We start from the raw sequence: 57,671 nt of genomic DNA, 5'->3' as shown, positions 1-57,671 counted from the left end.
GCAAACTGCCCTGAAGGCGGCGCGAGGCAACCGCAAAGAGCTGGTGGAAAAAATCCAGAGCGCCATTGAGCTGCGTCTGGAGCAGGAAAACATCAACGCTCTGGTGATCGGACGGGAAAAGCACCTCTACAGCATTTACAAAAAAATGCGTAATAAGAAGAAGTCCTTTAAAGAAATCATGGACGTCTATGCGTTTCGCATTATTGTCGACAATGTGGACAGCTGTTATCGGGTACTGGGTGCCGTGCACAACCTCTACAAGCCGGTGATTGGCGAATTCAAAGACTACATTGCCATCCCCAAAACCAATGGCTACCAATCCCTGCACACGGTGCTGGTCGGTATGCACGGCGTACCCATCGAAGTGCAAATCCGCACCAAGGATATGGACGAGATGGCCAACTCCGGGATTGCCGCCCACTGGCTCTACAAAAGCGAAACTCCGGACGACACCCCAACCGGCAGTCACGCCCGCGCCCGTCAGTGGATTCAAGGGTTGCTGGAAATGCAGCAGCGCGCCGGTGATTCGCTGGAATTTATCGAGAACGTCAAGATCGATCTGTTCCCGGATGAAATTTACGTCTTTACCCCCAAAGGCAAGATCATTGAGCTGCCCGCCGGCGCCACCGCGGTAGACTTTGCCTATACGGTGCACACCGATGTCGGTAACCGCTGTGTTGCCTGTAAGATCAATGATCGTCTGGCCCCCTTATCGCAGCCACTGCAGAGCGGCCAGAAAGTCAAAGTGATTACCACGCCGGGAGCCCAGCCCAATCCCAACTGGCTCAATTTTGTCACCACCGCCAAGGCGCGCAGCAGTATCCGCCACTTCCTCAAAAACCAGCGTCACCAGCACTCGGTTGAGCTGGGCCAGCGCATGCTGGAGCGGGCACTGCAAGAGCGCAAAATCGATTTTGACAAACTCAGTGAAGACGAGATTCAGCACCTGATCGACACCGCTAACGCACCGTCACTGGAGGCGCTGCTGGAAGACATTGGTCTGGGCAATCGGATTGCTCATGCGGTGGCGAAAATTCTGGGTGAGGACTCTGGAGAAGAAACCAACCAGAGCATCTATTCGCCCGTGATGATCGACTCTTCCGATGGCGTGATGGTGAGCTTTGCCCGCTGCTGCCGTCCCATCCCCGGCGACCCGATTATTGGCCATATCAGCCCGGGTAAAGGTCTGGTTATCCATCGCGATGGCTGTCGTAATGTCACCGAAATTCGCAATAATCCCGAGAAGGTCAGCCTGGTCAACTGGGCACCCACGGTAACCGGCGAGTTTCTGGTGGACATTCGTGCCGAAGTGGCCTCCGAACGGGGCATCATTGCCACCTTGGCAACCCGGATTGCCAGTCAGGGGGCCAGTATCGATAACATTCGCGTCGACGAACGGGATGCATACAACAGTGTGATTCAGTTGACCATTGGCGTGCACAACCGCGTTCATCTGGCCAATATCTTCCGCAGCGTGCGCTCCATGCGCAACGTCATCAGCGTGACCCGCAACAAAAATTAATTCAGCAATCCGATAACGGAGGCACCGTGACCAATAAAGCCATCATTCAAACCAACGGCGCCCCGGAAGCCATTGGGACCTACTCTCAAGCCGTCAAAGTCAATAATACCGTCTACCTGTCAGGCCAGATTCCTCTGGACCCGGCATCCATGACGCTGGTGCAAGGGGATTTTGCCGATCAGGCTCACCAGGTGTTTAAAAACCTGCAAGCCGTTTGTGAGGCAGCGGGCGGCAGTCTGGCCGACATCGTCAAACTTAATATTTTTATGACCGATCTGGGTAACTTTCCCGTGATCAACGATGTCATGGCGCAGTATTTTGAACAACCCTATCCCGCCCGGGCTGCAGTCGGGGTCAAACAATTGCCCAAAGACGCTCAGGTTGAAGCTGACGGAATCATGGTAATTTAGAAGGGTTCAACCGACGCAAAAATACAGGTAAAGGTACTGCCCCTGCCGACTTTACTATCAATTTCCAGCTCGGCATTGTGGCGGGTGAGAATGTGTTTGACGATGGCCAGACCCAAGCCAGTACCCCCAGTTTGGGAATTGTGGCTGTCATCGGCGCGATAAAAGCGCTCGGTAAGACGTGGCAGGTGCACCGGATCAATGCCCTCACCCCGGTCGATAAAGCTGACATGCACCTTGTTGTTTTTAATTCTGGCTGACACTTTGATTTCGGTACCCGGTTCGGAGTACTTGACCGCATTGGTGATCAGATTGGTGAACGCGCTGCGCAGCTCTTTTTTATAACCATCAATTTGCAGCGCCGGATCACACTCCAGTTTGAAGCTGTGGTTTTTGTCACCGCTGACGAGTTCACCTTCCTCGACCACTTTTTCCAGCATGCGTTGTAGCCTGATGCTGGTCTTGGGCTCCTGATTGTCTTTCGATTCCAGTTTGGAAAGGGACAGCAGATCGACGATCAGATCGGACATGCGATTGGCTTGCTGCTCCATCTGTGCAAGTGGCTTCTCCCAGGGTTTGGGACAGGCATCTGAGTATTTAAGGGTTTCGATATAGCCTTTGAGCACCGTCAGCGGGGTACGCAATTCATGGGACGCGTTGGCCACGAAGTCTTTTCGCACCTGTTGTAGCTTCTGTAACCGGGTAATATCGCGAATCACAATGGCCGCCTCACCCTGACCAAAGCGGTTGACCTGCAGTTGCAAAAATGTGGATTCCGAGCGCGGCGCCGGAAGCTCCAGCGGCTCGTCGTAGTCGCCAGATTCAAAGTATTCGATAAAACTGGGGTGCCGCAAAAAATTAACCAGTGGACTGCCGTATTCCCGAGCCCTGAGCCCCAGCATGCGGCGGGCAGCGGGGTTGAACATATCAATATTGCCGTTTGCATCGAGCAGGACAATGCCATTGTGAAGTGAATCGGTGACTTCCCGGGTGCGACTGATCACGGCCTGCAGACGATTGCGCTCGCGCTTTTGATGATTTTGCAGGCGCACGATGCTGTCGACGATTTCGCCCCAGATACCCTCGAAATCGGGTGGCGGATTCTGACTGTGCTTAAGCCACAAATCCAGTTGGCGGATCCTCCACAGGGTCCAGGCCATGTAGATACCACCGCAGAGAATCAAGGTCCATTCCAGCTGCCCATTGATCAGTCCAAAGGCAATACTGAGCAGAGTTAATAATATGACCCGCCGAAATTCAGCGGGAAAGCCTCTGTTTAATTCCATTCTCTGCTGTGTTCCTGATATCAGACTGGCAGTTATTTTAGTCCGCTATGGCCTGTTATCGCTAATTAGATTTTGGTGGAACATGATTTGCGTCAATCGACCAGAAATCAGAGTGATCAATCAAACTACGGGGGCCGCCGCCGGCTGAGTCGAAAAGCGGTAACCCGCTCCCCTTACCGTTTGCACATACTGATCACAACCTTCAGGCTGCAGGGCTTTGCGCAAGCGGCGGATGTGCACATCCACGGTGCGCTCTTCCACGTAGACATTGCCACCCCAGACGTGATCGAGCAGCTGACCCCGGCTGTAGACCCGCTCCTGATGGGCCATAAAGAACTCCAGCAGGCGATACTCCGTGGGCCCCATGGCTATGGATGTTCCGGCAATACTGACCCGGTGACTGACCGGGTCAAGCAGCAGATTGCCCACCTGGCAGGGCTCACCCTGAGACGAGCTGCCAGCACGGCGCAAAACCGCCTTGAGTCGTGCGGTTAATTCCCGTGGGGAAAAAGGTTTGGTGATGTAATCATCCGCGCCCACTTCCAGACCCTGAACCTTGTTGTCCTCTTCACCCTTGGCCGTCAGCATGATGATGGGGATGTCGGCGGTCAGGTCGTCCTTTTTGAGCCTGCGAGCCAATTCGATGCCATTGGTACCGGGCATCATCCAATCCAGCAGAATCAAATCCGGCTTGTGATCCACAATCAGACTGTGCGCATCCTGAGCGTTGTCGGCTTCCAGACATTGGTAATCGGCCATTTCCAAGGCCAGACGCAACATATCGCGAATAGGGGCCTCGTCGTCCACGATTAAAATGGTCTTGTCAGACATAAACCTCACCCTGTATCCATTCTCAACTAAAACTAGCTTCGCATTAGATAACAGTTTTATGAACCATTTATGACATTAAAGCAAAATCCCCGGCAATCCATTCTCAGTGGTTATGAGGACGGTCTCAGTGCACAGCACGATCGATGGCAATACCGGCAAAGATCACCATGCCCACCCAGTTATTATTAAGAAAGGCCTTAAAGCACTCCTCGCGATGACGATAGCGGATCAGGAATTGCTGATAGGCAAACAGGGCGGCCGCCAGCAGCAGGCCAAGATAGTAAAAGGTGCCCAGCTCAAATCGCTGTCCCACCATCAACAGGGATACCAGTGTCATCAGCTGCAAGCCAGCGGTAATGACCCGATCCTGATCGCCGAACAATACCGCGGTAGATTTCACGCCGATTTTGATGTCGTCATCGCGATCCACCATGGCATAAAAGGTGTCGTAAACCACCGTCCATAACACCACCGCCACATACAACAACCAGCTGTGGGGCGGCACCTCATTGATCTGCGCAGCAAACGCCATGGGCACACTCCATGAAAACGCCGCACCGAGAACCACCTGAGGCAAGTGGGTATAGCGTTTCATAAAAGGATAACAGGCCGCCAGTGCGACACCGCCGAGCGACAACAAAATAGTCAGCCGATTGGTAAACAGCACCAACACAAAAGCCAGTGTAACCAATACGGCAAACAGCAACAGCGCTTCACGAGGAGCCACCTGGCCACTGGCAATGGGGCGATCTTTGGTACGCTTGACGTGACCATCAATATCGCGATCAGCGTAGTCATTGATGACACAGCCGGCGGCTCGCATCAGTACCACGCCCGACACAAAAATAATAAAAACATCCAGTCGCGGAACCCCATCGGCAGCCAGCCACAGGCCCCACAAGGTTGGCCACAGCAACAGCAAAATACCAATGGGGCGATCAAACCGCATCAGCTTCCAGTAGAGGGGCCAGCGTTGGGCAACATTCTTTGTCATAAAGGTCTCGTTGTTGGGCGAGAAAATTGAAAGAGGGTGAACCTTAACCGAGAGCAACCAGCAAAAGCCAGATCAGTTTTCGATGGCCTTTTGCAGCGGAGCCAGAAAGATCTCCGCCACCAGGATCGGGCGGTTATCCACATAAAATACCGAGCGGCGACCCCAGCCAGGGCTATGGGATTTGATGATCGGCGGCAACGGCGACTGGGGCAAACTGAAATCGGCCACCTCGATCGGATCGCGATGCAAATCCGGTTGCTTAAACAGCCACGCCCCCAGCGGCTTATTGGCCAGCTGAGTCAGGACTCTTAAGCGACCGGTTAGGGAACTGGAGGGCAATATACTGCGGGCATAGACACAGGGCTGTCCTCCGCCATACAGCAACACTTCACGAATCAACACCCGATCGCGTAACCCCAGTCCCAGTACCCGGGCCTCATCGGCACTGGCCGTGCCCCAGCGCTCAGACAGTACCTCGACAGAGAACTCACCGGTGAACCGGTGCAACAGACGCTCGGTCAATGAGCCCTTGTCCAGCAACCAGCGTTTCAGTGGTGCAGACACATGGCCCATCAGCGCGGCCGCCGGGCGCCATGAAGAGCTGTACGCAGAGGGGATATAGTGAGACAAAATGACTTTCTCTAAGGTCGACTGCCTGATGTTTTACTTGGTTTGCAGGCGTTTCGTACCCTTCGTCAGCAAAACGATCGATCTGGCTGTTAATAGGCCTGTTTGCACCGTTTGCCACCAACAAATTACTTTACCGGCTTCGGTGCTCTTGGTTTAATGTCAGCGATAATAACAAAAACCCATCTGGCAAATCACTTGCCGGCCACGCATAGAGAAGGATTTTCCCATGCATAAAACCGAACTGGCTGACTTTGTCGCAGAAAAAACCGATCTGCCCAAGGCCAAAGCCAACGATATCGTTTCCGTCATTTTCGAAGAAATCACCAATACCCTGAGCCGCGACGAAGCCGTCAATCTGGTGGGCTTTGGCTCATTTAGCCAGCGACATCGCAGCGCCCGCACCGGCCGCAGCCCCAAAACCGGTGAAAGCATTCAGATACCCGCCAGCAACTCAGTAGGCTTCAAACCAGGCAAAGCCCTGAAGGATGCCGTCAACAACTGAACAAACAACAAACAAAGCGGCTACACAAAAACCAAAAAGGCCGCTTTTAACCTGTGTTTTAAGGCAGGCAGATCAAATTTCTGCTATTTCTATTCTGTGACCTCACGTCCGTGGGGCAATTAATTCGAACTTCCCGGCGGCAGAACCCTCAAACCCTTCCGTCGCTTTAAATCATTAAGAAAACAATATGAGTCTGACAAAACGTATCTTGCTGGCCATGGTTCTTGGCCTTGCTGTTGGTATCCTGCTGAATATCAGCCGTGATCTGCTGGCCCAAACCGTCAATTCCTGGATCGATGAATTCGTAATTCACGGCCTGTTCGATACCATCGGCCGCATTTTTGTCGCCTCACTGAAGTTACTGGTTGTCCCTCTGGTGTTTATCTCTCTGGTGTGCGGCGCAAGCCAGCTGGGGGGCAATGCCCGGATGGGCGCCATGGCCGCCAAGACCCTGACCCTCTACATGGCGACAACCGCATTGGCGATTGGCCTGGCTCTGACCGTTGGTCATCTGATCCAACCCGGTCAGGATATCGGCCTTGGTGAGGCCGTAAACTTCACTCCTCAAGAAGCCCCGCCGCTGAAAGAGGTGGTCGTCGATATTTTCCCAAGCAATCCCTTCAAGGCCATGGCCGATGGCAATATGCTGCAAGTCATCGTTTTTTCCTTGTTGATGGGTATTGCCGTCGCTAACTGTGGTGAGACCGGCAAGCGGGTCAGCGCCATCTTTCACGACATGAATACCGTGACCATGAAGATGGTCAGCATTCTGATGGATCTGGCCCCTTACGGTATCTTTTGCCTGTTGGCCAAGCTGTTTTCGGAATTGGGCGCCGACGCCATACTTGAGCTGAGTAAATACTTCTTCACCGTTGTCTTGGTGTTGTTGATGCACGGCTTACTGATTTACGGTTTGCTGTTAAAACTGCTGGCCGGGATCAATCCCATCGACTTTTTCAGACACCTGAAAGAACTGGTCATCTTTGCTTTCTCCACCGCATCCAGTAACGCTACCTTGCCCATCACTTTGCGCACAGCCGAAGAGAAGTTGGGCGTCGACAATCGCATTGCTTCATTTACCGTGCCATTGGGGGCCACCATCAATATGGACGGCACCGCCATTATGCAGGGCGTTGCTACTGCTTTTATTGCCCAGGCGTACCAGGTGGACATTGGCTTGAGCGGTTACCTCACTGTGATACTGACCGCCACCCTGGCTTCCGTGGGTACCGCTGGCGTCCCGGGTGTTGGCCTGATTACCTTGGCCATGGTGCTGCAACAGGTGGGGCTGCCGGTTGAGGGCATTGCCATGATCATTGGCGTGGATCGCCTGCTCGACATGCTGCGTACTGCGGTTAACGTTACCGGCGATTCCATGGTGAGTCTGGTGGTTGCCAAAAGTGAAGACAGCTGGGACGAGGCCGTGTTTAATCAGAGAGACTGATTTCAAATCGGATCAAAAAAGCCGGGGCATCTGCTCCGGCTTTTTTGTGTGAGGTGGAATACAACGCTTCCTTAGCTGTTCAACTGATTGGCAATTTCACCCAGGTCATCGGAAGAGGCGAGAATGTTCTCAACTGTCGCCAGTGCTTTTTCGCGATTCAGGTGCAGTTCGCGGTAGATAAAATTGGGAATTTCCAGGTGGGAACCCTGACCGATGTCGTGTTCCTGCAGCAACCGCTGAGCCACAAACAGCATCTTGGCATAGCCGCTGTTTTCACCTTCGTATTCGGGATGATGCTGGTGACGCAGAGCGGTGACCACCTCATCGGGCATATTCCACAGTTTCATCAACCAACCGGCAATCTGCTCACGGGACACACCCAGAATGTGCTGTTCAATCATATAGCTGGGCACGTGCGGATTGGCTTCAATGTGACGACAAATCGAACTGTAATAGGGTGGAAATACCTCAGCCAGAATCAGGGTGCCAAAGTTGTGCAGCAGTCCGGCCAGATAGGCCATACCAAACCCCAATCGATCTTCGCGGGGTTGTGCAGTAACCAACCCTTCCAACAGTGCGGCAGTGTAAACCGCCTGCTCCCAGTAAGGAGTTGAATTGCGAGGGCTGTCGTTCGGCATATTCAGGGTTTTGCCCAGAGCCAGACCCAGAGACAGGTTCATCACCATATCAAAGCCCAGTACCCTGACAATGGCGTCGTGGATCGACTTGATTTCACCCTGGGCAGAGTAATAGGGCGACGACGCCCAACTCACCACCTGAGCCGCCAGACTCGGGTCCATTTCAACGATATTCGCCAGATCGCTGATATCCGCCTCCGGGTCGACTCGCAACTTGATAATTTTCTGTGCCGTATCCGGCAGGGGCGGCAGCTCCAACGTTTCTTCCAGGCGCTGCTTGATTCGCAACGTGGTAAATTTTTCCACCGCCGAAGTGAGCTTTGCTTCGGTGCAACCATCGTGATGGGCCTGATGCAAAGGCCCCAGAGGTATGGCAATTTCACAGACCTTGGCTTTTTCCGCCATACGTTTGAATTGGTCCTGAGGGATTTCCAATACGCCGTCACTGACACCGGAATCGAGAAACACCTGAGGCTGATTCATCAGACTTTCATCGATAAGTGTTTCCATCCCCGCCAGATTCGGCAACGCCGGGATGGCTTGCAGATTGTGTTTGCGACAGAAACTCTCTATTTCTTCCGGCCGGGCAGCACTCATATCTCGACCGGTCTGCTATTTGACCAGGTCCAGATCGAGCAATGAATCGGCGGACAGTATCAACATCATGCGGCCGGCTTCGTCCTGCAAAATGGTCGATTTCGCAGCGCCTTTGCGACGCAGATTGTGGGCATGCAGGGGTTGATCGTAATCCTCTGACGCAACGTAATTCACCATCCGGTAATTGATACCTTGAGACTCAAGTAGCTGCTTGACGCTGACAGGTGGTGACACAGGGATCTCCTAACTGATTCTTTTTATACAACGATCAATACATACTAATGCACCGGATTCACCCACCGCAAATGCAAAAGTCTCAATTTCTAGACGCTGGCGTAATTTTCCGCCTGTCCCAACCAGCGCTGGATCAGCGGGTCGATGCGCTCAGGCAGTTCCTGCTGCAGCTTCTGAGCCAGTGGTTTTACCAGTTCCAGCAATTGTTGATCGCGCTGCAGGTCCGCCATGCGAAAACGCATTTCACCGGTTTGGCGGGTTCCCAGCATTTCACCCGGGCCACGCAACTGCAGATCAATCTCGGCAATGGCAAAGCCGTCGCTGGTTTCGCGCATGGCCTTAAGCCTTTCGCGGCTGTGCTGGGATAACTGCTCACCGTAAAGCAACACACAGTGGCTTTCCTGACTGCCCCGACCGACACGGCCGCGCAACTGGTGCAATTGCGCCAATCCAAGCCGCTCGGGATTTTCAATGATCATCAGACTGGCGTTGGGGACATCCACCCCCACCTCGATGACGGTGGTGGCCACCAGTAAATGTAAATCCCCCTGTTTGAACGCCGTCATGCAGGCCTCTTTCTCAGCCGGCTTCAGGCGACCATGAACCAGACCCACCTGTAACTCCGGCAAAGCCAGCTGCAGGGTTTCGGCCATATCTTCGGCAGCGGCCGCCTGCAAGGCTTCGGAATCCTCGATCAGGGTGCACACCCAATAGGCTTGGCGCCCTTCGAGGCAGGCGTGACGGACCCGCTCCACCACCTGATCCCGTCGCGATTGACTGATGGCCACGGTGGTCACCGGTGTTCTTCCGGGAGGCAATTCATCGATCACCGAACAATCCAGATCGGCGTAGGCGCTCATGGCCAGAGTACGGGGAATCGGAGTGGCGGTCATAATCAACTGATGGGCCTGATGCCCGGAGGATTTTTCCCGCAGCGCCAGACGTTGATGCACCCCAAAGCGATGCTGTTCGTCGATAATCGCCAGCCCCAGATCGGCAAACACCACCTCATCCTGAAACAGGGCGTGGGTGCCTACCACCACCTGAGCCTCGCCCGAGGCGACCAGCGCCAGTTGCTCGCGCCGCTGGGCTACTTTTTGCTTACCACTGAGCCAGCCCACCTGAATCCCCAGTGGCTCCAGCCAGGCACTGAAATTGATGCGATGCTGCTCGGCGAGAATTTCTGTCGGTGCCATCACCGCCACCTGACGACCGCTGCCCACCGCCTGTAATGCGGCCAGCGCCGCCACTACGGTTTTGCCGGAGCCAACATCACCCTGTACCAGACGCAGCATCGGGTAGGGCTTGGCCAGATCGGTGGCAATTTCCCGGGCTACCCGCTGTTGCGCGCCCGTGAGTTCAAAAGCCAGCTGGGTTTTAAAACGCTGTATCAGCTCATCAGGGCTGGCCAGCACAGGGGCCTGCTGCGCCTGCATTTTTTGCCGCAGTCTCTGCATGCTGAGGTGATGGGCCAGCAATTCCTCCTGGGCCAAGCGCTGCTGATAGGGGTGGGTACCGTCGGCCAGTTGCTGCAGCGGTGCATCCGCCGGCGGGTGGTGCAAATAATTGAGCATGTCGGTCAGACTGGCAGCCCCGGCAATGGTGCACCATGCGGGGGGCAGTAAATCTTCCATGCGGTAATCGTTGATCAGCCCCAGTGCCTGCAAGGCCAACCCACGCAGGCGCTGCTGGGTCAAACCCTCGGCAGCCGGGTACACCGGGGTCAGGGTCGACTCCAACGCCGTTGCATCGGATCCATCGATAAACTCGTACTCGGGGTGATATAACTCCAGACCCGAAGCCCCGCGTCGGGCTTCACCAAAACAGCGCAGCCGGGTTCCGGGCTGAAGCTTTTGCTTCTGCGCCCCGGAAAAGTGAAAGAAGCGCATGGTGATCAAGCCGCTGTTGTCCTGCAGGCGGCACATCAGACTGCGACGGCGACCAAACACCACATCACAGCCGCGCACCTCACCCTCCACCACCACATCCTGATTGGGCTGCAGGGCGCCGATGGGGGTTACCCGGGTGCGATCCATATAGCGCAGCGGCAGGTGGAACAACATATCCTGCAGACTGTGGATATTGATCCGGGACAGCTTTTCCGCCAGCTGTGAACCCACGCCTTTCAATACGGTGATATCAATCTGCGACAGGGCCGGGCTCTGGGGCTTAGCGCTGGGAGCCAAAGCTATACCTCTTCAGCATCGGAAAAGTCACACTGAACAATGGCTTTTTTCAGGGCATCGATGGCTTTGTGACGGGGAAAGCTGGCTCGCCAGGCCAAAGCGACCGTGCGCGTCGGCACCGGGTCCACAAAGGAGCGAGTCACCAGAATATCCGACGCATAGTGGGAAGCCAGCGCCGCTGAATGGGGCAGAATGGTAATGCCCAGCCCCGACGCCACCATATGGCGCAGAGTATCGAGGGAACTGCCCTCGGCTGCCGTGCGGGTGTGGGCGCGATTTTCCAGTCGCGGCTGCAGGTTGGGGCAGGCCTCCAGAATCTGATCGCGGAAACAATGCCCCTCGCCCAGCAGCAACACATCGTGGTCGTTGAGATCTTCCGGGTGAATGCGTTGTTTCTCGGCCAGCGGGTGATTGTGATCCATCAATACCACAAAGGGCTCGTCATACAGATTGAGGGTCACCACATCCGGCTCGGTGAAGGGCAGGGAAATGATGATGGCATCCAGGTCGCCCTTGCGCAGTCGCTGGCGCAGGGTAGCGGTGTAACCCTCTTCGACGTAGAGTGGCATTTCTGGCGCCATGCGCTGTAACTGCGGAATAAAGTGAGGGAACAGATAGGGGCCAATGGTAAAGATGGCGCCCACGTTTAACGGGCTGATCAACTGACCTTTGCCCTCGGAGGCAATCTCTTTGATGCGCGCGGTCTGCTCCAGTACCAGTTGCGCCTGGGCGACGATCTTGTCACCCAGCGGGGTGGTCTGAACCCGGCTCTTGGAACGCTCGAACAGTGGGGTACCGAGCTCCTCTTCCAGCTTTTTGACCGCGATACTGAGTGTCGGCTGCGATACAAAACAGCGCTCCGCGGCGCGGCCAAAGTGCTGCTCTTGTGCCAAGGTAACGATGTAACGCAATTCATTGAGGGTCATGGTCTTGCTTCCTGCCAAAATCAGGCACTATTCTGTCACAGGCAATTATTGTCGAAAACTATTAAATGTACAGCAAAGATAGAATTTATGGGCATCGAATTTAAGCTACTGCACAGCATGGATGACATCAGCGCCGATGCCTGGGATGACCTCTGGCAGACCCGCTACCCGTTTGTGCAGCATCGTTTTCTGGCGGCACTGGAAGCCAGCGCCTGCACCAGTGAAGACAGCGGCTGGCAACCACAGCACTTGATTGGCAGCGTGAATGGCAAACCGGCATTTGCCATGCCCCTGTATCTGAAACAGCACTCCTGGGGTGAGTATGTTTTCGACTGGTCATGGGCCGACGCCTATCGCCGCCATGGGCTGACCTACTACCCGAAGCTGGTCAACGCCATCCCCTTTACCCCAGCCACAGGCCCGAGGCTGGCATACACCCCGGATGCCCCGGCCAACGCGGTGGCACAGGCGATGGCGTTTTTACAGACTCACTGCCAACAGCAGGGCATCAGTGGCTTGCACTGTCTGTTTACCGAGCAGACGCTGAGTGAGCGGCTGACCGAATGCCAGTTGCAGCAGCGTCAGGGCTGTCAGTTTCACTGGTTTAATCGGGAATATTCCAGTTTTGACGACTTTCTGGAAACCTTCAGCTCACGCAAACGCAAGAATCTGCGCAAGGAGCGGCAACAGGTTCAAACCGCTCAGGTGAGTCTGCGCCGCTTGTCCGGCAACGATATTACCGACGCCGACTGGGACGCCTTCTATCAGTTTTACCACACCACTTACCTCAAGCGCAGTGGCGCAACCGGCTATCTCAACCGGGATTTTTTTCAACGCCTGAGTCAGGCCATGGGCGAGCAGTTATTGATGGTGATGGCCTACCAACAGGGGCAGCGAATCGCAGCGGCCCTGTGCTTTTTTGATGACCACTGCCTCTACGGCCGCTACTGGGGCTGCCACCGGGAAGTACCGGGCCTGCATTTTGAAGCCTGCTACTATCAGGGCATAGAGTTTGCGATTGAGCGAGGCTTGCAGCGCTTTGATCCCGGCGCTCAGGGCGAGCACAAGATTCAGCGCGGCTTTGAGCCCATACTGACCTTTTCCAACCATTGGCTCACCGAACCGGCCTTCCAACAGGCAATCGGCCCATTTCTCGCCTCTGAGGCGGATGCCATCCTCGATTACCAACAGCAATGCCGGCAGAGCCTACCGTTTAAACACACATCACAGGGGCCTTAGCACACAGCCAAATTGGCTGACAGACTCGACAATATGCCTTAACACCAGAGCCACCCACAGCAAGCAACGAAAGTGGCCAGAACAGAAACTGGGAAGAGGTATTCATCATGTTGATTCGCACCCTGACATTGATCGCCACGGTTGCCCTGCTGGCAGGCTGCAACACCAAGAGCATCAGCACCACAGCGGAAAATCTGACCGGGCAGGACCTGTTTGAAATGCACTGTGCCCAGTGTCATAAAGCGTCGGGCGCCGGCAATTTTTTAAAGGGTGTGCCCTCCGTGGCCCTGACTGACTTGACCGAGCATGAAATCAGCGAACAGATTCTGAAAGGCAAAAACAGAATGCCTTCCAGCCCGCGACTGAATTACGAACAGCGCATGAAGATTGCCCGCTACATCAAGCACGAACTGCACTGAGACGGGTGCCCATCAAGGTCACCCATGCTGCAGCCGCTTAGCGGCCTTTCCAGTTGGGCTTGCGCTTGGCAGCAAAGGCCGCCGATCCTTCAAAGAAATCCTCACTGTTAAGCAGATTATCAAACACCGTATGGGGCATGGTGACAGCTTCATCGGCACTGGCGAGATGGGCCGTCTTATTATGCAATTCCATGGTGCTGCGTACCGACATGGGCGAGGCCTGACAGATTGCCTGAGCCAATTCCATGGCCTTATCCAGCAACTGCGCTGATGGCACGGCGTAGTTGATCAGCCCCAGAGACAGGGCTTCATCACAGTCAATATCCGCCCCGGTAAGCATCAACTCCATGGCTTTTTTCAGCCCAATCTGACGGGGCAATCGCTGGACGCCTCCAGCACCGGCAAACAATCCCATTTTCACTTCGGGCAAGCCAAAGCGGGCGTGATCTGCGGCAACAATCATGTCGCAGGCCATAGCGATCTCAAGACCACCACCCAGGGCCAGACCATTGACCGCGGCAATCACCGGTTTGCTGCGATTGACGCGATTGGTTAATCCGGCAAAGCCGGTTTTGGGAATCCACATTTCCTGGCCAGAGGCCAGGTACTTCATGTCGTTACCCGCCGAGAAAGAGGCCTCACCGGCGCCGGTAATGATTGCCACCCACAGATCCGGGTCTTTTTCATAGGCGTTGAAAATGCCCTGAAATTCTTCATTGGCCTGAGGGTTCAACGCATTACGCGCCTCGGGTCGATTGATGGTAACGGTGAGAATCGGGCCATCGCGCTCCACCTTGGCGTACTCGTAACTGTCCTGAAAGGTATCGATCTCCGCGGGAGAGAACTTCGACAGCTGATCGCGACTGTAGGCGTAGCGATTGCCCCGGGGATCCGGCTCGACATAGATGGTTTTACCCAGACAGTCACCAGCCAGGGTCTGCTGCAGGGTATCGCTGTCGAGGAAGGGGTTGAGGGCATAGAAGCGCTTGCCACTGCCCACCAGACGGCCAATCACCACACTGTTCAGCGGATTGCCCTTGAAGTAGTTGACGGTATACGCCTCCAGTACCGCCTCACCCTCGGGGGCGTAATCGATCTCCGGCTTGGGATCGGCATCCACCAGCGCCTGATATGGGCGGCTGTCACTGGGCTGCCAGTCGCTGATCGGCGTGGTGGAATAGATGCCGGTGGAGTGTTTGGACATCCAGCCGCCGTTGCCATAGGCCATGCCAAAGCTGCCGGGATCGGCCCGCAGCGTCTCCACCAGCGAGGCAATGCCGTGCATAGTGTAGTTGTTGCCAGGCCCGCCGAAGAACGACAGCCCCCCGGTCTGGGTCAGTGGGCGAAGATCGTCATTGGCGATGCCGAGAATGTCCTTGGCTTCCGACACCACAATGGGGAAACAACTGTAGATATCCAGATGCTTGATCTCAGCGCTGGTTTTGCCCGCCTGTTGCAGCGACCCCAGCAGCGATTGCTCCATGGCCTTGGAATGGCCAATGTGAGCGCGCTCGAGCATGACCCGCTCTTTGGTATCGGTGTAGCCATGCAGGTAGACCCACTTGGATTCAGCAATGCCCAGTTCCCGGGCTTTGCCCACGGTGGTCAGCAACAGGGCTGCGGCCTGATTGACGCCGTCTTTGGCCACCAGATGTTTGGTGTAAGGCGACACCAGCAGCGGGTTGCTGTCGGTCGCGGTAATCAGGGTTTCAGCGTCATAGCCCTTCCGGTACATGGCATAGGGATTGGCGGCGGCTACCTGCGACAGACTGGCAAAACACTCGCCCATATCGCGATTGTAGCTGCCGAGGTCCTGCTGCAGATCACCGCGGCGAGCCTGTTCCATCAAGCCGTAAAACTGCATCGGCTGCATCAGCTTGTGCTCGAACTCCAACCGGGTCAGCAGGTGGTTGCCGTCGCTGACACCACGGTCTTCCAATTGACCTTCGTGGGTTTCGCGCCAGTCCAGTTTTACCTTCTGTTTGCCGGCCACCTTGATATTGGCCATGGCCTCGCCCCCGGCGAGCAATACCAGTTCGCACTGTCCGGCATGGAGCTTGGTAAAGAACTCGCCCACCAGTTTCTGCGGTGACTGGCCACCGACGATTTCATAGATGGCCTGCTTCGGATCCGCGCCAATGCGCTTGCCCACCGCCCGCGGGAAATTATTGGGCATGCCAAACGGGCAGGCCCAGGTCGGGGTGGAATCGGCAAACGTGCGCACGCAGGCGATGGTGTCAATGTGATCGGCTAAGCCTGAATCACCGGCATCCTGCAGCGCCACGCTGGCCGCCTGCCCCGCCAGATCGGCATGGGATGAAGCCTGGGTAATATCTTCCGGCACCTGCTCGGTGACCTGGCCTACGCCCACAATGATCGGGGTATTGTCGTTTACATTGGTCATATTAATTTCTCGTAATTTTGAGAGAGATTCTTCCTCCCTCCGGTCGTCAGAATGACAAGTATCAATAAATGTCATCCTGACCTGAAATTGCTCCTGCATTTCAGGCATACATGCCGTCCATGGCAATAAGCGTCAGCGAAGGATCTCTTTTTAGGCCCGGCTACTTAAAGCCCCAGCTGGCGGCTGGACAGATCGCGCATGATTTCCTCAGAACCACCACCGATGGCCATCACTCGAACCTCGCGATAGAGGCGCTCGGTTTTGCAGTCGCGGATATAGGAAATACCGCCCATGACCTGCATCGCCTCGCGGGCACAGAACTCCATGGTTTCGGTGGCCTGCACCTTGCACATGGAAATGTCTTCGATCTTCAGGCAGTGGTTGTCCATCTGCCAGGCACACAGATCCATGTAGGCCTGGGTGGCGTTGATGCGCTTGAGCATCTCGGCAAACTTGTGACGAATCACCTGATGTTTGGACAGCGGTTTGCCAAAGGTCTTGCGATCCTGAGCCCAACCGGCCGCCTCTTCCATACAGGTCTTGGCTGCCCCCAGCGACAGGGAAATAATCGCTAAACGCTCTTTATTAAAGTTGTGGACAATCGGCAGGAAGCCTTCGTTCTCCTTACCGATGATGTTTTCCACCGGCACCTTGACGTTATCCAGATAGATGGTGGCGGTATCGGAGCACCACCAACCCTGCTTCTTATCCAGCTTGGTGTAGGAAACGCCCTCAGCGTCCATCGGGATCAGCAACAGGGAAATACCGCCCATGCCATCACCGCCGGTGCGCACCGCGGTGGTCAGCCAGTTGGCGCGGGTGCCTCCGGAAATAAAGGTCTTGGAACCATTGACGATGTAGTAGTCGCCCTCGCGTTTGGCTGTGGTGCTGATATTGGCCACATCGGAACCGGCGCCGGGCTCGGTAATCCCCAGAGAAATGCGTTTCTCACCGGCCAGAACGGCGGGTATCACTGCTTCTTTCATGGCGTCACTGCCGTAGTTGACCACCGGCGGCAGGCCAATGCTGTGCACCATCAACGATGACGAGATACCGGTGGCACCACAGCGGGCAATTTCCTCGGAAGCGATGATGCCGTGGAAAGCATCGATGCCCTCGGAGATACCGCCATAGGCTTCGGGGTACCCCATTTGCAGCAAGCCCACTTCGGCCGCCTTGGGCCACAGTTCCAGCGGTACTTCACCTGCTTCTTCCCACTCGTCCACATAAGGGGTGATTTCCTTATCAACGAAGCGACGCAATTGTTCACGCCATTGGTTGTGCTCCTCGGTGTAAAAAGGGCTTTTCATTTGCAGGTCATCAAATTGGGTACTCATAGTCTTTCTCTCTGATCTTGCGGCCACACCGTCAATCTGTGTGCAGCTCTAGGGTTGGGGACGCCGGGCAACGGCAGCCTTGGCCTGATAGCTACAGGCCGTTTCGCCGCGCTGATTGATGACATTGACCTGGGTTGTCACTACCCCCAGGTTGTCGTCTTTGGCGTCCAGTTTGACGATTTCCAATTGGGTATGGAGGGTGTCGCCAATTTTGGTGGGGGCGCTGAAGCGCACCCGGTCAATGCCGTAAGCGGCAATAAAATGTTTGGGCAGGGCGTTGGGAATTTGCACACTCAGGCCAATGCCCAGAGAAAACACCAGTGGACCATGGGCAATGCGTTCACCAAACAGGCCCTGGGCGGCAAACTCGGCGTCGGTGTGCAGTGGATTCCAGTCGCCCGTCAGTCCGGCAAACTGATGGATATCCGCTTCTGATACAGTGCGGCCCTGAGAGCGCATGGTCTCGCCCAGTTCACAGTCTTCGAAATACTCTTTGGCTTTACCCGGTTGCATAATCGCGACAGTCATGTCTCTTCCTTATTGTTTTCGTTTTGGAGCTATGTCCATCAATTTGCAGATGATGCCCAGCATGACTTCGTCGGCGCCGCCGCCGATGGAGATCAGGCGGGTGTCGCGGTAGGCGCGCGATACCGGGTTGTCCCACATAAAGCCCATACCGCCCCAGTACTGCAGACAGGTATCGGTCACTTCACGGGACAGGCGACCCGCCTTGAGTTTTGCCATGGAAGCTTTGAGGGAAACGTCCACGCCATTGATGTAACCCTCAACGGCGTCGTAGGTCAGCGCCCGCATTGCTTCGATTTCAGTTTGCAATTCGGCCAGACGGAAGTGCACTACCTGATTGTCGAGAATCGATTGATTAAAGGCCTGACGCTGGCCGGCGTATTCGATGGTGGCATCGACACACAATTCCAGCCCTTTAATGGTACTGGCGGCGCCAAAGATGCGTTCCTCCTGAAACTGGATCATCTGGTACATAAAGCCAGCGCCTTCTTCACCGATCAGGTAGCGCTGGGGTACGCGCACATTATCGAGAAACACCTGGGCGGTATCCGACGAGCGCATGCCCAACTTATTCAGTCGCTCCGAGAAACTGACACCGGGCAGATCGGTGGGCACCACAATCAGGGATTTGTTGGCGTGCTTGTTGCCGTCACTGGTGTTGGCCAGCAGGCACAGATAATCGGCCTGGGTGGAGTTGGTGATCCACATTTTGGTGCCGTTGATGATGTAGTCGTCGCCGTCTTTTTTGGCGGTGGTTTTAATGGCCGCCACATCGGAACCGGCGTGCGGCTCACTCACCGCAATGGACACCACCATATCCCCGGCAATCGCCGGAGCCAGAAAATCACGGCGCAATTCCTCACTGCCAAACTTGGCCAGTGCCGGTGTCGCCATATCCGTCTGCACCCCGATTGCCATCGGCAAGGCTCCACAGTGGATGCCCCCCAATTCCTCGGCAAACACGGTTTCGTAACTGTAATCGAGGCCCATACCACCGTATTCTTCTGGCTTGTGAATCCCCAGCAGCCCCAGATTGCCCATCTTTTTAAACAGTTCTTTTGCGGGAAATATCCCGTCCTTTTCCCACTCATCCACGTGGGGATTGATTTCATTGGCGATAAAGCTTTGTACCGTACGCCGTATTTCTTCGTGTTGTGTGTTGAATAGCATGGTTATGCCTCTGTTGTTTTTGTCACTTGCGAAATAAAGACAGGTTCCCAATAATACGAACCAAGCAAGCGCTTGGTTTTTAGATTAACCAAGCGCTTGCTTGGTCGTCAATGTGCCATAGAATTCAAATCCATTGATTTTATTTACATTACAGGTCATTCACTTTTAGGAGTCCGGCATTGTCTGAAACTGCTACCCCCGAGCGACTGCTGCAGGGCATCACACTCACTGATCCAAATTCCGCCAAAGGAAGACTGCTGCAACAGGCTAGATTGCTGTTTCGCCAGAAGGGCTTTGAGAAAACCACGGTGCGGGATATTGCCGCGGCAACCGGCATTCAGTCGGGCAGTATTTTTCATCACTTTGCCAATAAAGAAGAGATCCTGCGCTGCGTGATGGAGGAAACCATCTGCTTTTCACTGGCGCACCTGCAGGAACAACTGAAACAGGCCAACACCACTGAAGCCGAACTGAGAACCCTGATTGGCTGTGAACTGGATGCCATCCACTCGCGCCATGGCCACGACTTCACGATTCTCGGTTATGAATGGCGCAGCCTGAACCCCGGTAATCAGGCCCGGGTACTCGAATACCGTGGCGTCTATGAAAAACTGTGGTCAAAGTCGCTGCACGATGCCAAGGCCAAAGGCCTCTGCCAGCAGGAGGGTTTTCTGTTGCGCAGTTTTATTCGCGGTGCGCTGATCGACACCATCAACTGGTACAAGGCGGAAGGGGAGTTGAATCTGGAGGCGCTGGCCGATGAAGTCTACCGAGCGTTTTTCCGTTAACCCCTGACAAACACCAGACAGCGATTATTGGCCGGCATAGGATAGTCTTGCAGTAGCCTCAGCCCGGCCTTTGCAGCACAATCACACACCGCTTCAAAATCCCGAATGGCCCGCCAGGGTGCTTGTGCCTTGAGCCACTGATCAAACTGGGCGTTACTGTCACTGGTATAGCGGCCCTCATAGTTGAAAGGGCCATACACAATCAGCACCCCATCTTGCTGCAACACCCGCCCAACACCCTCAAGGCACTGCTGTGGCTGAGGCCACGACATAATGTGCAGGGTATTGGCGGTAAACACAGCATCCACCGCCAGCACCGGCCATTGCGGGCTTGCAACATCCAGCGTTAGCGGGTCGGCCAAATTGGCACTGGGGCAATCGCGCAACCACAGGCGAATCGCGGCATGATTCTCCTCCAGGTCACTGGTTTGCCAGTGTAGCTCGGGAAACTCAGGCGCAAAGTACACCGCGTGCTGGCCCGTACCACTGCCTACTTCCAGCAGCTTGCGTCGACCAGGCAGGTGCCGCTTGAGCACAGCCAGAATCGGCTCGCGATTATTAACACAGGCCTGGGAAAAAGGTCGTTCCATAACCGTCACCCGAAGCCGTTACCGCGTTTTGGCGATGAATTTGGAGAGGAACTCGAACTTCTCCGGGTCGTTATCCACAAACTGGATGGTTACCCGGATGATCTGGGTATCCACCTTGTTTTCTGCCGCCGTCATGCTGCTGAGGTAGCCATTGACACGGGCTACTTCATCACCGGATTCGGTTTCAATATCAACCACGGCCTGATCAAACAGGCTAGGCAAGGGATCGGTGCGCTGCATCAATCCGGACATGGCCTGCAACGACATATCCTTGATCACGCAGGCGCAGGTGGCATTGGAAAAGCGCAGCTGCGCCTTGCCTTGACGTCCTTTTTTGGGTGCCGCTTTGGGTTTTGGCGGTGGCGCGGCACCCGTCAGGGCCGCGGCACTGTCACTGGTCGCAGCGGGCTTTGATTGTGATGCGGCTTGAGGCCTGGATGCACCACCGGTTAGGGCCGAAACGCTGTCGCTTTCCGCAGCGGGCTTCACCTTGGGCGCAGTGGTTATCGAGGGTGCGCCGCCAGTCAGCGCGTCAACCGAGGCCATGGCCACACCCTGGGTTTGCCCGGCCTGTTTCTGACTGCCTGGGGCGGGAGGTAACTTATTGATTTTTTTGAGCTGTTTGAGAACCTTCTTGATCAGCTCATCGGACGAAAAGGGCTTGGTAATAAAGTCGGACACCCCGGCCTGAACCGCTTTCATCACATGGTCCCGGTCACCCCGGCTGGTTACCATAATGAACGGCACGGCACTGAAATCTTCATGGCTGCGAATCCACTCCAGAAATTCACCACCACTCATGCCCGGCATCTCCCAGTCACTGAGGATCACATCCACACGTTGTTTCTTTAACTGGGCAATGGCCCGATTGCCATCAGCGGCATCAAACACCTCGGCGCCGGGAACACGGTCACGCAGCTGTTTCTTTACCATGTCCCTGATAAAGGTGGCGTCGTCCACCACTAAAAAGCGAATTGCCATAAAACGGCCCTTGGATTCGTTGTTGTTATTTTAAGACTAGCCCAGATGGCGGCTATTTATTGCTGCTTTATTGCTCGTCGCGGGTAAACACCCACTCTTTATCCGAGGACATGGCCTGATTGTAACCGTAGCCCGCCAGATCAAACTGCTTTAATTGTTCGGCGTCAGTGATCCGGTTTTTGATCGCATAATGACACATCAGGCCGCGGGCCTTTTTGGCGTAGAAGCTGATGACCTTGTACTGGTCGCCTTTCTGGTCTTTGAACACCGGGGTAATGATCTCGGCATTCAATTGCTTGGCTTTCACCGATTTAAAGTATTCGTTGGATGCCAGATTAACCAATACATCAGTATTCAGTGACTGTAACTGGGCGTTAACGGCATCCGTAATAATGTCACCCCAGAAACTGTAGAGATTATTACCCCGGGCATTGGCAAATTTGGTTCCCATCTCCAGACGGTAGGGGGCCATTAAATCCAGAGGGCGGAGTAGCCCGTAGAGCCCTGAAAGAATGCGCAAATGGTCCTGAGCAAACGCCAGTTCCTCTGCGTCAAAGCTGGCCGCATCCAAACCATTGTAGACATCACCATTAAAGGCCAACATGGCCTGTTTGGCCTCGGGCGACTGCATGGGGCGCTGCCACTGCTGGTAGCGGTCGTAATTGAGCACACCCAGTTTATCGCTGATTTTCATCAGCTTGGAAATGTCCTGAGGGGCCAGTTCACGCAGCTCATCAATCAGCGCCTGAGCATCATCAAGAAAATCCGGTTGCGTGGCCACATCGGTGGTTGCCGGGGTTTCGTAGTCCAGATTCTTGGCTGGGGAAATTACCAATAACATCAATTTACTCTCTTATTTTTCGTTGAGAATCTCTTCCCACCAGTTTAATGGGGTTTGGCCATCCTGAGGGTCATAGACGTTGCCATAGAGCCAGATCACACTGTCTGACGCCACGGTGTTAAGCATCTTCTCAATGTCCTGAAAGCCACAACTGACGTGGATGGAGTAGACCAGCATACGCGGGGTTTCAGTATCCAGCTCACCGCCAAGTTTTTCCAGCTGTGGCGTCAGTTGTTCGGCGATGGGGCCAATGTCGTCACGGGAAATCACCCGGATGGCCAGGTTGCCACTGCGCTTGATCAGATTGAACTCCTGACTGTTGGGGACCAGTTTGATGGTGTCACCACTGGCAATGCCCTTGATAAAAGCCGGCGATTTAACCAGCTGACAACTGTCGTCTTCATTGACCCGCACCGGTAATCGTTCAACCACCGGTTTGCCATCCGGGCCAATGCCGGCAAACAATTCAATAACCTGTAATGCGTTCATCCGTTACTATCTCTAAATCCACAGTCTGTGGCAGAATTTCTGTCACAAAAGCCGTTCATTATAGGTGAAATCGAAAAGGGAAGTGACCATGACTCTCAGATTAACTGCAATTATCCTGTCGCTGACATTGTGGCTCAGCGGCTGCAGTGTCAATCCAGTAACAGGCGAGCAGCAGTTGAGCATTATCTCGCCCGCTCAGGAAGTCAGTATGGGTACCAAGCAGTACGCCCCTTCCCAACAAACCCAGGGCGGTCGCTATACCGTCGACCCGGATTTGACCGTCTACGTCAATCGCATCGGCCAACAGCTGGCAGAGGTCAGTCATCGCCCGGGGCTGCCCTATGAATTTGTGGTACTCAATAACGACGTCCCCAACGCCTGGGCATTGCCCGGGGGCAAAATTGCCATCAACCGTGGCCTGTTGACCGAACTCGAAGACGAGGCCCAGCTGGCCGCCGTACTGGCCCATGAAATTGTTCACGCTGCAGCGCGCCACAGTGCCACCCAGATGACCCAGTCCATGCTGTTAGGGGTTGGCACCCAGCTGGTTCAGATCGCCACTCAATCTAATGAATACGGTCAGCTGGCCGGCCTCGGCGCCCAATTGGGCGCCGGTCTCTATCAGGCTCATTATGGCCGTGATCAGGAACTGGAGGCCGATGCCTACGGTATTGAGTATATGATTCTGGCGGGCTACGACCCCGCCGCCGCGGTTGAATTACAGCAAACCTTTGTGCGCCTGTCTGAGAGCCGCCAAAGCAACTGGCTCGAAGGTCTGTTTGCCAGTCACCCACCGTCACAACAACGGGTGGACGCCAATCGCCAGCACGCGGCAGCCGTCCGCGGTGGCATCCGCAACAAAGCTGCCTTCCAGCGCGCCATGGCACAGGTCAATCGCGATCAGGCCGCCTATGAACTGCACCAGCAGGCGGTAGCCGCAGCGGCTCAGGAAGACTTCTCCAAAGCCCGCAGCCTGACCCAGCAAGCCATCGATAAGCAGCCCAAAGAACCCCTGTTCTGGATCACCAAGGGGCGATTGGCACTGCAAAACCAGACGTTTAAAACCGCCAATACCGCCTTTACCCGGGCCCATCAGCTGCACCCGGAGTACTTTATGCCACTGCTGGGTAAAGGCATTGCAGGCAAACACCTGAAGCGCTACCAACAGGCCGATCAGGATCTGATGGCCAGCCTCCAAATCCTGCCCACCCAATCGGCGGTGTATTATCTCGGCGAGACCAAGCTGGCGCTGGGGCAAAAGCAGGAGGCCATCAAATACTTTCAGGAAGCCGCCAAGGGCGGTGGCAACCTTGGCAAGAACGCCAATGCCCAATTGGAAAAGCTATTGCCCAAGCCAACCGCCCCCCAAAACCAATAGCCGCTGAAAAATTACCGGGCACAAAAAAGCCAGCTTAGCGCTGGCTTTTTAATTGGTTCTGAAGCAACGACGTTAACGGTGGCGACACACATAACTGCCGAGCTCTTCTTTGCGTCGCTCGCATTCACGACGAATGTTTTCACAGGCCTGAGCTTTTCCCGGCGCTGTGGGCTCATGATCCAGACAGTAGCTGCGACGCTCCGCCAGCTCATGATCCGGTATCTGCCTGAGAACCGACTTTGGCTCACAGCCCATCAAGGCCAGAACCACACTGATAACCACTAAATTTCGCACAGGGTACAATCTTCCAAATTCACTCACAGGCTTTGACAGCCTCCTATCGGGGCCGATTGTACGGAAAACGTCTCCTGTTGTGGAATTTATTTACGCCACTGGCGTCATTAATCGTCGTCGTGATCAGCGCGAATGCGCTTTTCCATTTCCTTGACTTCGATATGACGAACATCCATGCCTTTCACCAGAAAAACCACGTGCTCGGCGATATTGCGAGCGTGATCACCGATGCGCTCCAGCGAACGCAGCGCCCAGATGATGTTCATGCAGCGTGAAATAGAGCGGGGATCTTCCATCATATAAGTGGCCAGTTCGCGCATGGCAGACTTGTATTCCTGATCCACTTTCTTGTCTTTACGGGCGACATCCAGTGCCAACTCCACATCGAAGTGGGCAAACGCATCCATGGCCTTGATCACCATCTTGTGGACAATCTTGCCAATGTGACGCAGCTCCACATAACCGAGCGGAGCCTTGCCATTTTCCGCCAGCTGAATCGACATGACGGCCACCTTGTGCGCCTCATCGCCCATGCGCTCAAGATCGCGGGTAATTTTGGTTACCATCATTACCATGCGCAGGTCGGAAGCCGCTGGCTGACGACGAGCCAGAACGCGGATGCATTTCTCATCCATGTCCATTTCCATGCGGTCGACGTCTTCCTCGTGAGTAATCACCTTCTCGGCCAGTTGGCTGTCCGCATTGATGATAGCCGCAACCGCGTCTACGGTCTGCTGCTCAACCAAGCCACCCATTTCCAACAGATCGGTTTTCAACTCTTCCAGATCAGCGTTGAACTGCTTGGAGATGTGTTGATTCAGGTTCAATTTATCCATAATGAATCTCGCGCCTTGTATTCTATTAACCCAAGTCTATCTATTAACCAAAGCGACCGGTAATGTAGGCTTCGGTCAATTCGTGTTCAGGATTGGTGAAGACAGTTTCAGTATCGTTCACCTCGATCAGTTTGCCCAGATGGAAATAGGCGGTGCGGCTGGATACACGAGCCGCCTGCTGCATAGAGTGAGTCACGATGGCGATGGTGAAGTTTTCCTTCAATTCCGCAATCAATTCTTCGATCTTGGCCGTCGCAATCGGGTCCAGCGCCGAACAGGGCTCATCCATCAGAATCACTTCGGGGCTCACCGCAATGGTGCGGGCAATACACAGACGCTGCTGCTGACCACCGGACAAACCGGTACCGGGGGCGTGCAAGCGATCTTTGACTTCGTTCCAGAGACCCGCCTTCTGCAGGCTGGTTTCCACCACTTCGTCCAGCTCGGCGCGACTGCGGGTCAAACCGTGGATTTTCGGGCCGTAGGCCACGTTTTCATAGATGGACTTGGGAAACGGGTTGGGCTTCTGGAACACCATGCCAACGCGGGCGCGCAGTGGCACCACATCCAATTTTGGATCGTAGATATCCTGATCTTCCAGCTTTAATGAGCCGGTCACCTTGCAGATATCAATGGTGTCGTTCATGCGGTTGAGGCAGCGCAGGAAAGTGGATTTACCACAACCTGACGGGCCAATCATGGCGACTACTTCGTTTTCACCAATGTCCATACTGACATCAAAAATCGCCTGCTTGTCACCATAGAAGACGTCGACATTGCGCATGGACATCTTGGGGTTGTCGGCAAAGCAGCTGCCTACGGTTTCCTGGTTTTCAAAATCAATCGTCGTCACCACGACCTCACTTATACAATACTCAAATTCTTAACAGTCACTTGTTCAGGCAAGTGCTTACCAGCGACGCTCAAGGCGGCGGCGCATCCACACCGCAACAGCGTTCATCGTAATCAAAAAGCCCAGCAACACCATAATCGCAGCAGAGGTGCGCTCAACAAAGGCGCGCTCCGGGCTGTCCGACCACAGGAAAATCTGCACCGGCAGTGCAGTAGCCGGATCGTTGATGGCACCGGGAATATCCACAATAAAGGCCACCATGCCGATCATCAGCAGCGGCGCGGTTTCACCCAGTGCCTGAGCCATACCGATAATGGCACCGGTCATCATCCCTGGCATCGCCAGTGGCAATGTGTGGTGCAAAATGACCTGCATCTTCGAGGCACCCAAACCCATGGCCGCCTCTTTGATCGATGGCGGTACCGATTTAATCGCCGCACGGCTGGAGATAATAATGGTCGGCAGGGTCATCAACGTCAGCACCATACCACCCACCAGCGGGATGGAGCGCTGCATTTCAAATAAATTAATAAAGATCGCCAGACCCAACAGGCCGAAGATAATGGAGGGTACCGCAGCCAGGTTGTTGATGTTCACTTCGATAAAATCGGTAAAGCGATTTTTCGGAGCGTACTCTTCCAGATAAATAGCCGCTGCTACACCGATCGGGAAAGACAAGATAAAGGTCACGAACAAGGTCAACAGCGACCCCATCAGAGCGCCGCGAATACCGGCGATTTCCGGCTCACGGGAATCACCGTTTTCAAAGAATACGCGATTAAAACGCTTCTCGATGGCACCTTCAGCCAACAGGGTTTCTACCCACAGCAATTGCTTGTCTGACATGCGTTCGGTAAAGGCTTGCGCAGGATCATCACCACGACTCTTGATGTAGGTATCGATGTCATCATCGGCAAGAACCCAAATATCAAAATTTTGTCCCAGCAACTCGGGCTTGGCTTCCAGCTCTTTGCGCAAATCAAAACCTGCGCCGTTACTCACCAGAGCATACAGCTTGCGCTTATCGCGACGGCCGGACACATCCGGGAAGCGGTCTCGCAAGGCCTGCTTGATCACGCCTTGATAATTGGCCGCCGCCACCTCGGTTTCATTATTGATGTCCGAGATTTCCAGCACCCCGGCATCCATGGTGACGTTCAGTTTGACGTAAGTCTGCAGAAAAGCCGTGTGCCCCTTACCAATGATGTCGGTAAACAGAAACAACAGGCAGGCCAGACCAAAGCCAATGGCACTGATACCGTAGAGGCGAAAACGTTTTTCCGCACGCTTGCGTTTGGCCAGATTTTTATTGACCAGTTCGATGGTTTTCTTACTCATACTGCTCTCGATATTTCTTAACAACGTGCAGGGCGATAACGTTCAGCAACAGGGTCACAACAAACAGCATCAGACCCAGGGCAAAGGCGGACAGCGTCTTGGGACTGTCGAATTCCTGATCACCCACCAGCAGGGTAACAATCTGAACCGTGACGGTGGTCACCGATTCCAGTGGGTTCGCTGTGAGATTGGCTGCAAGACCCGCTGCCATCACCACAATCATGGTTTCACCGATGGCTCGGGAAGCCGCCAGCAACACACCGGACACAATACCGGGGAGTGCTGCCGGGATAATCACATTCTTAACCGTTTCGGATTTGGTCGCGCCCAGCCCCAGAGAACCATCGCGCATCGCCTGAGGAACAGCCGCAATCACATCATCAGACAGGGAGGATACAAACGGGATAATCATAATGCCCATCACCAGACCGGCCGCCAGCGCACTCTCGGAGGACACCACCATTTGCAGACCCATAAAGTCCACCACCCAACCGCCGGAATCGCGAATAAACGGCGCTACTGTCAGCGCCGCAAAAAAGCCGTAAACCACCGTGGGGATACCGGCGAGGATTTCCAGCAGAGGCTTGACGATCTGACGCACTTTGGTGGACGCGTACTCGGACAGATAAATGGCGGCCATCAAACCACTGGGAACCGCTACCAAAAGAGCAATAAAGGAAATCAACAGGGTACCGGCAAACAGCGGTACCGCACCGAAGGCCCCGGAGCCACCCACCTGATCCGCGCGCAGGGCCATTTGCGGGCTCCACTCCAGACCAAACACAAAATCAAAGAAGGGCACTTTTTCAAAAAAGCGCAGCGATTCGAACAGCACGGAAAACACAATCGCCACGGTGGTAAAGATCGCCAGAGAGGCCGACACCAGCAGCAAATTTTTGAAGGTGGTCTCCACCTGATTGCGCGCTTTCTTTTCTGGATAGATGTGCCAGATGGCGGCACAGGCAAAGGCAACGCACAAGGAAATGGTAATGGCTGTTACGCCAAACTGACTGGTGGCCTCAACGTCTTGCAATCTGGCCGCCGCTTCCAGCAGATAGGGCGCAGGATCAACACCGATATTGGCACCTTCGGCAATATTGCGCACCGTATTCATCATCAATCCCAGCTCGGATTCCGGCAGGCTTTTTACCGCGTCGGGAAACCCTGAAATAATGAGATTTTCAATGATGCTGTTTTCAAACAACTTCCAACCCAGCAGCAACAACAGGCTGGGAATACCACACCACAGTGCAGCCAACGCACCATGGTAAAACGGCAGCGAATTCAGATTGCTGAAACCGCCTTTGGATTTATCGGCCAACGACATGGCCCGCTTGCGGCCTGATACGTAAGCCACTGCAATCACAATCAGCAGTGTCATAAATAATGTTGATGTATCCATAAACTCCAATCCATCAAATGGCGAATCCATAGCGCCTGAATATTTTGCTTCACCCGAGCAAAACAAAGCCCCGAAAGTGGGGCGATTATACAGAAACCCTAAAAGCAGACAGGTGCTTCACATGCCTGTTTTTAAAATTCCGACTTTAAAGCTCTGTTTAGCCTTCTCTACCCATGCCCCCTCAGAAAAAGGCCCGCATAAATCAAATTATCTATGCGGGCTATCCATGCTCGTCATTAACAGAGCCGGACTAAGGAGAGAAGAACAACTCTACTGATTACAGTTGCAGATTGTTCAAAGAAGTCGCATCGGTTCTTACGCGAGTACGCTCTTCGTCAGACAGAGGAATCATGCCTTTCTCTGTCAGGTAACCTTCTTCACCAAACGCTTTCTCACTGGTGAACTCTTTCAGGTATTCCGCCATACCAGGAATGGTGCCAACGTGTGCTTTCTTCACGTAGAAGTACAGCGGACGAGAAACCGGGTAGCTGCCGTCAGCAATGGTTTCGAAAGTAGGATCTTGACCGTCTACTTTGGAACCCTGAATCTGATCAGCGTTTTGGTCCAGGAAGCTGAAACCGAAGATGCCCAGCGCGTTAGGGTTGGCATTCAGCTTCTGAACGATCAGGTTATCGTTCTCACCGGCTTCGATGTAAGGACCATCTTCACGAACGGTGTGACAGATTCCCTTGTACTTGTTTTTCAGCTCTTTGGCGGCTTTTTTGTTGCCCAGCTTTTTCTCGGCTTTGGATTCTTTCTTGATGTTGGCAATCCAGCCAAATTTCTTACAGCCACCTTCCATCGCCAGCTCGGCGAAAGCGTCGCGGGTACCGGAAGTTGGTGGTGGGCCCAGAACCTCAATTTTGGTTGCTGGCAGAGCCGGGTTAACGTCGCTCCACAGCTTGTGAGGGTTGTTGATCAGAGTCTCGGAACCATCCGGGTTAGGAATGCGCTTGGCCAGAGCCAGGAACAGATCCTTACGGGTAATTTCCATTTGCGCAGACTTTTTGGAATTGCCGATAACAATACCGTCGTAGCCGATCAGAACTTCAGTGATGTCTTTTACGCCGTTGTCAGCACACAGCTGAACTTCGGAAGACTTGATGCGACGAGAAGCGTTGGTGATGTCAGGGTGGGTTACGCCAACACCTTGGCAGAACAACTTCAAACCGCCACCGGAACCGGTGGATTCAATTTTAGGGGTCTTGAAGTTGGTGCTCTTACCGAAACGCTCTGCCACAACAGTAGCGAATGGGTAAACAGTGGATGAACCAACAACACTGATGTAGTCACGGGCCGCAGAAGCAACCTGGGTATTCAAAATAGCAGTAGCCGCCAGGGTGGCAGTCATAATTGTTTTTTTCACAGTATCCTCCAATAAGATAGAGACCAATAAATGATCGCCAGCCATGCTAGGTTTCAATGGTGACAAATGTATTACTCAATTGTTACAGCAATGTTACAGCGTTGATTTTTGCGCAATTGTTAGGCGGAAAAGCCCTTATAACCCTCTTTTATAGAAACAGCTTCAGGTATACTGCTGCTCTTTTAGCCCGCCACAGAGCCGGGCGCGTCATTGCTGGCACAACAATAATAATTTGGGGGATGGGATGTCCGGGCAGATCAGGCCGACGATCCACTTTTTGGAAAATTGCTCAGAGTTCACCGGGCGGGCGGTATCCTGGCTGACATTGCTTATGGTGATTGTCACTCTGGCCGTGGTGGTGTTGCGCTATGGTTTGTCCATCGGCTCGGTTGCCCTGCAGGAATCCATTACCTATATGCATGCCGCCGTCTTTCTGCTGGGCGCGGCCTATACCCTCAAGCGCGATGGCCACGTGCGAGTGGACATCTTCTACCGCAAGTTTTCCCCGACCCGACAGGCCTGGGTCAACGCCATTGGCGGCATCGTATTTTTACTGCCTTTGTGCGCCTTTATGGTATTTATCAGTTGGGATTTTGCTGCCTCTTCCTGGCGCATCCGGGAGGCCTCGGGTAACGCTGATGGCATTCCCGCCGTCTTCCTGTTGAAGTCCATGATCCCTCTGATGGCCATCACCCTGGCGCTTCAGGGGCTGGCGGAAACCCTCAAGAGCCTGCTGATTTTAATCGATGGCTCTGAACAGGAGGCCAGCGATGATTGAGGCGCTGCCATTCCTGATGTTTTTGCTGGTCTGCCTGTGCCTGATGCTGGGCTATCCGGTCGCCTTTACTCTGGCCGGTACCGCCTTGCTTTGTGCTGGTCTCGGCATTATCAGCGGTCATTTTGATCCCGCTCTGCTACTGGCCTTCCCCGACCGGGTATTTGGCACCATCAACAATTACACGCTGGTGGCTGTGCCGCTGTTTGTGCTGATGGGGGTTATGCTGGAGCGGTCGCATCTGGCGGAACAGCTGCTCGACAATATGGCCAAGGCCTGCGGTCGCATGCCCGCGGGTATGGGGATTTCCGTGGTCATAGTCGGTATGTTGCTGGCAGCCTGCACCGGTATTGTCGGCGCTACTGTGGTCACCATGGGGCTGATGTCACTGCCGACCATGCTCAAGCGCGGCTACAGCCCTGAGCTGGCGACCGGTACCATTTGCGCAACCGGTACTCTGGGGCAGATCATTCCACCCTCTATTGCGCTGGTATTGCTGGGTGACATCCTCTCCAATGCCTACCAGCAGGCGCAACTGCAGATGGGTATTTTCAACCCGCAACCGGTATCAGTCGGCGACCTGTTTATGGGAGCCCTGATCCCCGGATTGATGCTGGTTGGGCTCTATATTGGCTACCTGCTGGTTACCGCCTTGCGCAACCCACAGGCCGCTCCGCCAACACCCGCCGAAGACGATGACCTGTCCACCATCGAATTGATCGCCAGTCTGGCCCCCCCGATTTTGTTGATCATTCTGGTGCTGGGCTCGATTATTTCCGGTGCCGCCACGCCCACAGAGGCCGCCGGTGTCGGCGCCATTGGTGCCACATTGCTGGCGCTGTCGAAAAAACAATTGAGCTGGCAGAAAATGGGCGAGGTGGTACGCGCCACCACTGAGACCACCGCCATGGTGTTTACCATCCTGATCGGTGCCTCACTGTTCTCGCTGGTATTCAGGGGTTTTGGTGGTGAAGAGATGATCACCGAGTTCTTTGCTCAGCTGCCCGGCGGGGTGTTTACCGCCACCCTGCTGGTTATGATCGTAATCTTCCTGCTGGGCTTTATTCTGGACTTTATTGAAATTACTTTTGTGGTGGTGCCCATTGTGGGACCGGTTCTGCTGGCCATGGGACTCGACCCCGTCTGGCTGGGCATTATGATCGCCCTGAACCTGCAGACCTCGTTCCTGACACCCCCCTTTGGCTTTGCCCTGTTTTATCTGCGTGGCGTGGCGCCGGAATCGGTGCCCACCGCGGCCATTTACCGTGGCGTGGTGCCCTTTATCGGCCTGCAGGTGCTGATGATGATCATGCTCGCCATCTGGCCTGCCATGGCCACCTGGCTGCCCGGCCTGAGCCATTAACAGCCTGAGCCAGAAACCAAGAACACCCAAATAATAATGCAACTATCTCAAGAGAAACGAACGTGATTGATTCAATTGATGAAATGGACAATGACCCAACCCCGGAGGGCGAGCTGACACTGCAGGAAGTCGCCCTGCCCAGTAACACCAACGCCAATGGCGACATTTACGGCGGCTGGCTGATGTCAAAAATGGATCTGGCCGGCTCCCTCAAGGCTACAGAACTGGCTCAGGGACGGGTTACCACCGTCGCCGCTGGCAGCATGGCGTTTTTGCGCCCGGTACCCGTGGGTTCGATGGTGAGCTGTTACACCAGTGTCACCGAGGTAGGCCGCTCCTCGATTCGCGTACTGGTGGATGTCTGGCTGACCAACCCGATCAATGGCGAACGCTATAAAGCCACCGAAGGGGCGTTTGTGTATGTGGCGATTGATGACAATGGGCGCACGCGGCAGATTACGCTTTAAGTGGTGCGGCAGGTTTTGAGCTTATTTCTTTATTTGAGTAACCTTCTAGCTAGGTTTCGCCCTTGCTGGGCGACTTCATTTCTTTTGCTTGTGCAAAAGAAACCGAAGCAAAGAAAAGCACACCCCGGTCGTTGGCCTTCGGCTTCCCTCACTGCGAGCTGATCTCACGGGTCGGTATATACGCGCATCCCTGCGCGACACATCTAAATCGCACATCCTGTGCGATTTACCCTAATCTCATCTCTCCGTTCGGCAACTCACAAGGGACCTTGGTGTGCCAAACTAAAATAAGGCACACAAAATTCTCATTGCGAAGTCAGAGGTCAATGGGAGTAGGCGAAACCTAGCTAAATAAAAACTCCAAAATCATTCCTGAAGATCGTAATACGCCTTCTCAGAAATCAAATGATAATTGCGGGCACCTTCGCGAAACGCCTCGTAGTGCTCGTAGACCCGCTTAAAGTCGGCGTCCTTTTCCGATTCCTCGGCATAGACCTGATGGGCAATGGTTTCCAGCTCTTTCCAGACCGGTTTGGGGAAGGATTTCACCTGCACATTGTGCTTTTCAATCAGTTCCTGCAGGGCAGAGTTATTGCGCGCGGTGTATTCATCGAGCATATCCTGATTGGCCATGCGCGCGGCGGTATCCACCATGGCACGAATATCATCCGGCAGGGCTTCGTAAGCTTTTTTGTTGATGATCAGCTCCAGCGTCGCACCCGGTTCGTGCCAACCCGGCACATAGTAGTACTTGGCCACCTGATAAAAGCCAAAGGCCAGATCGTTGTAGGGACCCACCCACTCGGTGGCATCGATCACGCCGGTTTGCAGCGAGGTGTAGAGCTCGCCGCCGGGAATATTGATGGAGGAACCGCCGGCGCGATTGAACACTTGCCCGGCCAAACCCGGGATGCGCATCTTCAGGCCTTTGAGGTCATCAATGGTATTGATCTCTTTGTTGAACCAGCCCGCCATCTGAACGCCGGTATTGCCACCGGCAAAGGGTACAATATTGAACGGCGCGTAAAGCTCTCGCCACAACTCAAGGCCGCCACCATAGTGGAGCCAGCCATTCATCTCCTGAGCGTTCATACCAAAGGGTACGGAGGTAAAAAACACCGAGGCTGGTATCTTGCCTTTCCAGTAGTAGGCTGCGCCATGACCGGCTTCGGCACTGCCGGAGGACACCGCATCAAACACACCCAGTGCCGGCACCAGTTCACCGGCACCATAGACTTTTACCTGAAAGCGACCATCGGTCATCTCATCCATCAACTTGGCAAAATTCACCGCCGCCGAGCCCAGTCCCGGGAAATTCTTGGGCCAGGTGGTCACCAGCTTCCACTCCCAGGTTTGCTGCGAGCCGGCCTGAGTGTCCTGCTCGGTTGCCGTCTGGGTTTGGCCGGCCTTGGCCAACACCAACTGCCAGAACAGAATGACACAGAGAGCCAGCAGCCCGAGGATAATGACAGGCTGCCAGTTTTTTTGAGTTTGTGAGGTCATGGTTTTACTTTTTTATTATTAAATGGTGTCGATTACAGGGCTTCAAGCTTGGCAAACTTCAGCACCAGCCATTTGCTGCCGGCTTCGGTGAAATTTACCTGAACCCGTGCGCTACTGCCATCGCCTTCAAAGTGGGTAATTTTACCGTCGCCAAACATCGGGTGCTTGACCTTTTGCCCGAGATAAAAGCCGGTATTTTCACCCTCGTCACTCAGGGCTTGGGGCCGCTTGCGTTCAAAACTGACCGGGCGGGTTACGGTGTTTTTGATGCGCACCTCGTTGAGCAGTTCGGCCGGTATCTCACGCACAAAACGCGATACCGGATTATAGCTGTCACTGCCGTGCAGTCTGCGACTCTCGGCGTGAGTGATCACCAGCTTTTGCATGGCGCGGGTAATGCCCACGTAGCAAAGGCGTCGCTCCTCCTCCATGCGGCCCGGCTCCTCCGACGACATGCGATGGGGAAACAGGTTTTCCTCGGCACCGGCAAGAAACACCAGGGGAAACTCCAGACCCTTGGCCGAGTGCAGGGTCATCATCTGCACCGCGTCTTCGAACTCATCGGCCTGAGCTTCACCGGCATCCAGCGCAGCGGTATCGAGAAATTCCATCAATGCCTGATGGTTGCTGTCAGTTTCGTCGCTGTCAGATTCACTGTTGTCTGGCTCAAAAGCGCCACAGGCGTTCACCAGCTCATCGAGGTTCTCTATCCTTGCCAGTCCCTTTTCACCTTTTTCCTGTTTGTGAAAATCGTACAGGCCACTGTTGTGAATCACCTCGTGCACCAGCTGTTCCAGCGGCATGCCGAAGGTGCGTTGACGCAGGCTGTCGATCAGCTCCATAAAACCGGCAATGGCGGTGCAGGCTCTGGCGGGCAGTGCCTTGTTGGCCAGAATCCCACCCGCCGCGCGCCACAGGGAGCAACCCTGTTCACGGGCAAACAGACGCACGCTGTCGACGGTTTTATTGCCTATGCCGCGGGTCGGGGTATTGATAACCCGCTCAAACGCGGCATCGTCTTCGTTGTTTACCAGCAGGCGCAGATAGGCCAGAGCATTGCGGATTTCCAGCCGTTCATAGAAGCGCTGACCACCGTAGATACGGTAGGGAATAGATTCGCGCAGCAGGGCTTCTTCCAGCACCCGCGACTGGGCATTGGAGCGATAGAGTATGGCGCACTCACTGCGGTTGCTGCCGGCGTTCACCCAGGATTGAATGCGATCAGCGATATAGCGCGCTTCATCCTGCTCGTTGAACGCGGCGTAGAGGTCAATGGCCTCGCCTTTGTCACCGTCAGTCCAGAGGTTTTTGCCCAGCCGCTCGCTGTTGTTATCAATCACGGCGTTGGCGGCCTGCAGAATGGTTTTGGTGGAGCGGTAATTCTGTTCCAGACGAACCGTCTGCACCTCACTGAAGTCGGTCTCGACTTTCTGGATATTTTCAATCTTGGCGCCGCGCCAGCCATAGATGGACTGATCGTCATCACCCACGGCGGTAACCTTGCACTGATTGCCTGCCAGCACCCGCAACCAGGCGTACTGGATGGTGTTGGTGTCCTGAAATTCGTCCACCAGAATAAACGGGAAGCGCTGCTGATAATGAGCCAGCAGCTGGGGGTTGTTAAGCCAGAGCTCGTGGGAGCGCAGCAGCAACTCGCCAAAATCCACCATGCCGCCACGTTCACAGGCGGCTTCGTACTCGCGATAGACCTTGACCATGGTGGTGATGTAGGGGTCGCCGGTTTCCTGAATATAGTCCGGCCGTAAACCCTCATCTTTCTGGGCGTTGATAAACCATTGGGATTGTTTCGCCGGCCACTGTTTTTCATCCAGCTGCAGCGCCTGGGATACCCGCTTGATCAGACGCAACTGATCATCACTGTCGAGAATTTGAAAGTTTTGCGGCAAGCCCGCTTCCTGCCAGTGCTGCTTCAGCAACCGGTGGGCAATACCGTGAAAAGTGCCCACCCACATGGCTCTGGGGTTGGTGCCCAACAGTTCTTCGATCCGGCCACGCATTTCCCGCGCCGCCTTATTGGTAAAGGTAACGGCCAGAATGGAATAGGGGGATACCTGCTCAACCTGAATCAGCCAGGCGATGCGGTGCACCAACACCCGGGTTTTGCCACTGCCAGCGCCGGCGAGAATCAATTGATTGGTTGCGGCAGCGGTTACCGCCTCGCGCTGAGCATCGTTTAAGTCATTGAGAATAAAGGAAACGTCCATCGCGACAGTTTATCAGACAATGGACGCCAACAGTCGATCGATGCACCCCGATTGAGAAAGAAGTTCAGTCCCGCAACTCCAGCTTTGGAGCAAAATCGACGTTGCCCTGATGATCCACTCCCACAATTGCCTGATCGTATTTCAATACCGCATAGGGCAATACCTGAGACACCATTCTGACAAAGTAGAGGGCGTAGCCCATCTGGGTAAGCGCATAGATGGTGCTGATCTGCGCACCACTGAGCTTTGAATAGTGCTCATCAAAGCTTCTGGGGCGGCGAATACTGAATTTTTCTTGCATGCCCATGACATCACCTCAAACAAATTCTATGAATCAATGAGGTTATTGTGCGATGTGGGCGGCTGTTCGTATGTGGTGGATTGTGGCTGCAAAGTGTACAGCCCGTAACACAGGTTGAACCATCAGGCCCCAGGCAACAGGCACGGGGATGTAGCCGGTACTATCACCTCTACAGCCAGTGGCTCCAGCTGTATCGACAACCGACGGTCCACCAGAGGCTCACCATCGAGATTGATGGGGATATCCGACTTGGTTTCCGCCTCCATGCTTTTCAGCCTGATGCGTTTAACAAACTCGCCAGAGGTTTTCAGGTCCGTCAGTTCCATCACTACGGTATTGATATTGGCGACATCGAAGCTCTCAATCAGCAGCAAATCCATATAGCCATCATTCAGGTAGGCGTGAGGGCAAAGCACCTGCCCGCCACCGGCCTGACGGCCATTGCCCAATGCGGCCACAACCACATTGCTGTCGTAGGTTTTGCCATCGACGGTGATAGTGCCGGAGTAGGGGACAAAATTCAGGGCCTGTACCATGCCGGACAACACATAGGCGCCGCCACCGAGAAAGTTTTTCAAATCCACCGGCGTTTCCGCAGTCACCTTGGCGCCAAAACCGGCCGTCACCATATTCAGGCAGTGGTTGTTATTGACCCGGATGACATCGACCGCTACCGCCGACTCTTGCAGCGCCAACTGCAAAGCCGCTTTGGGTTCGAGCGGTACATTATTGCCATTGGCAAAATCGTTGGCCGTGCCGAGCGGCAATATACCCATGGGTATGCGCTGCTCGGCAGGGATTTTCATCAGCGCTTCGGTCATTTCATTAAGACTGCCATCACCACCACCGACGATGATTCGATCAGCACCGGCGCGGCAGGCTTCGTCCAGGATCCAGGCCAGATCTCCTCCTTCCCAGGTAACGCGTACGTGCAGATCCATGCCCTGCTCGCGCAATTCATAAATGGCGGCACGGATGTCTTCACGACCGGCTTTCTTTCCGTTCAGGGCAATAAACGCTTTCATAAATTTCGGGCTCGGGTAATGGCTGTCAACAGCCGTTGATGTAAGCAGCTTTCCCGTCTTTGGGTCAAGTCCGATAACTCAACTGTTACCCCGTGGCAGGCCAAGCTATTATGAGCCATCCTGTCATTTAAAATCGGACTTTTCTGGAAGCATCCATGCTCAACTCAGCTACCCCCGCAACATATCATTCGCTCACCATCAGCAATGTGCTGGCGACACTGTCGACACTGATGGGGGCGTTGGTGCTTGTGGGCTGGTACACAGAGAACGTTAATCTGATTCAGGTAAACCCGAGCTTTGTACCCATGCAGTACAACACCGCGCTGGGATTTCTATTATCCGGTTTGGGGCTACTGACACTCAATCAAATGGCCACCGGCATCACCAAACTGTTAGGCAGTCTGGTTGCCATCCTAGGTTGGCTGACCTTGTGCCAATACCTGTTTGGCTGGAACCTTGGGCTGGATCAGCTGTTTATGCAGCACTACATAGACATCAACACCTCTCACCCCGGCCGCATGGCGCCCAATACGGCTCTCTGTTTCGGTTTGGTTGGTGTTGCCCTGGTCTATGCGTCAAGACCAACCAGCGATCGTCAGGACGCCATAACCGCAACACTGGGGTCGGTCATTGCCGCACTGGGACTGGTAGCGTTCAGCGGTTATCTATCCGGTGTGCAAACCACTTACGGCTGGGGGGCATTGACAAAAATGGCGGTCCATACCTCGGCCGGCTTTATTCTGCTGGGCGCGGGACTGTTCAATCATGGCGTACACAGTTACTACAACAAGCACAGTGAGCAGACCTTTGCCGCCTGGTTAAGCTGGCCAGTCGGTATTTTCGGATTGACCCTGACCGCAACACTCTGGCAAGCCATGCACGCTTATGAGCAAAGTCTGCAGGAATTGTCCGGCGTGCACAGCGGCTACGCCGATGAGAGCATGTTGTTGTTCGGGCTGATTTCCACCATCGCTGCGATTCTCACCATCAACCAGCAGCGATTTGCCAAAGACCAGGGTATCCGACGCCATCTTAAAGTGGATCCATCCATGGTGTTGTTGCTCGGCGTCATTCTGTCAGCCTCCATTTTTCAGCTGCTGCAAAGTAACTTTGAAGCCCGGGTGCGACAGAATTTTTATTCGGAAGTGGAGCACCGGGGCAACTCGATCACTCAAATGGCCACCCTGTATCTGGAAAATCTGTATCGGGCCCAAGCCCTGTTTTACGCTTCAGAAGAAGTGACCCAGGAAGAGTTTCGCAAGTTGTCGAGCGCCGACACCAACCGCTATGCCGGGATTCGATCCGTTCAGTGGATGCCTGTCGTGCCAGCCTCTGAAAAGGCCGGCTTTGAGCAGCGTCAAGCCGAGCTTCTGGGCACCGGCTTTAACATTTATGGCATGACTAAGACCGGTGAAACAGCAGCGATTGAGGCCAAAGACTATTTCCCCGTGACTTTTATCGAGCCCTTCCAGACCAATAAAAACTGGTTGGGCTACAGCCCGGCCAATTCGGGCCAGCTGTTTTCCCCCGTGTCGATTGAACAGGCTCTTATTGAGCGCTCCATCACCCTTTCATCGGTGATCACGCTGGAGGAGGATGGCCGGACGACCAAATTGGTCGAGGCGATGATGCCCATTTTCAGGGAACAGACCTCTGGGCCAGACCATTTGTTGGGGTTTGTCGGCATCACCATTGAACCGGGAGTGATGATCAGCAACATCCTGGCGGATTACCTGAAGCCGGCCGGCCTGAATATGGAGTTCATCGATGCCACGGACGCGGATGCGCCCGAGCAGGTCCATTGGCACACATCCAGAATTTACAACGAAGCCAACAATGCCATGCCACTGAGCCAGAATTACAGCATCCGCATTGGCAACCGCACCTTAACCATGATCGCCACCGCGGCCAATGAACAAACCTATCCCAGGTGGTCGGCCTCCAATATTGCGCCGTCTTTAACGATTCTGGTGATCGCCATAACTCTGGCGATGATGATGAAAATGTCGCGCCGACGGGAGGCCGAGCGCAACAAATTCCAAGCAGCCATTGCCGAGCGCGAACGTCAGCTCGGCGCACTGGTTGATACCATCCCGGGTGCTGCCTATAGCTGCCAACTGGATGAACACTGGACCATGCAATACCTCAGTCCTAACGCTGAACTGGTTACCGGATACTCCAGTGAAGGTTTTATTAACAATCGCGAGCGGTCCTGGAATGACATCATCCATCCGGATGACCGCGATTACGTCAGTAACGCCGCCCATAACGCCGTCGAGAATCATCAGGATTACACCCTCGAGTACCGTATTATCAAAGCCAATGGCACCATCGCCTGGGTGTTTGAAAAAGGGCAGGCAATCTATGACCAACAAGGCAGCCCGTTGGAGCTGCACGGTACGGTACTCGACATCAATGATCGCAAATTGATGGAGGGTAAGTTTCAGGGGTTACTGGAAGCGGCCCCGGACAGTGTCATTATCATCAACAATCAGGGCGACATTGCCTTTGTTAACCGCGAAGCCGAGAAGACCTTTGGTTATGGCAAGGAGGAGTTGCTGGGCGAAAAAATTGAAATGTTACTGCCCGATGCCATTCGCGCGCACCACCCAAAAATGCGTCAGGAGTATTTCGAAGCCCCCAGAGTCCGTGCCATGGGCAGTGGTCGGGAACTGCTGGCCAAGACCAAAAGCAACCGAGAAATACCGGTTGAGATCAGCCTGAGCCCATTGCATACCGATGAGGGGTTGCTGGTGTTTGCGGCCATTCGCGATATCACCCTGCGCCGTAAAATGGAAATAGACCTGATCAACGCCAAAGAGCGCGCCGTTGAGGCCACTCAGGCCAAGGGGGAGTTTCTGGCCAATATGAGCCATGAAATCCGTACCCCCATGAACGCCATCATCGGTATGGCCGAACTGGCACTGGATACAGACCTCAACCCATCCCAGTACAACTACATCAACAAAGTCCATCGCTCGGCCGAATCACTGCTTGGCATCATCAACGACATTCTCGACTTTTCCAAAATCGAAGCCGGCAAACTCAATGTCGAGGCCATTGATTTTCGCCTGGAAGACGTGCTCGACAACATTGGCGGGCTGCTGGCCTTCAAGGCCGAAGAGAAAGGCCTGGAGTTGATGTTCGATCTCGAGGATCAGCTGCCATCCTCGCTGATTGGCGACCCCTTGAGACTGGGACAAATCTTGCTGAACCTGGGCAATAACGCGGTGAAATTTACCGAGCAAGGGGAAGTGATCATCCGCGTGTCACAGCAATCGCGCCAGGGCGATGATGTCACCCTGCAATTTGAGATCAAGGATACCGGCATTGGCATCGACAAAGACATGCAGCGCAGCCTGTTCGACTCGTTTTCTCAAGCCGATACCTCAACCACCCGAAAGTTCGGAGGTACCGGCCTGGGTCTGACCATCAGTAAAAGCCTGACCGAATTGATGGGGGGCGAGATTTCCTGTGAAAGCGCCCCCGGACAAGGTTCCACCTTCACCTTTAGCGCCAAATTAACCATCAGCAGCGCTAATATTGCCCGAGCCGATATCAGTGACATTGCTCCTATGCGGGTCTTGGTAGTGGATGACAACAGCAGCTCTCGAGAGATTATCGGCAGTATCCTCGATCGCTTCGGTCTGCGGGTGGAGCTCGCAACCAACGGCTTGGACGCTCTGGGGGTACTGGAGCAGGCCGAGCAGGAGGGGGTTCCCTACGATCTGGTGATCATGGACTGGAAGATGCCCGAACTGGACGGCATTGAAACCACCCGGCTGATTCAAAATGACGACAAGCTGTCCACGCCGCCCACCATTATCATGGTGACAGCCTATGGTAGGGAATCCGCTGTTGAAGCCGCCTCGCAAGTGGATATCAAGGGCTTCCTGACCAAACCGGTCACGCCTTCGACCCTGCTTGATACCATCCTGCTGGCCAAGGGCAAAGAAATCGCCATCAGCACCCGCAGCGGGGATCGCGAAGAAGAGATCGAGCAAGCCTCTCTGAAACTGGCCGGTGCCAGAGTGTTGCTGGTTGAAGACAACGACATCAATATGGAACTGGCCGTGGATGTGCTTGAGCGCCAGAATATTTCCGTTGCGACTGCAATCAATGGTCAGGAGGCTCTGGATAAGCTCGCTACCGAGCAATTTGATGGCGTATTGATGGATTGCCAGATGCCGGTTATGGATGGTTATGAAGCCACCGGCAAAATTCGCGAACAGGATCAGTTTCGGGATTTACCCATTCTGGCCATGACCGCTAACGCCATGGCCGGCGATAAGGAGAAAGTACTGGCCGCCGGGATGAATGACCACATCGCCAAGCCCATCCAGCGCCGTGAATTATTTATGACCATGGCGCGCTGGATCACCCCCGCGCAACCAGCCAATCCCAAGGCGAAAAGGCTGCCAGACAATGCAACTGCAACAGCTTTACCCGATATTGAAGGGATCAATGTCGGCGCCGGACTGGAAACCTGTCAGGGTAACAGTGAGCTGTATGTCTCTTTACTGAGAAAATTTGCCCATCGGGAAGCCGATTTCAAACAGCGCTTTCTCGACAGCATGACCGACAATGATGAACAGACCAAAGCCCGGGTAGCACACACGCTGAAAGGGGTGGCCGCCAATATCGCCGCCAACGAAGTACAGCAGGCCGCCGCCGCTCTTGAATTGCAGTGCAGTGAAGAGCGCCCGGACGCTGAGATTCTGGCGACTCTGGATGTCGTGCAGGCCAAACTCGAGCGGGTCATTCCCAATATTTTAGCGGGACTGCCTGACGATCAACCTGCCATTCCGGCAGATTCTTCCCAGTCACAGGAAAGCTTCGATCACCTGAGGCAATTGCTGGCCGACAGCGATGCCGAGGCGCTGACTGCGGTTAACAAGCTGCGGGGGTTTTACGCTGATGATGCCGATATGGTGGCACTGCTGGAAGCTATTGCCGATGCCGTGGATCAGTTCGACTTTGAACAAGCCGAAGCACTGCTGAATCAGCATATGGAGGCCCATAGCTGAATACAAAAAAGGCCTTCGAAGGAAGGCCTTTATACTTTGGTTTTCCAGCCGCTTCAGGCGGCCTTGGGTTGAACCTCAACCTCGTCTTTCTCTATTTTATCCAGCTCTTCCTGGATAACCTCTTCGGCGCTATCAACGATCTGATCACCGGCGACTCCCGCAATCACAGTAGAAATACCGCCCATCACCAGACGCACACCAAACAGGGTACCAATGGCGTAGAAGCTGGAAGCCGGGAATTGATACATCAGGATACCGGCCAAGGCCAGAGTCACAATGGAACTGAACAGTGACCAACCCCAGCTACCATACTTGTGACGATACTCGTCAATGGTGACATAGATTGAAATGCAGCCGTCGGCAATAAAGTAGGCAATCGCCAGAGCAGTCAGTGCCATCAGGTTAACCACGGGCATCATAAACATGGCCACGCCAATAACGATGGTCAGTACACCCAGAATCAGTTTGGCCAGGCCGGCTCCCCAAAATTTGTCTTTGAATGAAAAGGCAGCCATGGTGCATCCGGCAGAAACCACCAGGATGGCAACCAGACCAGAGGCGGCGACGCCGGAAATAAATGGGGCCGCCAAAGCCAGCATGCCGGCGATCATCAGTCCCATACCACCGGCGACCATCAGCCGCGAGGGTACACGAAAAGGTACAGATTCAATGTTCATAGTGTTTCTCCAAATATATATGTAATCAGTCAAGGGCGCGGTTGAATGCTTTCCCGACGCTTGGAGACAGTTTGGGTTTTCCCCGGTTTTTTGTATGTGTCGCTTACTGGCGGGTTTGTGTCTTGCCACCGGTGCTGCTGTGACCCATTTGCCCATGATGTAAATCTTTCTCTTTCTAACCCTTATTTGTTGTCCCTCACTGTGCCTTGCATGGCACACATTGCGGCCGCTGTTGTACACATCACTTTATTCGAACCGAACCCATACTGGATCCATCAATTACGCACAGCGACCGACTTAAACCGAGGAAAACCACATGAAAATTTCAATCATCGATAAAGAGTTCGAACAAAAAGTGGATCAAATGGAAACCACCATCAAGCAGCTGGATGCCAAGTTTGCCGAGCAACAGGACGCCCTGAAGCAACTGGAAAAGACCCAGAGCCTGTTTGAGCAGGCGCTCAACAAACTGGTTGAAAAGGAAGATCTGGATCCCGCTATTCACAAGGTCAACAACAACCTGAAGTCGTTACGCAAAGACATCACTGACGCAGAAAAAGAAGCCATCGACTATGTTTACAATCTGGCCGATGAGCAGGATATAGATCTGGACGCCATCAAGAATAAATCCGTGGATGCTCTGCACAGCATTGCCGACGCGGTGGAGTCACTGCCAGAAAAGCGTGCTTCATAAATTACAAAGCCTCTCCTAGGCTTAAGGAGAGGCTGGTCTAACCGGGGAGAGGACTCATGGACAACAACATCGAAAAAGCGAAGATGCTCTACGAAATAGAGAAGTGCTTCGTAAAAACCGAAATTAAACAGCAAAAGAAATCCGTAATTTTTCTGGGTATTGCCATTGCTCTGGCCGGCATCACCCTGTTTGCCATCAATGTGGCCATTGGTTTGAGCCTGTCCGATCTGGATGAGTACGCCAAAAACGCCTGGATCATTGCCGGCATTAACGCCGTGCTGTTGTGCATTCCGGTGGCCTGTATGATTCCCAAGCCTATAGACGACCCGGACAAGGCAGCCCTGAGAATACGCGACGCTCTGCTCAACGATCTGCAGCAAGACTTTGATGACAAACTCCACACCATGCAGGACAACATTGAGCGCATTGATCAGTGGGGCAAGGATTTCAAAGCCTTTACCGAAGGCGGCGTGACTGCCCTGATCCCGCTGGTTAAAACCGTGGTGGAAATGGTCAACAAACCGACCAAAAAAGACCACTGATCAGATCATCCGGATAGGGCGCTATGAATATCTACAAAGCCACCGCATTTTGTCTGGTACTGGGCTTTACCGCCCTGGTACTGATTTTTGCCAAACAGCTGTTGATTCCACTGGTGCTCGCCACCCTGATGTGGCTATTGGTCGACGCGCTGCGCAACCGGCTGATGCACGTCACCATTCTGGGACAGAAATTGCCCGGGTTTGCCATTCCCATTATTTCGATCATCACCATCACCGCGGTGTTGATGGCTTTTTATGCCATTTTTGAAAGTCAGGCCACCCTGATTGTGGACTCGCTGCCCACCTATGAAGAAAAGATGCAGCAACGCATAGCCAGCGTCTCTGAATACACCGGTGTGGATGTCGAGCACTGGGTAAACTCCGCTGCCAGCTCCATGGATGTTTCCAGCATGCTGTCGTCGGTGGCCAACTCAACCGGCAGCCTGATTGCCAGCTCAATCCTGATTATCATCTACGTCAGTTTTATGCTGTTGGAACAATCCAGTGGTGCCAAAAAGCTGGCCAAACTGGCTGCGGTGTCACCGGTGTTTTCGGTAACCCGGCAGATCCTCAGTGACAGTTCATTCCAGATCAAACGCTATATCTGGCTCAAGAGTGTTGTAAGCGCCTTAACCGGGTTTCTCAGCTATCTGATGCTGTTGTACTTTGGCGTGGACTTCCCGGAACTCTGGGCCATTCTGGCCTTTATGCTGAATTTTATTCCCAATATCGGTTCGTTTCTTGGGGTTATTTTTCCCAGCCTGCTGGCACTGGTGCAGTTCGATGATTTCTGGTCGTTCGCATTGGTGGTGCTCTCACTGGGGCTGATCCAGTTCGTGGTGGGCAACGTGTTTGAACCCGCTTATATGGGTAAATCCCTCAACCTGAGCCCATTGGCGATTCTATTATCCCTGAGCTTCTGGGGCATGATCTGGGGAATCCCGGGCATGTTTCTGGCCGTTCCCATGATGGTGGCCACCTCGATCGTGCTCTCCCATGTGCCGGAAATGCGCTGGATATCAATTCTTATGTCGGAAGACGGGGAACTGGCTCAGGCAGAAACCAAGCCGACACACAATGAATCCCTTTGATACCACATACCCCATTGAGGAATTTGATCACACTGAGTGCATCATCTGAAGGGGAGTGTAGGGATCATGAAATCGAGCTACTGGATCAGCACCAGCGCCAAATATTTAGTCAAAGTCGCCATCTGTTTTACTTTTGTTACCAGCTGCTGGGGCATGGATACCATTCAGCTCAACAGCACGAGCAGCAAGGGTTACTATCTGATAAAAGTGGATGCTGAGACGATCGACTCGGCCACACTCAAATTGATCGACAACCTGAAAACCACCGGTCTGATCTATGTTGAACAGAGCAACGATGCCAAGGCAATTAAAACCCATTTGCCATTGGCCAGTAGCGACCATCAACCAGCGACAGCGAATCAACAACAGATTCAGACTCTGTCTTTCTAACGCAGGTTGCTTGTTTTTTACTCCGGTTTATTTCAGTCGCACAAAGGGCGCCAGAGACGCCTCAAGGGTTGCCTTATTGAAAGGTTTGTTGATCAGCCCTGTAAATCCTGCCTGTGAAAAACGCTGTTGGTCTTCAATCATGGCGTGGGCCGTCATGGCAAACACCGGGGTCTCGGCAGTACCCAGCTGTTGCTCATGTTGGCGCAACGCTTCAAAGGCGGTCATGCCATCCATCACCGGCATTTCAATGTCCATCAAAATGCATTGATAGCTGTTGCCTTTCGCCAGATTCAGGCCTTCCTCACCGTTATTGGCCACATCAAAATCGATCTGCAAATGACGCAGTTGCTCACCGATGATTTCCTGAAGGATATCGTCGTCTTCAACCACCAGAATTTTCTGCTCAATCGCCGGCGACTGGCCCTGCAGCTTATCCCGGGAAGATAAATTAAGGGCTAGTATCTCTGACAAATAACGGGGGGTGCAGGGCAAAACAACCGGTGTGGCCAACATGCTGGTCATCTTTTTGCTGTTGCTGACCTCACTGTCGGTGAAAATCGGCACAATACGGCCACTAAAATGGGGCACGGTTCTGGACCAGTCTGATTGCGGGATCAAGTCATTGGCATCGATCAGCATAATATCCATCCGCGATGTATCGATCTTTCCCTGAAGGCAATCGTCTGCGGCGCAGACGATGGGTTTGCAGCCCAACAGTTTCAGGGTTTTGACTAGCTCTGGAGTCCAGGTCTTGCGCGGTACTATGACCGAATAATCGAGGGTTTTCAGAGGTTGATTCTCGACAACCTCCAAACTGAAATGAACCGTACAGCAGTGGTGCTGGTAATCGATTGCCAACTCAGCGTCCAGATAATCCGCCAGTTGCTGGCAGTACTGGATTTTCTTTTCATCGAGGGTCAACGGCAGCTTGTCTTCATCAATGGATGACTCCGGGGTACTCAACGCCAGATTAACCTCAATGCGCAACTTGTCATCATCGCTGTGAATCTGGCGACAGGACAAGGTCAGACAGGCATTATTGCGTGCTTTAATCAGGGCAACCCCCAGATTCAACAGCAACTGTTGCAGGTGTGAACGGTCACCCCGGCATTTGGGGTAGTACTGGGGGTCACTGCTGTAGGCCAGCCGGATCTGGTTGGCGCTGGCCCTGTCGGCAATGATTTCAAAAAAAGTATCAATCAGGGTTTCGGGAAAGAAATTGGTATCGCGTTCGATAAAGCGTGGCGTATCCACCTGATTGATGTTGCTGATATCACCAATGATATCCAGCAGGTAATGACTCGAACTCAGGAGGCGCTGCAGATACCCATGCAAACCGACGTCTTCGTTTTTCTCAATGGCCAGTTCGGACAAGCCAATCAGGTGACTGATGGGGGTACGCACATCGTGGCTCAGACGGCTGACAAAATCCGACTTCTCACGATTGGCATTTTCTGCTTCGGCCTTGGCCTGCTGGAGCAGATCCATGGTATCGCGCAACTCCTGCTCAGTCGCCTTACGCCGTTGAATTTCAGTGAAGAGCTGGCTGTTCCAGTCCTCTATCTGCTGCTTTTCCCGGGCGTCACTGGCGGACAAAAAACGGTAGTCATCGTCTGGCAACTGTTTATCGGCAGCCCACTGCCAGGCCTGGCTTAGTGCCTCACCAGAGAGCAGGGCGGCTTCATCGTGATCCTTGCGCCAGCGCTGCAGGTCATCGGCATAGGGTCTGAGCGAGCCGGTCGCCTTGGTCAACCACTCGCGATCAAACACATGGCTGTATAACTCGGCACGCAGGGACAGCACGTCGTGATGGATATTGATCAGACCCGACAGGCGCAGGCGTGAGTAATCCGCATCATCCACCACAAATTGGCGATCCGGACTATCGAGCAAACGGGCATAGGTATCGAGATTGAAGGTGGCGTAGCGAGGGTCGTTGAGGAGACGATCACGAATGGTGCGCAGGTGTTCCGGGTTATCCTGACTGCTCCAGTTCAGCAGAATTTTGGTTTGAATCAGCTCGGTTAACCATAGCGCTTCATCTCTGGCTTCATCGTTGTCCGGGTTATCACTGATCAACTGACAGATTTTCTGAGTGAGGAAGGGCTGTCCACCGCTCCAGTGCAGTACCTCCTGCAGCAACCGGTTATTATCCAGCTGACTGACGTTAAAATTGTCCGCCAGCGGGGCGGCCTGTTCCAGCTCAAATCCGGTCAGCTCAATGGCGCGGCCTATATTGAACGGCGAGCGGGTATTGTCAGACACCAGATCCTGAGGCAGAGCCACCCCAAAAAAAGCAAATTGGATGTTTTCCAACTGGGGTTTTTCTGCCCGCTTGTTGTAGCAGGCGCGAATTACGGCAAAGAAGTCATCGGCGGCAAAGGGCAAGCTGAGAACGCTGTCTACCTCATCAAAAAACAGCGCGTATTGGCAATCGGGATCAAGGTTGCTGATATGATCCAGAAAGTTGGCAAACCGCGCCGCCGGACTGATTTCACCCTGTTGATTCCACCATTGCAGCATGGCGTTGGTGGCCCCCAGTGCCAATCCCCGCCATATTTCACTGATGACGCCGGCGTACCATTGCTCCTGATTAATCTGGACACTGCCAATGCGGCTCAAATCGATAAACGCACAGTGGTAACCCCGCTCACTCAGGGCTTTTTTGGTGTGCAGCAGCAACGAGGATTTGCCCATTTGGCGGGAGTTAAATACGTAGCAAACTTCTCGATTTAACAGGGCATCGAATAGCTCTGTGTCGGCCTCACGTTCAATATAGAAGCCCTGTTCCTCAGCGACACTGCCACCCACCTGATACGTTGGCATGACCGGGCCCTGAGTTAAATGGCGTCGAGCAGAAAGTTAGAGGCCAAATGATTGACCGGGAGGGTCTTGCCGTCCTTAATTCTGGCCAGACCCAAGCGCTCCAGCTGGTAGCTCTCTATCGGCAATAATTTCTGATCGCCATCGCCGTGTAATTTTTTGAAGCCTGACATGGCATTGGCATTGGCACTCAGATCACTGAGCAACTGAGTCAGGAAATCGTGAAACAGACCGCCGGGTTTGCTGGACATACTGAGAATATTCTCAATCTCTTCACGAGGGCTTTCAATCAACCCCTCTTTGCTGGCCAGTGTGTAGAGCACCAGCTGGATCAGATAGGGATGGCCATTCACAGCGGTATGCAAAATACTCACAGGATTGTGCAAGGTGCCATCGGCGTGCCAGTTGAGACCATAGGCTTTACCCAACTGGGCCACCTGCTCCTGACTGAAAGGCGATAACTCAATGGCCAGACCGATATTAAAGGGCGACAGGTTGAGATCGAGCTGGACATACACCTCGGTGGAATACACCAGAACCTGTCTCAGTTTTTGCATGTCCTGATTGTGTTTGGCCTCTTCAAACCAGGAGCGCAGCAGCGGCAGAAAATCCTGACTGACCTCTTCAAAATCAAAGATGCGATTAAGCTCATTGATCACCAACACCACAGGGGCATCCAGATCTGCGAGGATGGCCTGTTGCAAATAGTTGGTGCAACTGAGTTTGCTCCCAATCAGTGGGTTCCAATAGTCGTCCAGTTCCGCCTTGATGCCCAACTGCGCGCTGATTTGCAGACAGAGCCATTTCAGCAGTAAATCCAGATCCGTCAGAATGTTGCGATCGGCTTGCTGTAAATCGACGCTGACTCGATGATAGCCATCGGTTTCGGCCTGATCCAGTACCCGCAACATCAGGGAGCTTTTGCCCATTTTCTTGGGCCCTTTGATGCGCAGTACACAGCCCGGGTTATTCAGCTCGGCGTAGGCACGGGCCTCTTCAGCAGAGCGCTCAATATAGAAGGGTGAGCTGAAAGACAAAGCGGCACCGGGGTATTCCAATACGGTCTTGCGCTGAGAAGAGGCCTCGACCAGGCGCTCTTCCAGTAGCGGGCGAAAATTGCGCTTGGTAACACTCTGACCGAGAGAATCGCTGAGGGATTTCCACAGTTGCGAACCGGCTTTGCGGATGTAATCGTGATCGTAACCGGTTTCATCGGAAATGATGTTATAACCCTTACCCTGCCAGGAAAGCCTGAAAACTTCGACCTTGATCAAGCTGAGTTCATCAGACGCTAAGACCGTCTGCAATAAATCTTTGGCTTCCTGGTGATTCATCCTTAATTCCTTGTTGGTTACTGGATCAATGACTCCAACAGTTGAGTTAACTGTTCGGCATTAACCGGTTTTTTCAGATAGTCGCTGGCGCCGGCATCCAGACACTGTTGCCTGTCTTCTTCTCGAGTTGAGGCGCTGACCATAATTATCGGGATCTGTGATTGTGGCGGGCTTTTCTTTAACTCTTTAATGACCGCTATACCATCCATTTCCGGCATCATCATATCCAGAATAATGGCATCGGGCAGGGTTGCCGAGGCACAAATATTCAGACATTTAGCGCCACTGGTAGCGGCCTTGATACGATAGCTGCCCGATAACAGGCCATTAATCAGATGAATATTGTCCGGTTCATCGTCTACCACCAACACTACTTTTTCGGATCTTTGATTCATCAATTAACGGTTCCTGCGTTGCTATTGCCGGTTATTAAATCATTTGGCTTTTAACGACACAAACATTCAATTTAACGATTTAAGCCGGCCATGGTAAGTGACCTGATATCGCTTAAACACACTTTATTATTACCGTTGCACACATTATTTCCACGGATCTGCTCTTAAAGTGTACTCAACATTTAACAAAGCGGATCTGTTGATCATGAATTCCATTAAAAAGATTGCCACGGTTGCTCTGGGTTTTGCGGCCTATTCGCTGACCGATATCACCCGAGCGGAGGACGAGGTACAGGACATGTCCGATCCTCTGGCGGTATACACCCAGGCTGGTTTTGGGATTACCGACAAGGGGCTCAACATCAAAATCGGCCAGACCTACGACACCGGCAGTGACACTACCATGGGCATGAATATTATCGAGCTCAAGGGTGTTTTTGGGGAATCCCTGGGCTTCCGCGGCAGTGATGAACCCCTTTATGGCCATGTCGATGATTCTATCGACAGTTTCCGCTTTCGTAATTTTAAAGTGGATATGACCAATGGCCGTGGCAGTCAGATCGATGCCAATATCAATATCGATGGTGAAACAGGCGACGTTTCCTACAGCCTGATTCAGGCGCTACCCAAGTGGGGCCCGATGCAACTGTACCCTCTGGCAGGTCTCGGGGTCAGCGCTGCCAACGACAGTGACGATGGCTTTGAGATTCCCGGCGCCTTTGGCGTGCTGGGCTTTTACGGCAAATTTACAGTAACCGACAACATCTGGATCAACTACAACCCGGTGTGGCTCTCCACTCTGGCTGGTAGCAATGATTACGAAGACGGTCACTACGCAGGTGACAGTAATATTCTGGCCCATGAATTTGCCATCTCTTATCAATTTACCCCTCGCTTCAATATGCGTTATTTCGCCAACTGGAATGAGGTTGTGGACTACGGTGATGGTGACCACCGTCTGGAGTTTAACTACCAACTCTAGAGAACAGTCACTGCTTCTCCGGCAAGTATCCTCCCCCTTGCTGCCTTAACCTCTTAAGAGAGGTTACAGGCAGCTTTTTTTGTGCCCCAGAAACAAAAGAGTTTCAGCACCTTGCCTATCATGCCTGATCATAGTAACCGCATAAAAAGTGGGGAGTCTTTCCGTTATGGATTGTTCTAATATCGGCCTGCTGAAAGGGCGGTGAGCAAGAGCACCAAATAAACGATGGTTTTAGCAATAATGCCGTTGAATGATTGCGGTTATTCCGCTGTGGTCAGTTACAGCCACCCATACAAACTTATGTACCGAGGACAATTAGTCATCGAACACAAAAAAGGCCAATCATTCAAAGATGATTGGCCTCTTCAGTGGCGTTGCATGGCGACTTACCAGGGGTTGGCTACGATCAACATACCCACCAGCAAAATACCAATACAGCCCAATACCATCAGGTTATCGTACAGTTTTTCGGATTTTGACTCGATATGCATAATACACCTCCAAGGTTTCAATCAGTGTTGGCGCTGAACCAAACTTCATTTCTCAACGTTGGGTGTAATTTTGCTCGTAATCCCTCTTCAGGTATGTGTTGTGTGTATCCGGGTTTGTGCCTTTCGAGCCCTATTCTACAGTGACAGATTTGGCCAAATTGCGGGGCTGATCTACATCCGTACCTTTCAATACCGCCACATAATAGGACAGTAACTGCAAGGGCAGGGTATAAATGATTGGTGCAATGCTGACCGGTACATGGGGAATATTCATGATGGTGGCGTTGTCGTCGCTTTCAAAACCGGAGTTTTTATCCGCAAACACAAACAGCTTACCGCCACGGGCCTGAACTTCCTCCAGATTGGATTTCAATTTTTCCAGCAGGTCGTTATTGGGCGCAACGGCTACTACCGGCATATCGCTGTCCACCAGTGCCAGAGGTCCATGTTTTAACTCACCAGCGGGATAGGCTTCGGCATGAATATAGGAAATCTCTTTGAGCTTCAGTGCACCTTCCAGTGCTACCGGGTATTCCACACCGCGCCCCAAAAACAGAGAATGATGCTTTTCTGCAAAAGCCTCACTCATCGCTTCAATGTCCTTATCCAGTGCCAGTACTTCTTCACACACTTCTGGTAAATGGTGCAACGCGCCAACCAATTGTGCTTCTTTACTCTCGCTCAACTGATGGCGGCGACCGATGGCAATCACCAGCAGTTGCAAGGCAATCAGCTGGGTAGTGAAGGCCTTAGTAGATGCAACGCCAATTTCCGGACCGGCCAATGTCATCAGACTCAGATCGGATTCGCGCACCAGTGAACTGTTGGCAACATTACACACGGTCAGGGATGCCAGATAACCTTCTTTACGGCTGTCGCGCAACGCTGCCAAAGTATCGGCTGTTTCACCGGACTGAGAAATGGTCACCAGCAGCGTATTTTTCGGCGCTACGGTTTTGCGGTAGCGGAATTCACTGGCCACCTCGACAGAACAGGGCACGCCGGCCCAATCTTCAAACCAGTAACGCGACACCATACCCGCATGATAACTGGTACCACAGGCAACAATCTGAATGTGCTCGATGCGATCGAAGATGTCTTTGGCATTGGCACCAAAGGCTTCTTCCAACAACTTGGTTTTGCCAATGCGGCCTTGCAAGGTGTTTTTAAATACCTGTGCCTGCTCATGGATTTCCTTGAGCATATAGTGCTTGTATTCGCCTTTCTCGGCGGATTCTTGGGCATCGGTTAATTGATCAATGTCTCTCTCAACCGCCTCACCGTTGTTTGTGATGGCAATATCAGTACAGGTGATTTCCGCCATATCGCCTTCATCCAGATAGATAAAGCGATCTGTGACCTGACGCAGAGCGAGGGTGTCGGAGGCAATAAAGTTTTCCTCCATTCCCACACCGATGACCAGTGGACTACCACTTCGGGCAGCAACAATTTTTCCAACTTCTCTGGTCGAGCAAACGCCCAGTGCGTAAGCGCCATCAAAGGCCTGAATGGCTTCGGCTACCGATTGTTGCAACGACCCGGTTTTTTCATAGAGGCTATGGACCAGATGGGCAACCACTTCGGTGTCGGTTTCGGAGACAAACTCATAACCCTGAGCTTTCAACTGAGTACGCAGTTCTTCGTGATTTTCAATAATGCCGTTATGAACCACGGCAATATGATCCGAGCAGTGCGGATGAGCGTTTATTTCACTGGGTTTTCCGTGGGTTGCCCAACGAGTATGGGCGATTCCCAGGGTTCCCTTTACTGGATCGTCATCCACCTTATCTTGCAGGCTCTGAACCTTGCCCAAGGCTTTGCGCACTTTCAACTGACCATCTTCCAAAATGGCCAGACCGGCAGAATCATAGCCGCGATACTCAAGGCGCTTAAGGCCTTCAATCAATATTCCAGCAACGTTTCTCTGAGCCGTAGCTCCTACAATTCCACACATAGATCTTTGTAATTCCTGAGTTACTTCTTGGTCGGCCGTTTCCAGCTTTTGATACTGCGTTGTTTGGCTCGGGCCACTGCCAGTGCACCATCTTCTACATCGGTCGTTATGGTAGCGCCCGCAGCAACTGTGGCATTCTCACCGATGGTTACCGGTGCCACCAAACTGCTGTTGGAGCCGATAAACGCGCCGTTCTTTATTGTTGTTTTGGATTTGTTAACACCATCGTAATTACAGGTAATGGTACCAGCGCCAACATTAACACCGTCACCAATTTCTGAATCACCAATATAGGTGAGATGATTAACCTTACTACCTTCGCCAATAATGGCTTTTTTGGTTTCAACAAAGTTACCCAGCTTGGCTCCCTTCGACAAAACTGTACCGGGGCGAACACGGGCATAAGGTCCAATGTCACAGGCCTCACCAATCACTGCGTCTTCACAAACGGTATTGGCTTTCACCACAGTACCGGCCGCAATGCTGGTATTGATCAGCTGACAATTGGGGCCAATTCTAACACCATCACCCAAGCTAACCTTGCCTTCGATCACACAATTAACATCGATAATAACGTCTTGCCCCAGGGTCAATTCACCACGGCAATCAAAGCGGGATGGATCGAGTAGGGTGGCACCATCCTGCATGGCCATATCGGCCTGGCGCTGTTGGTAGTAGCGCTCCAATTGTGCCTGTTGACGCCGGTCATTAACACCCAGCACCTCTTCCTCTTCGAGTACCACTTGGGTGTTGATACGCTTGCCTTCAGCTTGAGCCAGGGCGATAACATCCGTCAGGTAATATTCTTTTTGGGCGTTGTTGTCACTTAATTGTGGCAACCAGCGGTTAAGATCCTTACCCCAGATCGCCATAACACCAGTATTGCCTTCGGTAATGGCTTTTTGCTCAGGGGAGGCATCCTTCTCTTCAACAATGGCGGTTACCTGATTAGCACCATCGCGAATAATCCGACCATAGCCCGTTGGGTTGGCCAGCTCTACGGTCAGCAAGCCCATGCTGTCGCTGTCGATACCATCAATCAGAGATTGCAGGGTTTCGATTTTAATAAGCGGTACATCACCATAGAGAATCAAATTCAATGCATCATTGCGCAGATGCTGTTGTGCCTGTTGCACGGCGTGACCGGTGCCCAATTGCTCTGCCTGTAATACAAAGCGCACATCGTCATTCTGATATTGCTGTTCTACCAGCTCGGCACCGTGACCAATTACCACATTGAGGTAATCGGCGTTTAATGTACGAGCCGTATCCAGTACATGCCCCAACATCGGCTTGCCACCAACAGGGTGCAGTACTTTGGGAAGGGCCGATTTCATGCGGGTGCCTTTGCCCGCTGCCAATACAACAATATCCAACATTGGTTTAACTCATTTTATAAAAGCCAGAAATGGAAAAGGGTAGCCTAGGGCTACCCTTTTTCGGATCGTTACAAACGACTCAAACTTAACCCAATTTCTTGCGGATAGCCTGAATAGTTCGCAACTGTGCAGCGGCTTCAGCCAGCTGAGTAGCGGCTCTGGAGTAATCAAACTCACCGGTTTGATTGGCCAGGGCGTGTTCAGCTTCTTTCTTGGCTTCAAGTGCTGCAGCTTCATCCATATCGCCTGCACGCAGTGCGGTATCCGCCAGTACAGTTACGTGGTAGGGCTGAACCTCCAGATAACCGCCGGATACGTAGTAGACCTCTTCTTCGCCATCTTGCTTGATAACGCGGATCGGTCCAGGCTGCAGACCGGTCAACAGAGGGGCGTGACCGTAGGCAACACCTACATCACCCTCGCTGCCTGCGGCAACAACCATCTCCACCAATCCGGAGAAGATTTCTTCTTCTGCGCTAACGATGTCACAGTGGACAGTCATAGCCATTTTTTTCGCCTCTTTTTGTGCTTTTTCACCTAGGGGCCTGATTTTAAAACTGAGAGTCTAAAACCTAGCCCCAGGCTATTAGCTAGCGATAAAACTGAGATTAAAAGCCGAGCTTACATGCTCTTGGCTTTCTCAACAGCCTCTTCAATACCACCAACCATGTAGAACGCCTGCTCTGGCATATCATCGTACTCGCCAGCCAACATGGCTTTAAAGCTGCTGATGGTATCTTTCAGAGACACGTACTTACCAGGTGCACCGGTGAATACTTCTGCCACGTGGAAAGGCTGAGACAGGAAGCGCTCAATCTTACGAGCACGGGATACAGTCAGCTTGTCTTCTTCAGACAGCTCGTCCATACCCAGAATCGCAATGATGTCTTTCAGCTCTTTATAGCGCTGCAGTACAGACTGTACGCCACGGGCTACGCTGTAGTGCTCTTCACCGATGATCAGAGGGTCCAGCTGACGAGAAGTGGAGTCCAGAGGATCAATTGCCGGGTAGATACCCTTAGCAGCAATATCACGGCTCAGTACAACGGTGGAGTCCAAGTGAGCAAAGGTGGTCGCCGGGGATGGGTCAGTCAAGTCATCCGCAGGTACGTATACCGCCTGGATAGAGGTAATAGAACCAGTCTTAGTGGAAGTAATACGCTCCTGCAGTACACCCATCTCTTCTGCCAGAGTAGGCTGGTAACCTACCGCAGAAGGCATACGACCCAACAGTGCAGATACTTCGGTACCCGCCAGGGTGTAACGGTAGATGTTATCAACGAACAACAGTACGTCTTTACCTTCGTCACGGAACTTTTCTGCCATGGTCAGACCAGTCAGAGCAACACGCAGACGGTTTCCTGGGGGCTCATTCATCTGGCCGTAAACCATCGCTACTTTTGACTCGTCGAACTTGTCAACGTTTACAACGCCGGCTTCCTGCATCTCGTAGTAGAAGTCGTTACCCTCACGAGTACGCTCACCTACACCAGCAAATACAGACAGACCACTGTGCTCAGTTGCGATGTTGTTGATCAGCTCCATCATGTTTACGGTTTTACCTACACCCGCACCACCGAACAGACCAACTTTACCACCCTTGGCGAAAGGACAAACCAGATCAATTACCTTGATGCCGGTTTCCAGCAGTTCTTCAGAAGCAGCCAGCTCATCATAGGCTGGGGCTTCGCGGTGGATAGAGGCGCGCTCTTTCTCACCGATTGGGCCTTTTTCATCAATAGGATTGCCCAATACATCCATAATACGACCCAAGGTCTCGGTACCA

General features: G+C 53.4%; 51 protein-coding genes (1 of these 51 running past the window's edge). 17 read left to right on the top strand and 34 right to left on the bottom strand.

The genetic code is table 11. The features are described 5' to 3' along the window. Window positions 1-1,522, top strand: partial view of a bifunctional GTP diphosphokinase/guanosine-3',5'-bis pyrophosphate 3'-pyrophosphohydrolase gene (spoT, locus tag ACPXV9_RS15095; protein WP_423898764.1) — the 3' portion only. Its footprint begins 593 nt before the window's first position; the window shows 1,522 of its 2,115 coding nt (coding positions 594-2,115); its start codon lies beyond the left edge, outside the window; it ends in the stop codon at window positions 1,520-1,522. A 26-nt stretch (window positions 1,523-1,548) separates the two neighbouring features. After that, the gene (locus tag ACPXV9_RS15090) at window positions 1,549-1,932 is read left to right on the top strand and encodes a RidA family protein (RefSeq protein WP_423898761.1); all 384 of its coding nucleotides are present in this window, start codon (window positions 1,549-1,551) and stop codon (window positions 1,930-1,932) included. Here ACPXV9_RS15090 and phoR read toward each other — a convergent pair. From phoR to ACPXV9_RS15070, 4 genes are all read right to left on the bottom strand, one after another. Beyond that, window positions 1,929-3,215 (bottom strand): phosphate regulon sensor histidine kinase PhoR, encoded by a 1,287-nt coding sequence (gene phoR, locus ACPXV9_RS15085; RefSeq protein WP_423898759.1) that lies wholly within the window; start codon window positions 3,213-3,215, stop codon window positions 1,929-1,931. The two genes, ACPXV9_RS15090 and phoR, sit on opposite strands and share 4 nt — an antisense overlap. A gap of 120 nt (window positions 3,216-3,335) precedes the next feature. Next, window positions 3,336-4,046, bottom strand: coding sequence for a phosphate regulon transcriptional regulator PhoB (phoB, locus tag ACPXV9_RS15080; RefSeq protein WP_423898756.1), 711 nt, complete (start codon window positions 4,044-4,046; stop codon window positions 3,336-3,338). Window positions 4,047-4,170: 124 nt separating this feature from the next. Then, a complete protein-coding gene (gene ubiA / locus ACPXV9_RS15075; protein WP_423898755.1) occupies window positions 4,171-5,040 on the bottom strand; it encodes a 4-hydroxybenzoate octaprenyltransferase in 870 nt (289 codons plus the stop codon). Between the two features lie 72 nt (window positions 5,041-5,112). Further along, window positions 5,113-5,670, bottom strand: coding sequence for a chorismate--pyruvate lyase family protein (locus ACPXV9_RS15070; protein WP_423898753.1), 558 nt, complete (start codon window positions 5,668-5,670; stop codon window positions 5,113-5,115). 208 nt (window positions 5,671-5,878) lie between these two features. On the opposite strand from ACPXV9_RS15070, the gene ACPXV9_RS15065 reads away from it, so the two are divergent. Continuing rightward, entirely contained in the window at window positions 5,879-6,172 is a 294-nt protein-coding gene (locus ACPXV9_RS15065) for an HU family DNA-binding protein (RefSeq protein WP_423898803.1), read from the top strand. A 187-nt stretch (window positions 6,173-6,359) separates the two neighbouring features. Then, window positions 6,360-7,616 carry a dicarboxylate/amino acid:cation symporter gene (locus ACPXV9_RS15060; RefSeq protein WP_423898750.1) on the top strand — a complete coding sequence of 419 codons (1,257 nt, stop codon included), beginning with the start codon at window positions 6,360-6,362 and terminating at the stop codon, window positions 7,614-7,616. A 71-nt stretch (window positions 7,617-7,687) separates the two neighbouring features. Here ACPXV9_RS15060 and ACPXV9_RS15055 read toward each other — a convergent pair whose 3' ends face one another. The 4 genes from ACPXV9_RS15055 to ACPXV9_RS15040 all read right to left on the bottom strand — a co-directional run bounded on the left by ACPXV9_RS15055 (window position 7,688) and on the right by ACPXV9_RS15040 (window position 12,197). After that, complete coding sequence (locus tag ACPXV9_RS15055) at window positions 7,688-8,851, bottom strand: HDOD domain-containing protein (RefSeq protein ID WP_423898747.1); 1,164 nt, start codon at window positions 8,849-8,851, stop codon at window positions 7,688-7,690. 15 nt (window positions 8,852-8,866) lie between these two features. After that, complete coding sequence (locus ACPXV9_RS15050; RefSeq protein WP_423898744.1) at window positions 8,867-9,085, bottom strand: hypothetical protein; 219 nt, start codon at window positions 9,083-9,085, stop codon at window positions 8,867-8,869. 89 nt (window positions 9,086-9,174) lie between these two features. Continuing rightward, the gene (gene recG, locus ACPXV9_RS15045) at window positions 9,175-11,271 is read right to left on the bottom strand and encodes an ATP-dependent DNA helicase RecG (RefSeq protein ID WP_423898741.1); all 2,097 of its coding nucleotides are present in this window, start codon (window positions 11,269-11,271) and stop codon (window positions 9,175-9,177) included. 2 nt (window positions 11,272-11,273) lie between these two features. Continuing rightward, entirely contained in the window at window positions 11,274-12,197 is a 924-nt protein-coding gene (locus tag ACPXV9_RS15040; RefSeq protein ID WP_423898740.1) for a hydrogen peroxide-inducible genes activator, read from the bottom strand. 87 nt (window positions 12,198-12,284) lie between these two features. Between ACPXV9_RS15040 and ACPXV9_RS15035 the strand changes: the two genes are divergently transcribed. Both ACPXV9_RS15035 and ACPXV9_RS15030 read left to right on the top strand, forming a co-directional pair. After that, window positions 12,285-13,436 (top strand): GNAT family N-acetyltransferase, encoded by a 1,152-nt coding sequence (locus ACPXV9_RS15035; RefSeq protein ID WP_423898739.1) that lies wholly within the window; start codon window positions 12,285-12,287, stop codon window positions 13,434-13,436. Between the two features lie 107 nt (window positions 13,437-13,543). Beyond that, window positions 13,544-13,855, top strand: coding sequence for a c-type cytochrome (locus tag ACPXV9_RS15030; protein ID WP_423898736.1), 312 nt, complete (start codon window positions 13,544-13,546; stop codon window positions 13,853-13,855). 37 nt (window positions 13,856-13,892) lie between these two features. Here the strand turns inward: ACPXV9_RS15030 and ACPXV9_RS15025 are convergent, their stop codons facing one another. The 4 genes from ACPXV9_RS15025 to ACPXV9_RS15010 all read right to left on the bottom strand — a co-directional run bounded on the left by ACPXV9_RS15025 (window position 13,893) and on the right by ACPXV9_RS15010 (window position 19,291). Then, a complete protein-coding gene (locus tag ACPXV9_RS15025) occupies window positions 13,893-16,259 on the bottom strand; it encodes an enoyl-CoA hydratase-related protein (protein WP_423898734.1) in 2,367 nt (788 codons plus the stop codon). Window positions 16,260-16,423: 164 nt separating this feature from the next. Next, window positions 16,424-17,596 carry an acyl-CoA dehydrogenase family protein gene (locus tag ACPXV9_RS15020; RefSeq protein ID WP_423898731.1) on the bottom strand — a complete coding sequence of 391 codons (1,173 nt, stop codon included), beginning with the start codon at window positions 17,594-17,596 and terminating at the stop codon, window positions 16,424-16,426. Between the two features lie 48 nt (window positions 17,597-17,644). After that, entirely contained in the window at window positions 17,645-18,124 is a 480-nt protein-coding gene (locus ACPXV9_RS15015) for a MaoC/PaaZ C-terminal domain-containing protein (RefSeq protein ID WP_423898729.1), read from the bottom strand. A gap of 9 nt (window positions 18,125-18,133) precedes the next feature. After that, window positions 18,134-19,291, bottom strand: a complete 1,158-nt coding sequence (locus tag ACPXV9_RS15010) for an acyl-CoA dehydrogenase family protein (RefSeq protein ID WP_423898726.1) — start codon at window positions 19,289-19,291, stop codon at window positions 18,134-18,136. A 179-nt stretch (window positions 19,292-19,470) separates the two neighbouring features. Between ACPXV9_RS15010 and ACPXV9_RS15005 the strand changes: the two genes are divergently transcribed. Further along, complete coding sequence (locus tag ACPXV9_RS15005; RefSeq protein ID WP_423898724.1) at window positions 19,471-20,079, top strand: TetR/AcrR family transcriptional regulator; 609 nt, start codon at window positions 19,471-19,473, stop codon at window positions 20,077-20,079. On the opposite strand, the gene ACPXV9_RS15000 is transcribed toward ACPXV9_RS15005, so the two are convergent. The 4 genes from ACPXV9_RS15000 to ACPXV9_RS14985 all read right to left on the bottom strand — a co-directional run bounded on the left by ACPXV9_RS15000 (window position 20,076) and on the right by ACPXV9_RS14985 (window position 22,980). Beyond that, on the bottom strand, window positions 20,076-20,669 hold the full coding sequence (locus ACPXV9_RS15000) for a DUF938 domain-containing protein (RefSeq protein WP_423898722.1): 594 nt from the start codon (window positions 20,667-20,669) through the stop codon (window positions 20,076-20,078). The genes ACPXV9_RS15005 and ACPXV9_RS15000 overlap by 4 nt on opposite strands. 18 nt (window positions 20,670-20,687) lie before the next feature. Further along, window positions 20,688-21,650, bottom strand: a complete 963-nt coding sequence (locus ACPXV9_RS14995) for a response regulator (RefSeq protein WP_423898719.1) — start codon at window positions 21,648-21,650, stop codon at window positions 20,688-20,690. A 67-nt stretch (window positions 21,651-21,717) separates the two neighbouring features. After that, the gene (gene yaaA, locus ACPXV9_RS14990; protein WP_423898717.1) at window positions 21,718-22,491 is read right to left on the bottom strand and encodes a peroxide stress protein YaaA; all 774 of its coding nucleotides are present in this window, start codon (window positions 22,489-22,491) and stop codon (window positions 21,718-21,720) included. A 12-nt stretch (window positions 22,492-22,503) separates the two neighbouring features. Beyond that, the gene (locus tag ACPXV9_RS14985; RefSeq protein WP_423898716.1) at window positions 22,504-22,980 is read right to left on the bottom strand and encodes a DUF4265 domain-containing protein; all 477 of its coding nucleotides are present in this window, start codon (window positions 22,978-22,980) and stop codon (window positions 22,504-22,506) included. Between the two features lie 88 nt (window positions 22,981-23,068). Between ACPXV9_RS14985 and ACPXV9_RS14980 the strand changes: the two genes are divergently transcribed. After that, the gene (locus tag ACPXV9_RS14980) at window positions 23,069-24,358 is read left to right on the top strand and encodes a M48 family metalloprotease (RefSeq protein ID WP_423898714.1); all 1,290 of its coding nucleotides are present in this window, start codon (window positions 23,069-23,071) and stop codon (window positions 24,356-24,358) included. 72 nt (window positions 24,359-24,430) lie between these two features. Here ACPXV9_RS14980 and ACPXV9_RS14975 read toward each other — a convergent pair whose 3' ends face one another. The 6 genes from ACPXV9_RS14975 to ACPXV9_RS14950 all read right to left on the bottom strand — a co-directional run bounded on the left by ACPXV9_RS14975 (window position 24,431) and on the right by ACPXV9_RS14950 (window position 30,432). After that, a complete protein-coding gene (locus ACPXV9_RS14975) occupies window positions 24,431-24,652 on the bottom strand; it encodes a hypothetical protein (RefSeq protein ID WP_423898712.1) in 222 nt (73 codons plus the stop codon). Window positions 24,653-24,759: 107 nt separating this feature from the next. After that, on the bottom strand, window positions 24,760-25,491 hold the full coding sequence (gene phoU / locus ACPXV9_RS14970; RefSeq protein ID WP_423898800.1) for a phosphate signaling complex protein PhoU: 732 nt from the start codon (window positions 25,489-25,491) through the stop codon (window positions 24,760-24,762). 40 nt (window positions 25,492-25,531) lie between these two features. After that, the gene (pstB, locus tag ACPXV9_RS14965; protein ID WP_423898798.1) at window positions 25,532-26,278 is read right to left on the bottom strand and encodes a phosphate ABC transporter ATP-binding protein PstB; all 747 of its coding nucleotides are present in this window, start codon (window positions 26,276-26,278) and stop codon (window positions 25,532-25,534) included. Between the two features lie 120 nt (window positions 26,279-26,398). Next, window positions 26,399-27,679 carry a phosphate ABC transporter permease PstA gene (gene pstA / locus ACPXV9_RS14960; RefSeq protein WP_423898710.1) on the bottom strand — a complete coding sequence of 427 codons (1,281 nt, stop codon included), beginning with the start codon at window positions 27,677-27,679 and terminating at the stop codon, window positions 26,399-26,401. Beyond that, window positions 27,672-29,081, bottom strand: a complete 1,410-nt coding sequence (gene pstC, locus ACPXV9_RS14955; RefSeq protein ID WP_423898709.1) for a phosphate ABC transporter permease subunit PstC — start codon at window positions 29,079-29,081, stop codon at window positions 27,672-27,674. The genes pstA and pstC overlap by 8 nt, the downstream gene beginning before the upstream one ends. Before the next feature lie 277 nt (window positions 29,082-29,358). After that, complete coding sequence (locus ACPXV9_RS14950; protein WP_423898795.1) at window positions 29,359-30,432, bottom strand: PstS family phosphate ABC transporter substrate-binding protein; 1,074 nt, start codon at window positions 30,430-30,432, stop codon at window positions 29,359-29,361. A gap of 346 nt (window positions 30,433-30,778) precedes the next feature. Between ACPXV9_RS14950 and ACPXV9_RS14945 the strand changes: the two genes are divergently transcribed. From ACPXV9_RS14945 to ACPXV9_RS14935, 3 genes are all read left to right on the top strand, one after another. Continuing rightward, window positions 30,779-31,225: a TRAP transporter small permease subunit gene (locus ACPXV9_RS14945; protein ID WP_423898707.1), complete on the top strand. Its 447-nt coding sequence runs from the start codon at window positions 30,779-30,781 to the stop codon at window positions 31,223-31,225. After that, entirely contained in the window at window positions 31,218-32,585 is a 1,368-nt protein-coding gene (locus tag ACPXV9_RS14940; protein ID WP_423898705.1) for a TRAP transporter large permease, read from the top strand. Before ACPXV9_RS14945 ends, ACPXV9_RS14940 begins: the two co-directional genes overlap by 8 nt. Before the next feature lie 74 nt (window positions 32,586-32,659). Further along, window positions 32,660-33,052 carry an acyl-CoA thioesterase gene (locus ACPXV9_RS14935; protein ID WP_423898793.1) on the top strand — a complete coding sequence of 131 codons (393 nt, stop codon included), beginning with the start codon at window positions 32,660-32,662 and terminating at the stop codon, window positions 33,050-33,052. Between the two features lie 366 nt (window positions 33,053-33,418). Here the strand turns inward: ACPXV9_RS14935 and ACPXV9_RS14930 are convergent, their stop codons facing one another. From ACPXV9_RS14930 to yegS, 4 genes are all read right to left on the bottom strand, one after another. After that, the gene (locus tag ACPXV9_RS14930; protein ID WP_423898702.1) at window positions 33,419-34,555 is read right to left on the bottom strand and encodes a TRAP transporter substrate-binding protein; all 1,137 of its coding nucleotides are present in this window, start codon (window positions 34,553-34,555) and stop codon (window positions 33,419-33,421) included. A gap of 32 nt (window positions 34,556-34,587) precedes the next feature. Then, the gene (uvrD, locus tag ACPXV9_RS14925) at window positions 34,588-36,780 is read right to left on the bottom strand and encodes a DNA helicase II (protein ID WP_423898699.1); all 2,193 of its coding nucleotides are present in this window, start codon (window positions 36,778-36,780) and stop codon (window positions 34,588-34,590) included. Window positions 36,781-36,844: 64 nt separating this feature from the next. Then, window positions 36,845-37,087 carry a hypothetical protein gene (locus tag ACPXV9_RS14920; RefSeq protein ID WP_423898697.1) on the bottom strand — a complete coding sequence of 81 codons (243 nt, stop codon included), beginning with the start codon at window positions 37,085-37,087 and terminating at the stop codon, window positions 36,845-36,847. Window positions 37,088-37,203: 116 nt separating this feature from the next. Further along, window positions 37,204-38,106, bottom strand: a complete 903-nt coding sequence (yegS, locus tag ACPXV9_RS14915) for a lipid kinase YegS (RefSeq protein WP_423898694.1) — start codon at window positions 38,104-38,106, stop codon at window positions 37,204-37,206. Between the two features lie 155 nt (window positions 38,107-38,261). Here yegS and ACPXV9_RS14910 point away from each other — a divergent pair, with 155 nt between their 5' ends. Then, complete coding sequence (locus ACPXV9_RS14910; RefSeq protein WP_423898692.1) at window positions 38,262-43,133, top strand: response regulator; 4,872 nt, start codon at window positions 38,262-38,264, stop codon at window positions 43,131-43,133. 53 nt (window positions 43,134-43,186) lie between these two features. On the opposite strand, the gene ACPXV9_RS14905 is transcribed toward ACPXV9_RS14910, so the two are convergent. After that, complete coding sequence (locus ACPXV9_RS14905) at window positions 43,187-43,810, bottom strand: HdeD family acid-resistance protein (protein ID WP_423898690.1); 624 nt, start codon at window positions 43,808-43,810, stop codon at window positions 43,187-43,189. Between the two features lie 316 nt (window positions 43,811-44,126). Between ACPXV9_RS14905 and ACPXV9_RS14900 the strand changes: the two genes are divergently transcribed. The 4 genes from ACPXV9_RS14900 (at window position 44,127) to ACPXV9_RS14885 (ending at window position 46,527) form a co-directional block, all read left to right on the top strand. After that, window positions 44,127-44,504, top strand: coding sequence for a hypothetical protein (locus tag ACPXV9_RS14900; RefSeq protein WP_423898688.1), 378 nt, complete (start codon window positions 44,127-44,129; stop codon window positions 44,502-44,504). Between the two features lie 56 nt (window positions 44,505-44,560). Beyond that, the gene (locus ACPXV9_RS14895; protein WP_423898686.1) at window positions 44,561-45,046 is read left to right on the top strand and encodes a phage holin family protein; all 486 of its coding nucleotides are present in this window, start codon (window positions 44,561-44,563) and stop codon (window positions 45,044-45,046) included. A gap of 23 nt (window positions 45,047-45,069) precedes the next feature. Then, window positions 45,070-46,137 (top strand): AI-2E family transporter, encoded by a 1,068-nt coding sequence (locus tag ACPXV9_RS14890; protein WP_423898683.1) that lies wholly within the window; start codon window positions 45,070-45,072, stop codon window positions 46,135-46,137. Window positions 46,138-46,203: 66 nt separating this feature from the next. Beyond that, a complete protein-coding gene (locus tag ACPXV9_RS14885) occupies window positions 46,204-46,527 on the top strand; it encodes a hypothetical protein (protein WP_423898680.1) in 324 nt (107 codons plus the stop codon). A 27-nt stretch (window positions 46,528-46,554) separates the two neighbouring features. Here ACPXV9_RS14885 and ACPXV9_RS14880 read toward each other — a convergent pair whose 3' ends face one another. The 3 genes from ACPXV9_RS14880 to ACPXV9_RS14870 are packed head-to-tail and all read right to left on the bottom strand — an operon-like array spanning window position 46,555 to window position 51,079. Continuing rightward, complete coding sequence (locus tag ACPXV9_RS14880; RefSeq protein ID WP_423898677.1) at window positions 46,555-49,353, bottom strand: AAA-like domain-containing protein; 2,799 nt, start codon at window positions 49,351-49,353, stop codon at window positions 46,555-46,557. A 14-nt stretch (window positions 49,354-49,367) separates the two neighbouring features. Further along, window positions 49,368-50,684: an AAA-like domain-containing protein gene (locus ACPXV9_RS14875; RefSeq protein WP_423898674.1), complete on the bottom strand. Its 1,317-nt coding sequence runs from the start codon at window positions 50,682-50,684 to the stop codon at window positions 49,368-49,370. 17 nt (window positions 50,685-50,701) lie between these two features. Beyond that, entirely contained in the window at window positions 50,702-51,079 is a 378-nt protein-coding gene (locus tag ACPXV9_RS14870; RefSeq protein ID WP_423898671.1) for a response regulator, read from the bottom strand. A 205-nt stretch (window positions 51,080-51,284) separates the two neighbouring features. On the opposite strand from ACPXV9_RS14870, the gene ACPXV9_RS14865 reads away from it, so the two are divergent. Beyond that, window positions 51,285-52,061, top strand: a complete 777-nt coding sequence (locus tag ACPXV9_RS14865; RefSeq protein ID WP_423898668.1) for a hypothetical protein — start codon at window positions 51,285-51,287, stop codon at window positions 52,059-52,061. Window positions 52,062-52,682: 621 nt separating this feature from the next. Here the strand turns inward: ACPXV9_RS14865 and glmS are convergent. From glmS to atpD, 4 genes are all read right to left on the bottom strand, one after another. After that, the gene (glmS, locus tag ACPXV9_RS14860; RefSeq protein ID WP_423898666.1) at window positions 52,683-54,506 is read right to left on the bottom strand and encodes a glutamine--fructose-6-phosphate transaminase (isomerizing); all 1,824 of its coding nucleotides are present in this window, start codon (window positions 54,504-54,506) and stop codon (window positions 52,683-52,685) included. A 20-nt stretch (window positions 54,507-54,526) separates the two neighbouring features. Next, entirely contained in the window at window positions 54,527-55,885 is a 1,359-nt protein-coding gene (gene glmU / locus ACPXV9_RS14855; RefSeq protein ID WP_423898664.1) for a bifunctional UDP-N-acetylglucosamine diphosphorylase/glucosamine-1-phosphate N-acetyltransferase GlmU, read from the bottom strand. A gap of 85 nt (window positions 55,886-55,970) precedes the next feature. Further along, window positions 55,971-56,393 (bottom strand): F0F1 ATP synthase subunit epsilon, encoded by a 423-nt coding sequence (locus ACPXV9_RS14850; RefSeq protein ID WP_423898662.1) that lies wholly within the window; start codon window positions 56,391-56,393, stop codon window positions 55,971-55,973. A 113-nt stretch (window positions 56,394-56,506) separates the two neighbouring features. Beyond that, on the bottom strand, window positions 56,507-57,671 hold a 1,165-nt coding region (atpD, locus tag ACPXV9_RS14845), incomplete at its 5' end, for a F0F1 ATP synthase subunit beta (protein WP_423898659.1).

It is taken from the genome of Candidatus Pelagadaptatus aseana (genome assembly GCF_040362265.1).
Lineage (GTDB): Bacteria > Pseudomonadota > Gammaproteobacteria > Pseudomonadales > Cellvibrionaceae > Pelagadaptatus > Pelagadaptatus aseana.
Note: the sequence above shows the minus strand (reverse complement) of the source record. Positions and strands in the feature narration are given on the sequence as shown.

Excerpts from the sequence above, each read along its gene's own strand:
- ACPXV9_RS15030 (WP_423898736.1), top strand. The coding sequence starts at position 13,544 with ATGTTGATTCGCACCCTGACATTGATCGCCACGGTTGCCCTGCTGGCA.
- ACPXV9_RS14980 (WP_423898714.1), top strand. The coding sequence starts at position 23,069 with ATGACTCTCAGATTAACTGCAATTATCCTGTCGCTGACATTGTGGCTC.
- glmS (WP_423898666.1), bottom strand. The coding sequence starts at position 54,506 with ATGTGTGGAATTGTAGGAGCTACGGCTCAGAGAAACGTTGCTGGAATA.
- pstA (WP_423898710.1), bottom strand. The coding sequence starts at position 27,679 with ATGAGTAAGAAAACCATCGAACTGGTCAATAAAAATCTGGCCAAACGC.
- phoR (WP_423898759.1), bottom strand. The coding sequence starts at position 3,215 with ATGGAATTAAACAGAGGCTTTCCCGCTGAATTTCGGCGGGTCATATTA.
- yegS (WP_423898694.1), bottom strand. The coding sequence starts at position 38,106 with ATGAAAGCGTTTATTGCCCTGAACGGAAAGAAAGCCGGTCGTGAAGAC.
- ACPXV9_RS14945 (WP_423898707.1), top strand. The coding sequence starts at position 30,779 with ATGGTGATTGTCACTCTGGCCGTGGTGGTGTTGCGCTATGGTTTGTCC.
- ACPXV9_RS14900 (WP_423898688.1), top strand. The coding sequence starts at position 44,127 with ATGAAAATTTCAATCATCGATAAAGAGTTCGAACAAAAAGTGGATCAA.
- ACPXV9_RS15010 (WP_423898726.1), bottom strand. The coding sequence starts at position 19,291 with ATGCTATTCAACACACAACACGAAGAAATACGGCGTACGGTACAAAGC.
- ACPXV9_RS15025 (WP_423898734.1), bottom strand. The coding sequence starts at position 16,259 with ATGACCAATGTAAACGACAATACCCCGATCATTGTGGGCGTAGGCCAG.
- ACPXV9_RS14905 (WP_423898690.1), bottom strand. The coding sequence starts at position 43,810 with ATGAACATTGAATCTGTACCTTTTCGTGTACCCTCGCGGCTGATGGTC.
- ACPXV9_RS14875 (WP_423898674.1), bottom strand. The coding sequence starts at position 50,684 with ATGAATCACCAGGAAGCCAAAGATTTATTGCAGACGGTCTTAGCGTCT.
- ACPXV9_RS15020 (WP_423898731.1), bottom strand. The coding sequence starts at position 17,596 with ATGAGTACCCAATTTGATGACCTGCAAATGAAAAGCCCTTTTTACACC.
- ACPXV9_RS15035 (WP_423898739.1), top strand. The coding sequence starts at position 12,285 with ATGGGCATCGAATTTAAGCTACTGCACAGCATGGATGACATCAGCGCC.
- ACPXV9_RS14880 (WP_423898677.1), bottom strand. The coding sequence starts at position 49,353 with ATGCCAACGTATCAGGTGGGTGGCAGTGTCGCTGAGGAACAGGGCTTC.
- ACPXV9_RS14895 (WP_423898686.1), top strand. The coding sequence starts at position 44,561 with ATGGACAACAACATCGAAAAAGCGAAGATGCTCTACGAAATAGAGAAG.
- yaaA (WP_423898717.1), bottom strand. The coding sequence starts at position 22,491 with ATGTTATTGGTAATTTCCCCAGCCAAGAATCTGGACTACGAAACCCCG.
- glmU (WP_423898664.1), bottom strand. The coding sequence starts at position 55,885 with ATGTTGGATATTGTTGTATTGGCAGCGGGCAAAGGCACCCGCATGAAA.
- ACPXV9_RS15055 (WP_423898747.1), bottom strand. The coding sequence starts at position 8,851 with ATGAGTGCTGCCCGGCCGGAAGAAATAGAGAGTTTCTGTCGCAAACAC.
- ACPXV9_RS14920 (WP_423898697.1), bottom strand. The coding sequence starts at position 37,087 with ATGGGCATGCAAGAAAAATTCAGTATTCGCCGCCCCAGAAGCTTTGAT.
- ACPXV9_RS15040 (WP_423898740.1), bottom strand. The coding sequence starts at position 12,197 with ATGACCCTCAATGAATTGCGTTACATCGTTACCTTGGCACAAGAGCAG.
- ACPXV9_RS15060 (WP_423898750.1), top strand. The coding sequence starts at position 6,360 with ATGAGTCTGACAAAACGTATCTTGCTGGCCATGGTTCTTGGCCTTGCT.
- ubiA (WP_423898755.1), bottom strand. The coding sequence starts at position 5,040 with ATGACAAAGAATGTTGCCCAACGCTGGCCCCTCTACTGGAAGCTGATG.
- ACPXV9_RS14870 (WP_423898671.1), bottom strand. The coding sequence starts at position 51,079 with ATGAATCAAAGATCCGAAAAAGTAGTGTTGGTGGTAGACGATGAACCG.
- ACPXV9_RS14890 (WP_423898683.1), top strand. The coding sequence starts at position 45,070 with ATGAATATCTACAAAGCCACCGCATTTTGTCTGGTACTGGGCTTTACC.
- ACPXV9_RS14910 (WP_423898692.1), top strand. The coding sequence starts at position 38,262 with ATGCTCAACTCAGCTACCCCCGCAACATATCATTCGCTCACCATCAGC.
- ACPXV9_RS15000 (WP_423898722.1), bottom strand. The coding sequence starts at position 20,669 with ATGGAACGACCTTTTTCCCAGGCCTGTGTTAATAATCGCGAGCCGATT.
- phoB (WP_423898756.1), bottom strand. The coding sequence starts at position 4,046 with ATGTCTGACAAGACCATTTTAATCGTGGACGACGAGGCCCCTATTCGC.
- uvrD (WP_423898699.1), bottom strand. The coding sequence starts at position 36,780 with ATGGACGTTTCCTTTATTCTCAATGACTTAAACGATGCTCAGCGCGAG.
- ACPXV9_RS14985 (WP_423898716.1), bottom strand. The coding sequence starts at position 22,980 with ATGAACGCATTACAGGTTATTGAATTGTTTGCCGGCATTGGCCCGGAT.
- ACPXV9_RS14950 (WP_423898795.1), bottom strand. The coding sequence starts at position 30,432 with ATGACTGCCACCCTGGCGGCTACTGCTATTTTGAATACCCAGGTTGCT.
- ACPXV9_RS15015 (WP_423898729.1), bottom strand. The coding sequence starts at position 18,124 with ATGACTGTCGCGATTATGCAACCGGGTAAAGCCAAAGAGTATTTCGAA.
- ACPXV9_RS14850 (WP_423898662.1), bottom strand. The coding sequence starts at position 56,393 with ATGGCTATGACTGTCCACTGTGACATCGTTAGCGCAGAAGAAGAAATC.
- ACPXV9_RS14930 (WP_423898702.1), bottom strand. The coding sequence starts at position 34,555 with ATGACCTCACAAACTCAAAAAAACTGGCAGCCTGTCATTATCCTCGGG.
- pstB (WP_423898798.1), bottom strand. The coding sequence starts at position 26,278 with ATGTCCATGCGCAATGTCGACGTCTTCTATGGTGACAAGCAGGCGATT.
- ACPXV9_RS14940 (WP_423898705.1), top strand. The coding sequence starts at position 31,218 with ATGATTGAGGCGCTGCCATTCCTGATGTTTTTGCTGGTCTGCCTGTGC.
- pstC (WP_423898709.1), bottom strand. The coding sequence starts at position 29,081 with ATGGATACATCAACATTATTTATGACACTGCTGATTGTGATTGCAGTG.
- ACPXV9_RS14995 (WP_423898719.1), bottom strand. The coding sequence starts at position 21,650 with ATGGCAATTCGCTTTTTAGTGGTGGACGACGCCACCTTTATCAGGGAC.
- ACPXV9_RS14885 (WP_423898680.1), top strand. The coding sequence starts at position 46,204 with ATGAAATCGAGCTACTGGATCAGCACCAGCGCCAAATATTTAGTCAAA.
- ACPXV9_RS14865 (WP_423898668.1), top strand. The coding sequence starts at position 51,285 with ATGAATTCCATTAAAAAGATTGCCACGGTTGCTCTGGGTTTTGCGGCC.